Origin of the sequence: Streptomyces zhihengii (assembly GCF_016919245.1) — a bacterium.
GTDB classification, from domain to species: Bacteria; Actinomycetota; Actinomycetes; order Streptomycetales; family Streptomycetaceae; genus Streptomyces; species Streptomyces zhihengii.
In genome coordinates, this window is the sequence record NZ_JAFEJA010000001.1 from 3,135,360 (window position 1) to 3,190,528 (window position 55,169).

The following is a 55,169-nucleotide window of genomic DNA, read 5'->3' on the forward strand; positions in this document are numbered from 1 at the left end:
GAACGCCACGTCCAGTTCGTCCACGGCCTTGGCGAGCAGGGCGGCGTCGTCCCCGAGCCCGGCACCGGCCAGCAGTTCGGCCAGATCGTCCCGGGCGGTGAGGTCGTGGAGGTACAGCTCGTGCGGATACCGGCCGCTCGGCGCCCAGTCGGCCTCCGCACGGCGTGCGAGCCGCTCCCACACCGTGAGCACGTCCCTGGCCCGCCGGCGGATGCTGCCCGCCGGGGCGGTGTCGCCGGGGTCGGCGGCCGCGGCGAAGGCGTCCGCCACGGGCGTGGGCACGGTCTCGTCCCAGTAGACCTCGGGCAGCAGTTCGACCCGTGCGGACGGCAGTTGGGTGAGCGGGGCCTCGGCGGCGTCCACGCTCAGCAGGACGGGGCCGGCCCGGTCGTCGTCCCCCTCCCGCACCCGTACGCGGGTCACCGTTCCGTCCGGGGCCGCCGCCCAGTAGGCGGAGGGGCGGGCACCGGCCGCCGGGTACAGCACCGTGGTGCCGGACAGCTCGGCGATCCGCAGCGCCGCACCCGCCTCGTCGGGCGGCGCGGGCACGGCATCCGTCACATAGACGTCCCAGGAGAGCGCGAGGTCGCCGTCCACCGTGTGGTAGCCGCAGATCACGGGCGCGTCCCAGTCCCGGTGGTCCTCGCCCGCGCCGGTGTCGGCCACGTCGACGTCCGCCTCGGCCACCCCCACCACCACGGCCAGCGTCTGCGCCATGGCCCGGGGGGAGAGCCGTCGGACGGTCAGGAAGTTGTAGATCACCGGTACGTCCCGTCGTACACCTGCTTGGCCTTCTCCACCGCCGCGGGATTGTTCGCGAACCGCGGGTTCCTGGTCAGCGCGGGAACGTCCGTGCGACCCCCTGCCTTGGCGATCTCCGTGAGGGCGGCGTACTCGTTGCGGTCGAGTTCCACCAGGCCGTTTCCGGAGATGGGGAACGTCCGGCCGTTCTCCTCCACACCATACTTCCGGCCGTTGATCTCGTAGGCGCTGCCGTTGTCGACGAGTTTCGCCTTGCCCTCGGCGATCGCCTGGATGTCGGCGTCGACGTCGGCTTCGCGCCCCTTGAGGATGACGGTGTTCTTCTCCTTGACCATGCCGTTCTTCGCACCGGCCACCGTGTGGCGCTTGTGCGGCGGCTTCAGCTTCTTGCCGGCCGCCGGCCCCTTCACGCTCGGGTCCGTCTGCCATTCCCTGCACGGATCGTTGTTGTGGACCAGCGCGAACGCGGAACCGACGGCCACGTAGTACGAGTGGAGGCCCAGGACCGCGAGGTCGTGGGTGGTCTGCCGCTGGGTGTGGCGCGACACGGTGGTGACCTCGGCGGCGGAGCCGTCGGGCAGCCGCAGCCGGTCGCCCGTGCGGATGTCCCCGGCGTCCGTCCAGCGTCCGGCGCCGACGATCCAGAACGGATGGGTGTCCGTCGCCGTCACGCTGCCGGATGCCGTGCCCAGACGGGTGAACTCCTTGTCGTCGTGCGTGGTGAAGGTGGTGACGACCTGCCGGGCGCCGGTCGTGCCGGCCGCGGGGTCGGACGCGACCACCCAGTCGCCGACCCGCACGGTCTCGATGGGCACGCTCAGACCGCTCGCCAGCAGCACCCGGGTGCCGGGGAGGAAGCTGTGCGCCGTCGGGCACAGGTCGGGGTCGTTCTCGTCCGGTTTCCTCTCGTCGGGTTTCTTCTTGTCGGGGTCGTACTTCTTCTTGGCGTCGTCGAGGGCCTTCTGGGCGTCCTTGACCTTCTTGCGGTTCTTGAGGAGCCCGGTGAGGCCGTCGTACAGGTCGCCGCCGTGCTTCTTGAGCTTCTGGACGAGCTCGTACGCCTTCTTCCACTTCCACGGCGCCCCGTACTTGGCGGCCAGCTTGCCGACCGCGCCGCCGATGAGGCTGGTCAGCACGTTGATGAGCGTCTCGGTGCACGCGCCCATGTCGCCCTCGGTGATGCAGTCGAGGGCGTCGGTGATACCGAGTTCGTCCGCGAGGATCTTCGCCAGTTCCTTCGCCGCCTGGATCGCCTTGTCCTGGTCGGCCTTCTCGGCGGACTCGGCGTCCTGGAGGTCCTTCAGGGCCTTCTCGTAGGCGATCTGCTCGGGGGACTTCTGTCCGGGGTCGCCCGGGTCACCCGTGTCGCCGGCGGGGCGGTCGGCGGGCGCGGTGTCGTCGTCCCGCCCGTCCTGCGCCTCGTTCGAACGGCCGCCGTCGCCGCAGTCGCCGCCTCCGGTGATGCGGCACACCTGGGCGCCGATCTTCACCGTCAGCTCCTGGCCGATCCCGGTCGCCACCAGCGAGCCGATGATCGCCACGACCACCAGACCGAGCCCGACGTACTCGAGCGGCGTCTGGCCCCGGTCCCCCCTGCGCCGTCCGCGCAGCCCGAGCAGGCGCGCGTCCGTGCGCGGCATGCCGCGCCGCCCGCGGCGGCGCCAGACCCTGCGTACTTCCCCCAGTACCGACATGCTCGCCACGCTAGGGAGGAACGGACGCCGCGTCATGGGCCCCCGGGCCCAACACCGGTCTCATTGCGCCGTGTCGGGGTTTCGCGCGTATGCCGGACGGCCCGTCGCGGGGGGGGCGGTCGGGAACGGACGGGCCGCGGCGGGGGCGCGGGCGGGCCGCTGCGGAGGCGCGGGCGGGCCGTCGGGCCGCTGCGGGGGCGCGATGGGGACGTCGGGCCGCTGCGGGGGCGGGAACGGGAACGGCCGCCCACCCGCGGGCGGCCGGCCGTCGTCCGTGCGGCGGGCGCGTCAGCCGCCCGCTCCGCGGGGGTAGGACACCTCCACGCGGCGGTTCTTCTTGCGGCCCTCTTCGTTGGAGTTGTCGGCGATGGGGAACTGCTCGCCGTAGCCGCGGACCTCGTAGGTGATCCCGGCGTCGCTCAGCGCCTTCGCCAGCACCGAGTGCACGGCGTCCGCGCGCTGCTTCGACAGCACGTCGCCGTGCGCCGAGGAGCCGAGGTTGTCGGTGAACCCGAAGATGCGGACCTTCTTCGCGTTCTCCTTCGTGATCTCGGCGGCGATGGCCTGGATGCGGCCGTTGGCGGCGGGGCCGAGCCGCGCGCTGTCCTTGCCGAAGAGCACTTCGGCCTGGAGGGCGTACTTCACGTCCGAGTTCGTGTCCTCGCGGCGCTCCTCGCCGCCCTCGGACTCGATCACGGACTTGATGTCCAGGACCTTGGCGGGGGCGAGGGTGCCGCCGTCGACCATCTTGAGGCCGGGGTCCTCAGGATCGACCTCGACCGGCGGGGCCGCGGAGGCCTCGGTGCCCGGCGGGACACTCGGCTTGTCCTCGGCATGGGCCTGCTGCGCCGTCAGGACATGGCTCCCGGCGAGCAGGGCGACGGCGGTGAAGGCGGACAGCGCCAGGCGGGGAGCTCTGCCGCGCTTGGGGGTCGGTGTCATGGTGCCGCTCACCCCGAGATCTCGACCGCGACGGTCGGGAACGTCGGAAGCTGGAAGTCGATCTCCGTGGTCGACTCGGGAGGAGCGGGGAACTGGAAGAAGACCGGGATCGCCTTGCCGGCTTCGATCTTGTCCAGGCCCGCCGTGCAGAGGCAGCGGCCGTCCGTGTCCCGGAGAATGTAGTAGCGCTTCTTCCCCGCCTTGTCGACGAGCGTCGCGCCGGCCACCGAGATGCCGCCCGCGAGGACCTCCTGCTCGGTGCCCCGCCAGGCGGACATGTCGTAGAAGGCCTCGGCCCCGTTGTTCTTCATCTGACCGTTCACCGTGACGAAGCCGCCCGACTCCCGCTTCACGGAGTTGATGATCAGATCGATGTCCTTGGGGCCCTTGACCGTGGCAAGCGTGGTGCCGGTGTCGGGGACGACCTTTCCGGGCTCGTCGTTCTCGGAGCCTTCCGCGCCGGGCTTGGCCGAAGCGGTCTTCTCCTTGTCCGACGCCTTGTCCGCGTCCCCGCCGCAGCCGGCCACGGTGAGGGCCAGGGTGGCGGTGATCACCACCGCTGCCGCCCCCCTGCGTGACTGCAGGATGCGCCGAATGCTCATGAGTGGGAATCCTTCTCTCGTATTCGCTATCAGTCGACCAAGGTGACGTCGAAGAGGTCCTTCGCGTCGGGGAGGTCCGTCAGGCTGTCCTCGAGATCCCAGTTGCCGGAGGGACACTTGAGCACGGGAAGTATGTCGAGGTCGTCCGGAAGGTCGAAATCGCACAGCGGCTTGACGGCGGCTTTGGCGTCGGCCGTGCCGAACTTGGACTCGGTGCCGGGGATGACCGAGTCGCCGACGGGCTTCTGCGTCTTCACGCTGACGCTGAAGGTCAGCGGGAGGCCCGGTTCCGGCCGGCAGCCCGGCAGCCCGTCGAGGACGGCGCCGTTCTTGGCCGCGAACTGCGCGGCCACCCCGCACGACGGGGTGATCGGCGTGTAGCCGTCGAAGATGTCCCGCCATGCGGTCGGGTCCTGGAGTGCGTCGAGCCACTCGGCCGTGAGCTTCGCCCGGGCGTCCTGGGCCGCCGCGAGCGCCGCGGCGTCCGCCGCGCCCTGCGCGGTGTTCCGGGTCGCCGATGCCTGTCCGACTGCGAAGAATGCGAACGCGAGGAAGAGCAGGCCCCCCACCATCACCACATAGATGGGGAATGCCTGCCCTTGATCCTTCGTGCTGCGGTCGAGCAAGCGGCTCAGCCAGCCTTGATCTTGTCGATCTGCTCGTTGATCTTGGTGGTGATCTTGCCGCCGATGCCCGTACCGACGATCGCACCGATGATCACCACGACGACCATGATGATGCCCAGGTACTCCAGCGCGGTCTGGCCCTTGGAGCGCTCGCGGTCGGTCATCCGACGGACGACCGTGTTCTTCCAGCCGTTGACGCGGAGCTGCGTGTTGACGGTGGCCTTCAGCAGAGTGTCGTTCGACATGTCGTCCCCCTTCGGGTTCGGCCGACCGCTGGCCGGCCGACGCGTAAGTCTCGGTGTCGTCCGCGGAGCCACCGGCTGTGCGGTGCTCCCCGCTTTCGACACCGGAAACGTACGCGGGACGAGGGGTCCCGGCAGAGGGTCCCTGGGCCCATTCCGGGGCCCAATCGCGGAGTTGGGTCCGGGAAGCACGCGGATGGGTCTCACGCCCCCCGGACTCCATGGCGTCACCCACGCCCCGTCACCCCCCTGCCGAATCCGTGGTCGGTCCGTGCGGTGCCGATCCAGACCGCGATCGCCTCGCTCCGGCTGGTGCTGTGCAGCTTCGCGAAGATGCGGTTGATGTGGTTCTTGACCGTCTTCTCACTGATGAAGCAGGTGGCGGCGATCTGCTGATTGCTCATGCCCGACGCGATCAGGTCCATCACCTCCACCTCCCTCGAACTCAGACCGAACTCGCTTTTGTCGCGCCCTTGTTGAGAGGTGTTGCCGTGCGGAACCGTGCCACCCCCCGGCCGTACGGAAGACTGTCCCACATTCGATTGCAGATGCGAAGCAACTTCGCCGGTATTCGATGAAGTCGAGACGATCGGACGGGCGCCGAGGCTCCCGGGCGGCGCTTGGCCACCGATCGGCCCGGGCGGCTGGACCGGATACGCGGGCCGGGGGGCGTAGGCGGCACCGAGCCCGTCCGGCAGGGGGTGCGCGCCGGCCGTGCCGCCGTCCTGGCGGAACCGGTCCAGCAGGGCGTTCGCGGCCGTGGCGGTGAAGTGGGCGCGCCCCTCCTGGACGTCCCGTACGGCGGCCACCAACTGGTCGGCGGTGAACTCCCCGTGGACGAGGTAGCCGCCGGCGCCGAGGCGCAGGGCCTCGTGCACGATCTCGCTCTCGCGGCTGTACGTCAGCATCATCACGGGGGCCGCCTGGGCCAGGTAGGGCAGGGCGGAGATGCCGTCGACGCCGGGCATCCGGACGTCGAGCAGGATGACGTCCGGGCGGTGGGCCCTGGCGGCCCGCAGCGCCTCGGCCCCGTCGGCCGCCTCGGCGACGACGGCGATGTCCTCTCGTCCGCCGAGCAGCACGGTCAGTCCCGCCCGGACCACGGGGTTGTCGTCGGCGACGACGACCCGCAGTGGTGCCCGCGGTGCCGCGGGACGGAGCGGGGCGGGGTGGGGGGCGGGCGGGCGCTGTGAATGGAGCGGAGTGGCGTGGGACGACGTGTGCTGTGAGGCATGGGGGGCGATGAACTGCTGACCCGAGGTGCGTGAGCTCTCGTCCTGCATCGTGCGGCCTCCTCCCAGAGGGTGGTGCGTCGTGGGGACGGTGGGTGCGGTGTCAGGCGGTGGACGGCCCGGGCGGCGCGGCCGTCGCCGGGAGGACCGCCGCGAGCGGCAGGTCCAGGCGTACTTCGGTGCCGGCGGCGGCGCGCCCCCGGCCGATGCGGATGCGGGCACCGATCCCGGCCGCCCGCTCCACCATGCCGACCAGGCCGAAGTGCCCGGCCTTGCGGAGTCCTTCGAGGGTGGTGCCGGGCGGCAGTCCGGCGCCGTTGTCGACGACGCTGATGCGCAGCATGCCGTCGACGATTCCGGACTCGGTGCGGACCTGTGTCGCCCGGGCGTGCCGGCTGCTGTTCTCCAGCGCCTCGCCGGCGATGGTCAGCATCTGCCGGGCCACGGCGCGGGGCACCGGCGGCACGGGCGGCCCGGTCAGCCGGCGGACCTCGACGGCGATCCCGGTCCGGCGCCCGAAGTCCTCGGCCTTGGCCTGGAGTTCACCGATCACGTCGACGCCGGCGGACTGGAGGTCGTCGCCGCGGCGCAGGTCGCCGAGGAGCTCGCGCGACTCGGCGGCGGCGCGGCGGGCCGACCGGGCGACGAGTTCCGCCTGGTGGCGGACGGTGAGCGGGTCCATCCGGTCGGCCGTGGCGGCGAGCCCGTCGGCGGCGAGGGCCAGCCCGTGCAGGGTCTTGGCGACGGAGTCGTGCATCTCGCGGGCCAGCCGGGACCGCTCGCTGCTGATCGCCTCCGTGACGGCCAGCCGCGCGCGGGCCTCGGTGAGCGCCTGGCTGGCGGAGCCGAAGCGCAGCAGCAGGTTGCGCAGGGTGACGCCGACGGCTCCGGCGACGACGCAGAAGCCGGGCAGCAGGAGCGAGTTCCCCGCGGTGGCGACGGCGTCGCCGTCCGCCCCGTACACGGCGAAGAGGATCAGGGCCTGGAGGCAGGCGAAGAAGGCGGCCCCGCGCCATCCGTAGACCAGTCCGGCGAGGAGCGGGGTGCAGATGGTGACGTAGCCGAGGGTGCTGTCCGGTCCGGCGGTGACGAGCAGCAGGGAGCCGAAGAGGGCGTCGACGGCGAGCAGCGCCGGGTGGCGGAGCAGCAGCGGGCCCCAGCGTTCCCAGTCGCGGAACAGCCCGTAGGAGAACATGAAGGTGACGAGCACTCCGGAGGCGACCAGGTAGGTGGGCAGTCCGGGGCGTGCCGAGCCGAGGGCGATCGGGGCGGCGAGGGCGATCATCGCGAGCCGGAAGCCGAAGACCTGACGGCAGAGCGCCTGGAGGGCGTTGATCTGGATCGTCAGGGTGGGCAGGGTGTCGGGGCTCGCGGCGGCGCGGGCCAGCGAGGCGGGCCCGAGGCCTCCCGTTATCCTCCCGATGTGCAGGGCCACTGCGGTTCCCCCTCCGGTGGCACGGTGTCAGCCCCCGACCGAGCTGAAGTCGGCGTCGGCGCCGAAGACGAACGCGGCGACCAGCAGGATCATCGTGGCCGGGACCATGATCGACGTGATGGTGAGCGTGGCCTTGGGGACCGCCTTCGCGGCACGGCGGCGGGCGTTCTGGGCGTCGGTGCGGCGCATGTCGTTCGCGATCTGGATGAGCGTCTCGGTGATCGGGGCGCCCAGTTCCTCGCCCTGCTGGAGCGCGGTGACGAACTGGGCGACCTGCTCGGAGTCGTTGCGCCGGCGCAGTTCCTCGAACGCCTTGCGGCGGCCGACGCCCATGTCCATCTGGCGCAGGGTGATGCGCAGTTCGTCGGCCCAGGGGCCCTCGTACTTGTCGGCGACGCGCTCCAGCGCCTCGCGGAACCCGAGGCCCGCGCTGACGACGACGGCGAGGACGTCGAGGAAGTCGGGCAGGGTCCGCTCGATCTGCTCCTTGCGCTGGCGGATGGCCGCGAAGATGCCGACCTCCACCCAGAAGAGGCCGAACGCGACCATGAAGAGGGCCAGGAAGGGCTGGCCGCGGAGCACCATCGCGAGCGCGCCGAAGAAGCCGAGCGCGCCGTAGACGGCGCGGCGGGCGGCGTAGCGGTCGATGGTGAGGCCGCCCGGGTTGCCGGCGAGGTCGATCCTGCGGCGCACCTTGTTGACCCGGGCGGGGCCCATCATCCGCAGCACGGAGTCCGCGTAGCGCATGCCGAGCCGGTCGACGGCGGAGCCGACGGCGGTGGTCCGGGTGGCGCCGACCTCCAGGGCGACGGCGAGGTCGCCGGGGAGCTTGGCGTCGGCGCGGTACATCCGTATGCCGTGGAACGCTCCCGCGACGCACAGGGCGATCAGGAACGCGAGGCCCAGTCCGGTCATGGCGGTGGCTCCCGTCAGACGTCGATCTTGGACAGGCGGCGGATGACGAACACGCCGAGGCCGTACATGACGAGTGCGACGACCACCGCGGTCTGGCCGATGAAGGAGTTGGTCATCCGGTCGATGGCGCCGGGCATCACCCGGTCGAGCAGCAGCAGGGCGCCGAGGCCCATGGCGGGGACGGCGTAGGCGGTCATGTTGACCTGCGAGAGCTGGGTGCGGACCTCGCGCCGGGTCTCCTTGCGCTCCTCCAGCGTCTCGGTGAGGTTGCGCAGCGAGCCGACGACGGTGCCGCCGGCCCGGTTGGAGAGCACCAGGGTGGTGACCAGGACGACCAGCTCACGGGAGGGGAGCCGGTCGGCGAGCTCGCCGAGCGCGTCGTCGACGGAGTGGCCGACGGCCAGCTTGTCGGCGACCCGGCCGAGTTCCTCGCCCGCCGGTGCCTCCAGTTCCTCGGCGGCCATCGACAGGGCCGTCCGCAGCGCGAGTCCGGCCTGGGTCGCGTTGGCGAGGATGCGGGAGAGCTCGGGGAGCTGGTTGATGAACTTCTCGATCCGCTTGTTGCGCTGCCAGTTGAGGAAGCCGAAGGCCCCCCAGATGCCGAGCAGTCCGGCGATGGGGCCGAAGAACGAGGCGAAGACCGTCTGGGCGGTGATCCACAGTCCGGCGACGCCGACGACCATGCCGACGAAGAACTCGCCGGGTGTGATGTCGAGACCCGTCGCCGCGAGCCGCAGCTCGATGCGCCGGCCCAGGGAGGTGCCCCGGAGGCGGCGGTCGACGGCGCCGAAGCGGCGCCTGCGTCCGCCGGCCTCCTCCATCGCGCCGGTCTGGGAGAGCCGGTCGAGCAGCGCGCGGTGCTGGGAGCGCCCGGAGGACCACGCGTGGACGCCCGTCACGGCGAGCACCCCGCACAGGAGCGTGCCCCCGATGGTCAGCAGAGCGGTGTTGGTCATGGGATGCCTACCTGGCCTCTCGGACGGCGAGCTGGTCCTGGTGCGCGGCGACGCCGAAGGCCTGGGGCACGGGCTGGCTCGCCATGAAGAGCCGGTCGGCCAGCCGGCGGGGCAGCGGGTGGTGGGCGAAGGTGCCGTGCACGCGCCCGTCCGCGGCCATGGGCCGGGCGTCGAAGCGGGCCACGGTCGCCAGCCGGTAGGGCTCCTGGCCCCGTGAGTCGAGGAGCGCGATCTCGCTGATCTTGCGGGCGCCGTCGGCGTGCCGGGTGAGCTGGACGATGCAGTCGACGGCGCTGTTGATCTGGTCGCGGAGCGCCTCGAACGGGATCTTCACCTCGGACATGGAGGCGAGCGTCTGGAGGCGCATCAGGGCGTCCTCGGCGCTGTTGGCGTGGACGGTGGCGAGCGATCCGTCGTGACCCGTCGACATGGCCTGGAGCATGTCAAGCGTCTCGCCGCCGCGGACCTCGCCGACCACGATCCGGTCGGGGCGCATGCGCAGCGAGTTGCGGACCAGGTCGCGGATGGTGATCTGTCCCTTGCCCTCGACGTTCGCCGGGCGGGACTCCAGGCGGATCACATGCTGCTGCTGGAGCTGGAGCTCGGCCGAGTCCTCGATGGTGATGACCCGCTCGCCCTCGGGGATCAGCCCGGAGAGGGCGTTGAGCAGCGTGGTCTTCCCGGTGCCCGTGGCACCCGAGACGATGATGTTGAGCTTCGCCTGCACCAGCGCCGACAGCAGGAAGAGCATCTGCTCGTCGAGCGAGCCGAACCCGATCATCTCGTGCAGGGTGAACGCCCGGGGGAAGCGCCGGATGGTGAGGGTCGCCCCGGAGAGCGCGAGCGGCGGGATGATGACGTTGACCCGCTCGCCGGAGGGCAGGCGGGCGTCCACCATCGGGTTGGACTCGTCGACCCTGCGGTTCACGGTGGAGACGATGCGCTCGATCGTCTGCATGAGCTGCTCGTTCGACGCGAAGCGCAGGGGCAGCAGTTCGACCCGGCCGCCGCGCTCGACGAAGATCTGGTCGGGGCCGTTGACCATGATCTCGGTGATGGAGGCGTCCTCCAGCAGCGGTTCGAGCACACCGAGCCCGAGGGCCTCGTCCACCACGCGCCGGATGAGCTGCGAGCGCTCGGACGCCGAGAGCACCGGTCCCTCACGGCTGATGATGTGCCCGAGCACGCGCTCCAGCCGTGCCCGCCGGTCCGCGGCGGCCAGCGAGGACATCTCCGCGAGGTCGATCTCCTCGAGGAGTTTGGCGCGGTAGGTGGCGACCAGATGGCCGTCGTCGCGCCCGCCCCCGCGGTCCTCGGGGGCGGTGATGCGTGCCCGCAGGCTCATGTGTGGCTCTCCTCAGCAGTACGGAGCGGTCGTACGGTCCGGCTCAGTCCTTGGGCATGGTGGAGCTGCGCTCGGCGTACCCCCAGTCGTCGATGAAGGGCACGACGGAGGGGATCCTGATCCGCACGGTCGAGGTGACCTCCCTGCCGCCGGCACGGGAGGTGTGGACGTAGTCGCCCGGCTCGTCGGTGAGCCAGCCGCTCACGGCCGCGCGGCCGGCGTGGGCGCTGTGGGTGCGCCAGTCGTCGTCGCCGTCCGCCCGCGCGGCGGCCCGGGCGGCGGTGCCGGCCTGGACGCCCGCGTAGGCCGCGATGCCGAGCTGGACTGCGGCGAGCGCGAGGAGCAGCAGCAGCGGGAGGAAGCCGGTGAACTCCAGGGAGACCTGGCCGCGGTCGCGCCGGCGCACGGACATGGTCACCACCCCTCCTCGACGGTGGCGGCGTGGCCGGTGACGTGGAAGGGGAAGCTGACGAAGCCCGGGAAGAGCACCGGGACCTTCAGCTCCACCTCGGCCTCGTACAGCCCGCCCGCGGCGGAGCCGCAGGAGACCGAGGCCCCTTCGCGCCAGGTGCCGAGGTCCTCCCGCGCGGCGGCCTGGCACTGCGCCTGCCCGGCGAGGCCGACGGCGCCCTCGCGGGCGGCCGAGTCGGCCGCGTCGCCGGCCAGGATGTAGGTGTAGCCCAGCAGGGCCGACTGCCAGAGGATGACGCAGACGGCCGCGATCAGCGGCAGCATGCCGAGGAACTCGACCGCCACCTGCCCCCGGTCGCCGAGCCGCCCGCGGCGGCCCGTGTCACCGTCCCCGCGCAGGACCGCCGTTCCCGTCGATGGTGCGCTCAGCACGCGCATCGCTCAACTCTCCCCCTTGTCGCCGCGCCGGCGGCGTACGCCGATGGAGCCCCGGTCGCCCCGGAACTTACCCGCCTTGTCCTTGCCTTCGGGCGCCTTCACGATTCCCAGTTCGCCCGCCAGTCCCCACAGGGCCTGTTTGACGGACGACTTGGCCTCCAGGTCCTGCATGCGGCCCGCGTCGACGGACGCCTGGAGTTCCTTGAAGTTCGCCGGTACGGAGGTCCTGGCCACCCGGGTGCCGGTGATGCGTTCGATGAGGGCGGGCTGGATCTCGGTGTTGCGGATGAAGCGGTTGACGAGGGTGACCGTCTCCTCGGCCTTGCGGATCTGGAGCCGGTCCCAGAGCCGGACCATGCGCTTGGCGGCCCGGACCGCGACCACGTCGGGGGTGGTCACCAGCAGGGTGGTGTCGGCCATCTCGATGGCCGCCGCGTTGGCGCTGTTCATCTGGGTGCCGCAGTCGATGACCACGACCTCGTAGCGGTTGCGCAGGGCGCTGACGATCTGGCGCACGGCCCGGTCGTTGACCTCCTCGCCGCGCTCGCCCTCGCCGGGGGCGAGCAGCAGCCCGATGCCGGTGTCGTGGCTGAAGACGGCGTCCTGCAGGACCCGGGGCGAGATGTCCTGGATCCCCGCCAGGTCGGCGATCGAACGGCGGAACGGCGCGTCCAGGTAGGAGGCGACGTCGCCGGCCTGGAGGTCCATGTCGACCAGGGCCGTGGTCATGCCCGACGCCCGTGCCGCGAGCGCCAGTTGCACCGCGGTGAGGGTGGTCCCCACCCCGCCCTTGGCGCCGGAGACGGTGAGCACGGTGCCGCCGGGCCCGGTGAAGACGTCGCCGCTGTGTCCCAGGTGCCGGCGGACGCCGAGCGACCAGGAGGCGGCGGCCTGCACCCGCTGGGTGAGCTCCTCGTACGACAGGGGCAGGGCCACGAGTCCGCGGGCGCCCGAGTCCATCGCGGCCGAGTACAGCCCCGGACTGGCGTCGGCGGTGACCAGGACGACGCCGACCGCGGGGAAGCGCAGCGCCACCTCGCGTATCAGCTCCAGCGCCGGCACGGGCCCGATCCGCTCGTGCACCAGGACCACTTCGGGCAGCTCGTCCAGGGACTCGCCGGCCAGGCGCGCGAGGGTGTCGAGCAGGGTGGTGGAGTCGGCCACCGGGGCCGCGGGCTCGGCCTCCGGGAGCTGGCTGAGCAGCGTGGTGATGGATCGGGAGGCGTCGGCGTCACCGACGGCCGGGAGGATGCGTGTCGTCATCCGGCCCTCACTTGTTCCGGTCCTCGTCGAGGGTGTACTTGCCTTCACCCGGACGAAGCGTGGTGGGACTGCCCTTGGCGATCAGGGCGAGACGGACGTGGACGGCGAAGGACTCGGCGTACGCGACGCGCTGGGCGTCCTGGGTGTTGAGGGCGAAGGTGATGGGGACGGCCTGGGTGGCGACGGCGTCCCGGTCGTCGCGGCGGGGCTCCAGCGCGGTGAGCCTGCCGACGTCGATGACCTTGGCGTTCGGGACGATGATCCGGGACTCGGCGACCTGGCCCTCGTCGCCGCGGCCCTCCTCGCCGAAGGTGGCGAAGATGTTGACCAGGTCGCCCGGGGTGATCTTGCCGGCGACGCCGGTGGCCGCGTCGATCATGATGGCGATCTCCTGCTCGCCGTTCTCCAGCGCCGGGCGCTTGACGTACATGTCCGTCTGGAGGAGCGACCCCTTGCGGAGCTGGGTGACGGCGATCTTCCCGTCGACCATGGATATGTCGGTCACCGCGCTGGTCGAAAGCCACCGCTCGGGCATGCTGATCTTCTCGAACTGGTCCGCCTGGAGCTGCGTGTACGGCGCGACGTCCGACTTGATGCGATAGGCCGTCACCTCCGGTCCGACCTTGGAATTCACATCGCTGATCACCGACAGCACGCCGACGAAGGCACCGAAGGCGCAGAGGACGGAGAGGAGCAGAAGAATGACACCGCGACGTTGCCGTGAATTCATGAGCGGGACGACCTCGTTGGGGAGTGGGGACGAGAGGGCGGACGGTTCGGCCCGGCCGGGCCCCGGCGGTGCATCGCCGCCACCGGCCGTGTCGAGTGCTGTTCGGCGGTTACGAACTCTGGTGCATGGGTGTTCCCTGGTTCAGGACACCGGACACGCCGGTTCGGTTCTCGGCGGAAAGGAGCGGTGCGGCGCAGAAGCCGCAGCGGTCGCCGATGATCTCCAGACCGCACCAGGAGCATTTCTCCCTCTTCACCGAGGAGACGAGCTGGTAGATGAGGGTGATGTCGGGCAGATAGGCCGCGAATTCGACCAGCTTGGGAGTGCCCCACCAGCGCGGCGACTCCCCGGGCAGCACCGCCTCGTGGACGGCCTGGCAGTGCCAGGCGGGAGCGAGGGTGGCGGTGACCCAGTCGCTCTGGAGCTGTCCCTTGGCGACGACGAGCTGGTTGCCGAACTGGGGGCCCGTCAGCTCCCCGGCGCCGATCCGCACGAGTTCCGGGCTCGGGTTGGCCAGCACCCCGAACTGGGTCCCGGGCACCCATGACTTGGCGTGGGACTTCAGGCTGACCGGCACCCGGTCGAGCCGGGCCACCGAGTTGAGTACGGCGCCCGCGTGGATGTAGTGCGCGAGCAGCCGTGCCGCCGAGGCGATGATGCCGGCGCTGAAGTCGCAGATGGACAACTGGCGGAGCTGGCGCACGAGTACGGCGAGACCGAGCGGCGGCAGGCCCACCTTCAGCAGGGCGAGGCGGTCGGTCTCCAGCACCGAGCGGACGGTGTGCAGTCTGCGCTCGTGGGCCACCGGCAGGGAGGCGGGGTAGAGCACGACGGCGTAGCCGTGCTGCTCCAGCAGGACCTGCATGTCGGCCAGCGCGGCGTCCAGCGGCTGGGCGTCGGGCGGCGGCAGCAGCGCAGCCGTCGGCGTGTGCTGGTCCGTCGGCGGTAGCACCAGATCAGCGCTGGTGACGGCGATGGCGGTCTGCACGCTCAATTTCCCCGTTCGGATCCGGCCGCCGGGCAACCGGCCGCCGCTTCTCCACTGCTCGTGCTCCTCTCAGCACTCTAGCCAGGTCCTTCCGGGCAGAGAACAGTTTTCGGACCCCCCGTGGGCAACCCGTGACGCATGGTGCCCGGAAAACAAGGAGAAAACAGTCGTTCGTCAACTCCTGTCACATGGCGTCGCATTGTGGTCCATCGATTCTGCTGTTTGGGCCCGCATTGGGCCCTCAGGCCCACGCCAGGCGCCAGGGGGCGTGCGTACGCTCCGATTCCGATTCCGTGTGCGAAGCACGCGTGCGACCTGGGAAGGGGGCGTCCGATGAGACGTGACCGGGGGGCGACGGCGACCGAGTACCTCGGCGTCGTGGTGGTCGTCGCCACGCTCGTCGGAGCCGTGACCGGTTCCGGAATAGGCGCCGCGATCACCAAGAAGATCATCTGCGCGATCGACGGCGCCGCCTGCGCCGGCTCGGCGGACACCGCCGACGCCCCCCGCACCGACGCCGACTACGAGCCCCCGCTCTGCCAGGTCTCGTCGTTCAGCGACAAGGCGGGGGCGAAGGCCAAGGTCCTCTTCATCGAGTGGGGCGAGGAGTACGGCTTCCAGCAGCAGACGTTCCAGGCGAAGACCGACGTCAACGGCGACGGCAAGGTCGACGAGAACGACCAGCAGGTCACCATGACGTTCACCGACGCCGCGTCGATCGCCGCGAAGAAGGACTGGAAGCCCGGCGCGAAGGTGGGGAAGTTCGGCTCGGACAAGGTCGAGCTGGGGGCCGGTATCAAGGTGACCAACGGCGACACCTGGGTCTTCGACAGCGAGGCGGACGCACAGGCGTTCCGGGACGACATCGAGAGCCTGAAGACCTACGAACTCTCCAACCGGCACGCCAACTCGCGCGGCGGCGGGCTCGGCAACAGCCTGCTGTACCTCTTCGGCAAGGGCCCGATGGCCGAGGAGGAGAAGCTGCGCGACCGGATCGAGGAGAAGCTCGGCGACCGGCACATCAGCTACGGCAAGGTCGGCTTCGAGGCGAGCGCCGCCGGCGGCATCAAGATCGGCGCGGGGGACGACAAGAAGCTGAGCGCCACCCTCGGCGGCAACTTCAAGTTCGCGCCCGAGGTGACCTGGACGGACAACAACCACAAGGGCACCAAGTCCTACACCTACTCGGCCGCCGTCGAGTACGGCACCAAGGTGGGCTACGAGGCCGGTCCGATCAGCGGGGAGGCCTCCGCCTCCACCACGCAGACGGGCACCATCACCGTCACCCACGACAAGAAGACCGGCGAACTGCTGCGCATCGACATGACGCGCACCGTCGAGAAGGGCGCCACCAAGGACGGCGCCAAGGCCGGCGGGGACAACGGGAAGTCCGGCGACGACAAGCGCGGCGGCAGCGGCGGGGTGAAGGGCTCCGACCAGACGACCGGGATCGAGGTCGTCACCAACTCGGTGGTCCTGGCGCCGGGCGCGGAGGGCGCGGAGCAGCGGGCGATCGCCCAGGCGTGGCTGGACGGGGGCGGCGACCGGGGCGCGCCGTTCGCGTACATGTTCTCGGACAAGGCGCCGACGGCCCGGCCGGGCGACGACGACCCGTTCGGGCAGCTCCTCTTCGACGAGGGCCTGTCGAGCCGCACGGTGTACACCGGGGAGACCCAGGCGGCGGAGTACGGCTTCGAGCTCAACCTGGGGTTGAGCCTCGGCTTCTCGGTCTCGACCGAGAAGAAGGAGGAGACCCTGCAGAACGCCGAGTTCCTCGGGGCGCCCAACGGGAACAGCCGCGACTACATGCCGTACAGCTACTGTGCGAACTGACCGGGCCGAGGGGAGCGCACACACCATGAGCAGCACATTCACCGGGACGAAGGGCGGCGGCGCGAGGCGCCGCGGGCCGCGGCGGGGCGCGTGCGCGGCGGGGCTGGCCGCGCTCGCCCTGCTGGTCACCGCGTGCGGGGACGATCCGGCGGGGGCGCAGGTGCCCGACGGCTGGCAGGTCATGCGGACCGACTCCGTGGAGGTGGCCCGTCCGGCGTCCTTCACCGAGCAGGGCCCCGGCGAGCGCAGCACGTACAACGCCGCGGCGGCGACGCTGGAGGAGGGCGGGCGGACGGTCGCCGTGATCACCGTCCAGCTCGGCTTCACCAACGCCCGGACGCCCGAGCAGGCGGCGATCGGCGCGGAGGCGGGCATCGCGCTCGGCGCGACGGTGGAGGGGCAGCGGGACGTCCGGGTCGCGGGCGGCGAGAAGGTGCGGGACGCCAGGCGGATCGACTTCACGTTCACCGCGCCGGGAGAGCCGGGCGGCCCCGCCGAGGGCACCCGGGTCGACGGGGTGATCGTCGCGGGGCTCGACTCCGCGGAGACGGCGTACGCGGTGCGGGTGGACACGGCACAGGGGGTGCTCTCGGACGCGGACGTGCGCCGGATCGTCGAGAGCATCTCGGTGAAGTAGCGCGGGAGCCGCGCGGAGCGGCGGGCGGAGGGAGACGGCGCCGGGCCGGGCGGCGGGAACGGCATCGCGCGGACGGCGGGCGGTGGGCAGCGGGCGCGGCGCCGGGCGGGACAGGCGGCGGGCGGTGGACACGGACGGGGAGGCGGGCGGGCCGGTGGCGGCGGGAACGGCGGAGGGGCAACTCCTCCTCGGGGTGACCACCCTGCTCCTCGGCGTGCTCACCGCGTTCCGCGCGGGGCGTCTCGCGGGGCTGCTGCGGGCCGTCCGGCACGCCGTCACCACCGGCGGGGAGTGCGTGCGCGTGGAGCCGCCGGCGCGCCGGTGCACCGGGGCCGCGCGGCACTGGTTCGCCTTCCGCACGGCGACCGGGGAGGTGGTCGAGTTCGAGGACTTCAGCCCGTACCCGATGAGCAGCGGGACGCCCGTGACCGTGCGCTACCGCCCGGAGGACCCCCGTGGCTCGGCGAGCGTCGCCGGTACCTGCGGGCGTTCGCCGGTCCTGCGGGGGGCCGTGGCCGCCGCCGGCTGCGCGCTGGTCACCGCGGGCAGCGCGGCGCTGTTCCTCACCGGGCTGCCGTAAGACGTACCGCCGTGAGACGGTCCGCGGCACGCACGCCCCCGCGCGCACGGCCGCCCGCACCGCTCCCGGCGGCTCCCCCCACAGGCACGACGAGGAAGGCAGGCACCAGATGACGCGCTACGACCACCCCGGGGCCCCCGCCCGGTACGACGACGGCCGCGGGGCGGGGTTCCTCGCGCTGACGAAGGCGTGGGCGGCGGGCATCGTCGTCCTGCTCTTCACGGAGTACGTGCAGGTCACCCTCGTCTGGGAGCAGTTCGCCTCGGAGGGCGGGACGGAGTCGTTCACCGGCCGGCTGCTGCTGATCCATCTGCCCAACGCGGTGTGCGTGGCCCTGTCCGCGTGGGCGGCGGGGCGGGTGCACCGGCCGCCGTTCCGGTACCGGACGGGCCCGCACCTGCTCGCCGTGCTGGCGGTGCCGCTGGCCGCGCAGGCGCTCAATCTGGCCCTCCAGGGAGGGGAGCTGGCGGCGGAGGGGGTGCTGATGTCCAGTGCCGTGCTGGCGCTGGGCTGTGTCGCCGGATGGGCGGCCGACCGTCTCCAGGACGGGGACTGACGGGGCCTCACCTTCCGTCAGAGGTCTTGACAACCGAATTGGTCTGGACCAGCTTGTACCTCCACGGTGGCCACCGTTCGGTGCCCCGGCTCCGGGAGCCCCGGTGCCGGGTCTCCGGCAACCTCCCGTACCCCCCGACTCCCCCACCGGAGGACGCAAGTGGACCGCACCTCACCCGCCCGCAGATTGGTGGGCGCCGGCGTGGCGCTCGCCGTCGGCACCGGGCTCTGTCTCCTGGGCACGGCGGGCACCGCCCAGGCCGCCGACGTCAACGTCGTCAAGAACGCGGGCTTCGAGACCGGGCTGAGCAACTGGACCTGCTCGGCCGGCAGCGGCTCCGCCGTCTCCTCCCCCGTCCGCACCGGCGCGGGCGCCCTGAAGGCCACGCCCGCGGGCATGGACAACGCCCGCTGCACGCAGACCCTGACCGTGAAGCCCAACGCGACCTACACGACCAGTGCCTGGGTCCAGGGCGGCCTCACCTACCTGGGCGCGAGCGGCACCGGCACCACCGACGTGTCCACCTGGACGCCCGGCGGCGACTGGACGAAGCTCTCCACCACCTTCACCACCGGCCCGAACACCACCTCGGTCACGGTGTACACCCACGGCTGGTACGGCACCCCCGCCTACCACGTCGACGACGTGAGCGTCTTCGGTCCCGACGGCGGCGGGGGCACCGACCCCGACCCGGTCGTGCCCGCGGTCCCCGGCGCCCCCTCGGTCGGCACCGTGACGACCTCCTCCGTGGCCCTGAGCTGGAGCGCGGTCTCCGGCGCCACCGGCTACCACGTCTACCGCGACGGCGCCAAGGTCCAGTCGGTGAGCGGCTCCTCCGCCACCGTCACCGGCCTGGCCGCCGACACCGCCTACCAGTTCCAGGTCAGCGCGGCCAACGCGGCGGGCGAGTCCGCCAAGTCGGCCGCGGTCACCGGCCGGACGAGCAAGAGCACCGGCAACCCGGGCAACCCGGCCGTGCCGAAGCACGCGCTGACGGGCTACTGGCAGAACTTCAACAACGGCGCCACGGTGCAGAAGCTGCGCGACGTGCAGGCGCAGTACGACATCATCGCGGTCTCCTTCGCCGACTCCACGGCCACCCCGGGCCAGATCGTCTTCAACCTCGACCCGGCGGTCGGCTACGGCTCCGTCGACGAGTTCAAGGCGGACGTCGCCGCCAAGAAGGCCGCCGGCAAGTCCGTGATCATCTCGGTGGGCGGCGAGAAGGGCAACGTCACGATCAACAGCGACGCCTCCGCGACCGCCTTCGCCAACAGCGCCTGGGCGCTGATGCAGGAGTACGGCTTCAGCGGCGTCGACATCGACCTGGAGCACGGCATCAACTCGACCTACCTGACGAAGGCGCTGCGGCAGCTCTCGGCCAAGGCGGGCTCGTCGATGGTGCTGACGATGGCCCCGCAGACCATCGACATGCAGAACACCAACACCGAGTACTTCAAGCTGGCGCTCGCCGTGAAGGACATCCTCACAGTCGTCAACATGCAGTACTACAACAGCGGTTCGATGCTCGGCTGCGACGGCAAGGTGTACTCGCAGGGCTCGGTGGACTTCCTCACCGCGCTCGCCTGCATCCAGCTGGAGGGCGGCCTGGACGCCTCCCAGGTCGGCCTCGGCGTGCCCGCGTCGACCCGCGGCGCCGGCAGCGGCTACGTCGACCCGTCCATCGTGAAGAACGCCCTGGACTGCCTGACCCGGGGCACCGGCTGCGGCGCCTTCAAGCCGTCGAAGACCTACCCGTCCCTGCGCGGCGCGATGACCTGGTCCACCAACTGGGACGCCACCGCGGGCAACGCCTGGTCCAACGCGGTCGGTCCGCACGTGCACAACCTGCCGTAGTCCTCACGGCTCCCCGGTCGACGAGGGCCCGCACCACCGCTCCCCCGGTGGTGCGGGCCCTCGGCGCACGACGGGCGGCGCGGACGTCACCAGGGCAGGTCGCGCACCTGCTGCACGCAGAGCACCACGAAGAGCAGTCCGGCGGCCGCCAGCATCACGTTGCTGACGATGCCGTTGCGCCATTCGGCCGGTGTGCGCGAGGAGTTCAGCAGCCAGAGCAGGGTCAGCGCCAGGAAGGGCATGAAGAAGGCGCCGAGGACGCCGTACGCCACCACCAGGCCGAACGGCTGGTCCAGGAAGAGCAGCGAGATCGGCGGGAAGGTCAGCCACAGCAGGTACCCGCGGAAGGCCACCGACCGCTCCTTGGCGCCCGACGCCACCTCGGCCGCGCCGCCGTCCTCCGCGGCGCCGTCGCCGCCGGCGCGGGCGCGCCGCAGCCGCTCGACGAAGTCGGCGAACATCAGGCTGACGCCGTGCCAGACGCCGATCAGCGAGGAGAAGGAGGTGGCGAAGAAGCCGACCAGGAAGAGCTTCGCGGTCACGGCGCCGTACCGGTCCTCCAGGACCGCGCCGAGGTCGATCAGGCCCCGGTCGCCCTTGGTGAGGGCGATCTCGGAGGCGTGCAGCAGCTCGGCGCCGACGATGAGCATGGCGACGACGAAGATGCCGGTGGTGACGTACGCGACCCGGTTGTCCAGGCGCATCACCTTCATCCAGCGGGTGTCCGTCCAGCCCTTGGCGTTCACCCAGTAGCCGTACGCGGCCATGGTGATGGTGCCGCCGACGCCGCCGATCAGGCCGAGGGTGTAGAGCAGCGAGTCGTCGGGCAGCACCGGCGCCAGGCCGGCGAAGGAGGCGCCGACGTCGGGGCCGACGCGGATCGCGACGTAGACGACGACCACGAACATCACGCCGATGAGGACGGTCATGACCTTCTCGAAGACGGCGTACCGGTTGAACCAGACGAAGGCCAGCCCGACCAGGCCGGTGAGCACGCCCCAGGTCTTGAGGCCGGGGCCGTCGGGGAACAGGGCCACGATGGGCAGGGCGCTGGAGGACATCGCCGTCGCGCCGTAGACGAAGCCCCAGACGACGACGTAGAACGCGAAGTACACGGTGGTCCAGCTCCCGAGGGAGCGCCAGCCGTCGAAGAGGGTGCGGCCGGTGGCCAGGTGCCAGCGCCCGCAGGCCTCGGCGAGCGAGATCTTGACGACGCATCCGATCACGGCCGCCCACATGAGGGTGTAGCCGAACTTGCTTCCCGCGATGAGGGTGGCCACCAGGTCGCCCGCGCCGACACCGGTCGCGGCGACCACGATGCCGGGCCCGATGTAGCGCCAGCTCGACTTCCGGGGGCCCACGGCCCCCGGGGTGCTCTCCTCGGTCGTGTCCGTCATGCGCGGCCGCCTTCCCACTCGTCCCACCAGGTGACTGGGGTCACGTAAGCGGGGCGCGCTTGATCACGCAAGAGGGCCTGCGGTGATCGACTGGGGCGGACCTTGTGCAGAGGCCGGGTGCGCGAGGTCCCCGGCGGGTCCGGTCCGCACGGGCCGCGCGTCCGGCATGGCCGAAGTGACTATTGACCGTGACATGCCACAAATGGACGATGGGGCGGCACGCAACGCACCGCCGCACGGAGCACGGACCCGTCCGACCCGAGCAACCCCCCACACCCCAGGAGCACTTGCATGCGTACACGCCCCTTCGCCCGGCGCCCGTCCGCGCGGCGCCGGGCCGGCAAACGGTCCGCCGCCCTGGCGGCCGTCGTCGCCCTCGCCGTCGCCGTCCCGCTCACCGCGAGCGCGTCCCCCGCCCCCGAGCGGCCCGCGCCCAGCAGCACCGCGGCCGAGGACGCCGAGCGGACCCGGCAGTACCTGATCCACGGCCCCGAGAGCGTCGCCGAGCGCACGGCGATCGCCGCCACCGGCGTCTCCATCGACGAGGTGGACGACCACACGGTCGTGGTCAGCGCCGACGCGGCGCAGGCCGCCCGGCTGCGCGCGATCGGCCACACCCTGAAGGAACTGCCCGGACCGCCGGACCGGCGCATCGCCTCGGCGGACGTCAAGCCGTTCGACTTCCCCTCGGCCGACTCGCGCTACCACAACTACGCCGAGATGACCGCGGAGATCGACCAGCGCATCGCGGCCAACCCGGCCATCATGAGCAAGCGCGTCATCGGCAAGAGCTACCAGGGCCGGGACATCGTCGCGATCAAGGTCAGCGACAACGTGGCCACCGACGAGAACGAGCCCGAGGTCCTCTTCACCCACCACCAGCACGCCCGTGAGCACCTCACCGTGGAGATGGCGCTCTACCTGCTGCGGGAGTTCTCCGAGGACTACGGCACCGACCAGCGGATCACCAGCGCCGTCAACGGCCGCGAGATCTGGATCGTGCCGGACCTCAACCCGGACGGCGGCGAGTACGACATCGCCTCCGGCTCCTACCGGAGCTGGCGCAAGAACCGCCAGCCCAACAGCGGTTCCTCGAACATCGGCACCGACCTGAACCGCAACTGGAACTTCAAGTGGGGCTGCTGCGGCGGCTCCTCCGGTTCCACCGGCTCCGAGACCTACCGCGGCCCGGCCGCCGAGTCGGCCCCCGAGGTGAAGGTCGTCGCCGACTTCGTGCGCTCCCGGGTGGTCGGCGGCAAGCAGCAGATCCGGACCGGCATCGACTTCCACACCTACAGCGAGCTGGTGCTGTGGCCGTACGGCTACACCACCGCCGACACCGCCCCCGGTCTGACCAAGGACGACCGGGACGCCTTCGCGGCCGTCGGCGGCAAGATGGCGGCCAGCAACGGCTACACGGCCGAGCAGTCGAGCGACCTCTACGTCACCGACGGCTCGATCGACGACTGGCTGTGGGGCAACCAGAAGATCTTCGGCTACACCTTCGAGATGTACCCGACCGGCTTCGGCGGGGGCGGCTTCTACCCGCCGGACGAGGTGATCGAGCGCGAGACCAGCCGCAACCGCGACGCGGTGCTGCAACTGCTGGAGAACTCCGACTGCATGTACCGCTCCATCGGCAAGCAGGCGCAGTACTGCTCCTGAGGCCGTGACGCCGCGGGGCGGCCCGCTACACCACCAGGCTCAGCGCCGCCGCCACCGCGAAGCCCGCGACGGAGAGCACCGACTCCAGGACGGTCCAGGTCTTGAGGGTGTCCCGCTCGGAGATGCCGAAGTACTTGGAGACGATCCAGAACCCGCCGTCGTTGACGTGCGAGGCGAAGATGGAGCCCGCCGAGATGGCCATGATGACCAGGGCGAGGAAGGCCTGCGAGTGGCCGCCGTTCTCCACGAGGGGCAGCACGATGCCGGCCGTGGTCACGATCGCGACCGTCGCCGAGCCCTGGGCGACCCGCAGCACCAGCGAGATCAGGTAGGCCAGGACGATCACCGGCAGGCCCACGTCGTTGAAGGTGTCCGAGAGGGCCTGCGCGACGCCGCTCGCCTTGAGCACCGCGCCGAAGACACCGCCCGCGCCGACGACGAGCAGGATGTTGCCCACCGGCTTCAGCGACTGCGTGGACACCGACTCCAGGGACTTGCGCGACCAGCCGCGCCGGATGCCCAGCAGCCAGTACGCCAGCACCAGCGCGATGGTCAGGGCGACGAACGGGTTGCCGAAGAACTCGACGACGGACCGGAAGGTGGACTCGTCGAGGGCGATGGAGGAGAAGGTGGCGGCGAGGATCAGCACCAGCGGGGTGCCGATGATGGCCAGCACCGTGGAGAGCGCGACCGGGTTCTCCCGGGGCTCGCGCCCCGCGGCCCGCTGCTCGGCGAGGACGGCGGCCTTCGACTCCTCGGCGGCCTCCACCATGTCCTGCGGCACCTCGACGAAGACCCGCTTGCCGATCCAGGCGGCGTAGCCCCAGGCCGCGAGGACGGCCGGGACGCCGACGACGACGCCCATGAGGATGACCCAGCCGAGGGAGACGTGGAAGAGGCCGGCGGCGGCCACCGGTCCGGGGTGCGGCGGCAGGAAGGCGTGGGTCATCGACAGGCCGGCGAGCAGCGGCATGGCGTACAGGATGATCGACTTGCCGGACCGCTTGGCCGCGGCGTAGACGATCGGCGCGAGGACGAAGATGCCGACGTCGAAGAAGACGGGGATGCCGAAGATCAGGCCGGTGAGGCCCATGGCGAGCGGGGCGCGCTTCTCGCCGAAGAGGCCGAGCAGCCGGGAGGACAGCACCTCCGCGCCGCCGGACACCTCCAGGATCGCGCCGAGCATGGTGCCCAGGCCGATGATGATGGCGACATGGCCGAGGATGCCGCCCATGCCGGTCTCGATGACGGAGACGGCCGCGGACTTCTGCACGGTGCCGAAGAGTTCGGTGACGGACAGGCCCGCCGCGAGGCCGACGGCTATGGAGACGGCGAGCAGGGCGACGAACGGCTGGAGCCGCACCTTGATGATCAGGTAGAGCAGCAGGGCGATACCGAGGGCGGCGACGGTCAGCAGTCCGGCGGTGCCGTCGATGACGGTGAGGAGCCCGCCGGTGTGGGGGGTGGGTGGCGGGGGCGCGTCGGCGGCTATCAGCATGGGGATCCTTGGCGGGTGGAGCGGTTTCGGGCATGGGTGGGGCGCGGCACGGCGCGGGGGGAGGCCGCGCCGTGCCGTGGAACGGGTGGATCAGGGGAATCAGTCCGGGAAGGGGATCGGTCCGGGGGCGGGACCGTGCCGGGGACCGGTCCGGTGGAGGGATCGGTCCGGGGATCGGTCCGGGAGCCGGATCAGCCCAGGACGGCCAGGGCGTCGATCTCGATGAGCAGGCCGGCGGGCAGCCCGACGTAGACCGTGGTCCGGGCGGCGGGGGCCACCGTCAGGTCCTTGAAGTACTCGTTGTAGATCTCGTTCATCTCGGCGAAGTGGCCCGTGTCCGTGAGGTAGACGCGGATCATCATCACGTCGTCCCAGCTCGCGCCGCCCTCGGTGAGGATCGCCTCGACGTTGGCGAAGGTCTGGAGGGTCTGCTCGCGCAGGGTGGGGCCGGCCGGGGTCGGGGCCTGGCCCTCGGCGGCGGGGAGGAAGCCGACCTGGCCGGCGACCTGGAGGATGTTGCCCTTGCGGACGCCGTGGGAGAACTTCGCCGGCGGCGCGGTGTGGGTGCTCGGGGTGATCGCGGTCTTCTCGGTCATGCGTGTGCTTCCTTCTGGGCTGTCTGTCCTGAGTACTCCCGGGTGATGGCGTCCGCGCAGCGGCGCACCAGCGGGAGGAGGGTGAGGAGTTCGTCGGCGGTCACGACCACGTTCGGCGCGGACACCGACATGGCGGCGACGACACGGCCGTCGGCGCCCCGGATGGGCGCCCCGATGCAGTTGATGGACTCCTCGTGGCCACCCAGGTCGGTGGCCCAGCCCTGTTCGCGTACGGTCGCCAGCTCCCTGAGGAAGGCGGCGGCGTTCGGGATCGAACGGGACGTGTACATGGGGAAGTCGAGCTTCTCGGCGACGGCGCGCCGCTCGGCCTCCGGCAGGTCGGCGAGCAGCAGCTTGGCCACGGCCGCGACGGTGATCGCGACGGGCTTGCCGATCCGCGAGTACATGCGGACCGGGTAGCGGCTCTCGACCTTGTCGATGTAGAGGACCTCGCTCTCCTCGTACACCGCGAGATGGACGGTGTGCCCGATCTGCTCGTTGAGCGCGACGAGGTGGGGGTGGGCGATCTCCCGTACGTCGAGGTTCTCGACGGCCTCCTGGGCGAGGGCGAACAGGCGGGCGCCGAGGCGGTAGCGCTGGTCCTGCTGGCGGTAGACGAGGCCGTGCTCGTGGAGGGTGCGCAGCAGGCGCAGCGCGGTGGACTTGTGGACGCCGAGCCGGTCGGCGACCTGTCCGAGGTCGGCGGGTCCCTGGGCGAGCAGCGGCAGGATGCTGAGCGCGCGGTCGACGGTCTGGCTCATGGTGTGGGCACCTCCTGGTCCTGGCCCGTCCAGCCGGGGCCGAGGTGCAGTCTCCCCCAGGCGTCGTCGTCGAGGCCGACCAGCCGGGCGGCGTGCGCTGCCGGGGGCGGCTCGGCCAGGTCGCCGGGGACGGTGAGCGCCGCGGCGGCCCAGAGGTGGCCGTACCGCAGCCGCTCGCCCACGGGCAGCTCCCGCAGGGTCGCGGAGAGGAAGCCGGCGGCGAAGGCGTCCCCGGCCCCGGTGGCGGCGACGACGTCGACGACGGGGGCGGGGGCATGGGTGACGGTGTCGCCGGCGGCGCCGCGGGTGTAGGCGACCGCGCCCTCGGCGCCCCGCTTCACCACGAGCGTCGCCGGCTCGGGCAGCGCGCGCCGGACGGCGTCCGGGCCGCCCCGCACGTCCCACGCCTCCTCGGCCTCGTCCTCGCCGACGAAGACGATGTCCGCGCCGCGCGCGAGGTCCAGCAGCACGCGGGCGCCGTCGGTGCCGCGCCACAGGCCGGGGCGGTGGTTGACGTCGAAGGAGAGCGGCGGGCGGCCGTCGCGGCGGGCCGTGAGCGCGCGCATCAGCTCCAGGCAGCCGGCGGAGAGCGCGGCGGTGATGCCGGAGACGTGCAGCAGCCGGCCCGACCACACCGCCTCCGGCGGCACGGTCCCGGGCGACATGGCGGACGCGGCGGAACCGGCCCGGTAGTAGACGACCTCGTGGCCCTCGCTCACCCGGTCGGCCGCGGTGCGGAAGTAGACGCCCGTGGGGCGGTCCGGGTCGCGGACGACCGCCGCGGTGTCGACCCCGTACGCGGCGATCGCGGCCACCAGGTGGTCGCCGAAGCCGTCGGCGCCGACCCGGCCGACCCAGCGGACCCGGTGTCCGGCGGCGGCGAGCGCGCAGGCGAGGTTGGACTCGGCCCCGCCGATGCCGCGGACGAACGACGGCACGTCGGCCAGGCGTCCCGGCCGGGTGGGCAGGAACGTGACCATGGACTCGCCGAGGCAGACGACGTCCACGGGTCCGTGCACGCTCGCGGTCATGATCGCGGGGGCTCCTCGCTGGTCGGTCACCGGGCCCATTGACCCGGTGTTGGCTCGGATGTTAGACAGCGGTAAGCGAAATACGCAATGAGCGTTGCACATCATGCAACACCGCCGAGGAGGGCTCCCATGGCCGCCGACCACGCCGCCGACGCCGTCGACAGGCTTGCCGACGAACCGGTCGACCACCGCTTCAAGGCGCTCCCGCCCGACGCGCAGGGCCTCACCGTCGGCGAGCTCGCCTCGGCCCGGCGTGACCTGTTCACCGGGGGCTTCACCACACCCGTGCTGGCGCTCTCCGCCGAGTCGCTGGAGCACAACCTGGCCCTGCTGGAGACCTACGCCGAACGCCATGGTCTCGCCTTCGCCCCGCACGGCAAGACCTCCATGTCCCCCCAGCTCTTCGCCCGGCAGCTGGAGCGCGGCGCCTGGGGCATCACCGCGGCCGTGCCCCACCAGGTCCGCGTCTACCGCGCCTACGGGATCAGCCGGATCTTCCTCGCCAACGAGGTCGTCGACGCCGCCGCGCTGCGCTGGATCGCCGGGGAGCTCGACGCCGACCCCGGCTTCCGGCTCGTCGTCTACGTCGACTCGGTCCGCGGCGTGGAGCTGATGGACGAGGCCCTGCGCGGGGTGTCCCGCCCGCTGGACGTCGTGGTCGAACTGGGCGCCGGCGACGGCGCCCGCACCGGTGTGCGCACCGAGGCCGGGTGCGCCGCCGTCGCCGACGCGGTCGCCGCCGCGGAGAGCCTGCGGCTGGTCGGCGTGGCCGGCTACGAGGGCGAGGTCCCGCGGGCCGACGGCGACAGCGTGCGGGCCTGGCTGCGCCGGCTGGTGGCGCTCGCCGCCGCCTTCGACGCCGAGGGCCGGTTCGCGGACACCGGCGAGATCGTGGTCAGTGCGGGCGGCAGCGCCTGGTTCGACGCCGTCGCGGACGTCTTCGCCACGATCCCCGCGCTGTCGGCCCCCGTGCTGAAGCTGCTGCGCTCCGGCGCGTACGTCTCGCACGACGACGGCCACTACCGGCATCTGACCCCGTTCAACCGGGTGCCCGCGGAGGGCTCGCTCCAGCCCGCGTTCCGGCTGTGGGCCCAGGTGGTCTCCCGCCCGTCGCCCGAGCAGGCCTTCCTCAACGCCGGCAAGCGGGACGCCGCGTACGACCTCGACCTGCCCGAGGCGCAGGCCGTCCGCGACGCCCGCACGGGCGCCGTCCGGCCCGCCGACGGCATCACCGTCACCGGTCTGTCCGACCAGCACGCCTGGGTGCGCACCGACGCCGGCGCCGAGCTGGAGGTGGGCGACTGGGTCGGCATGGGGCTGTCCCACCCGTGCACCTCGTTCGACAAGTGGCAGCTCATCCCGGTGGTGGAGCAGGACGGGACGGTCACGGACTTCATCCGGACCTTCTTCTGATCCCCTCCTCCCCCGCCCCGGCACCGAAAGGCACCGCTCCCATGGACCTCGTCATCCGCGACGCCCGCGTCATCGACGGCACCGGCGGTGCCTCCTACCGCGCCGACGTCGGCGTCGACGCCGGGCGCGTCACCGCGATACGCCGCGAGGGCGGCGGCCCCGCCCTCACCGGCGGGCGCGTCCTCGACGCGCACGGCCTCGCCCTCGCCCCCGGCTTCATCGACATGCACGCCCACAGCGACCTCGCCCTGCTGCGCGACCCGGACCACTCGGCGAAGGCCGCCCAGGGCGTGACGCTGGAGGTCCTCGGGCAGGACGGGCTGTCGTACGCGCCCGTGGACGACGCCACGCTCGACGCCGTGCGCCGGGCCATCACCGGCTGGAACGGCGACGGCGGCGACATCGACTTCGACTGGCGCTCGGTCGGCGGGTACCTGGACCGCCTCGACCGGCAGGGCATCGCCGTCAACGCCGCGTACCTGGTGCCGCAGGGCACGGTCCGGATGCTGGCCATGGGCTGGGAGGACCGGCCGGCCACGCCCGCCGAGCTCGACCGGATGCGGCAGCTCGTCGCCGAGGGCATGGAGCAGGGCGCGGTCGGAATGTCGTCGGGGCTCACCTACACGCCCGGCATGTACGCGAGCGACGCCGAACTGACGGAGCTGTGCCGTGTCGTGGCCCGCTACGACGGCTACTACTGCCCCCACCACCGCTCCTACGGCGCGGGCGCGCTCCAGGCGTACGAGGAGATGGTCGGGCTCACCCGGGAGGCGGGCTGCGCCCTGCACCTGGCGCACGCCACGATGAACTTCGGCGTGAACAAGGGCAAGGCGCCCGATCTGCTGGCGCTGCTCGACGGCGCGCTCGACGCGGGCGCCGACATCTCCCTCGACACCTATCCGTACACCCCCGGCTGCACCACGCTCGTGGCGATGCTGCCGAGCTGGGCGGGCGAGGGCGGCCCGGAGGCGGTCCTCGCGCGGCTGCGCGACGACGCGACCGCCGAGCGGATCCGCCACCATCTGGAGGTGACCGGCTCGGACGGCTGCCACGGTGTGCCGATCGAGTGGGACACCATCGAGATCTCGGGGGTGGGCGAGCCCTCCCTCGCCGGCCATGTCGGCCGCACGGTCGAGGAGTCGGCGCGGCTGCGCGGCGAGGAGCCGTGGGTCACGGCGCGGCGGCTGCTGATCGGGGACCGGCTCGGGTCGACGATCCTCCAGCACGTCGGCCACGAGGAGAACGTGCGCGCCATCATGCGGCACCGCGTCCACACCGGCGGCAGCGACGGGATCCTCCAGGGCGCCAAGCCGCACCCCCGGGCGTACGGGACGTTCCCCCACTACCTCGGCCGGTACGCGCGGGAGCTGGGCGTCCTCGGCCTGGAGGAGGCCGTGGCGCATCTGACCTCCCGCCCGGCGGCCCGGCTGCGCCTCGCGGACCGGGGCCTGGTCCGCGAGGGATACCGCGCCGACCTGGTGCTCTTCGACCCGGACACGGTCGCCGCCGGGTCGACGTTCGAGCAGCCGCGCACCCTCCCGGTCGGCATCCCGCACGTGCTGATCGACGGCCGGTTCGTCATCGAGGACGGCGTCCGCACCGATGTGCTGGCCGGCCGCTCCGTGCGGCGCGCCTCCCGCTGACGCGGGCGGGCGCCGGCTCCCCGGCCGGAGGCTCAGTTCACTCCGCGCGGGCGGAACTGGACGCTGATCCGCGGCCCCGCGGAGCGCGCCGTCTTCGGCACGGCGTGCTCCCAGGTGCGCTGGCACGACCCGCCCATCACGATCAGGTCGCCGTGCCCGAGCGCCCGGCGCACCGATGATCCGCCGCCCACCGGCCGCAGCAGCAGGTCCCGCGGGGCGCCGACGGAGAGGATCGCCACCATGGTGTCCTCGCGCGCGCCCCGGCCGATCCGGTCGCCGTGCCAGGCCACGCTGTCGCGGCCGTCGCGGTAGTAGCAGAGCCCGGCCGTGACGAAGGGTTCGCCCAGCTCGTCCGCGTACCGCGCGGACAGGGCGTCGCGGGCGCGCTCCAGCACGGGGTGGGGCAGCGGCTCGCCCTGCTTGCAGTACGAGAGCAGACGCGGCACCTCGACCGTCCGCTCGTACATCCGGCGGCGCTCGGCGTGCCAGGGCACGCCCGCCGCGAGGTCCCCGAACAGCGCGTCCGCGCCGGCGAGCCAGCCGGGCAGCGTGTCGATCCAGGCGCCGTCGCCGAGCACGGTGCGCCGGACGTCCGTGAGCGGACCGAGGCGGATCTCGTCGGTCTGGTCGAACAGGGAGCCCTGAAGGTGTGCTGCCATGGTTCCACCGTACTCCGAAATAGAACATACGAACGAATGGCCGCGACCGTACGACGGCCGACCGAGTGACGACCGACGGGTGACGACCGCCCGCGTGAACGAAGGAGTGTGCCCATGACCGCCGAACGGGTCGGGCCCCCGCCCCGCGCCGGGGAACGCGAGACCCTGCGCGCCTGTCTCGACTTCCACCGCGCCACCCTGGCCGCCAAGTGCGAGGGGCTCGGCGACGAGGACCTGCGCCGCCGCTCGATGCCGCCCTCGGCCCTGACCCTGCTGGGCCTGGTGCGCCACATGGCCGAGGTCGAGCGTGCCTGGTTCCGCCGGACGATCGGCGGCGAGGACGTGCCCCTCGTCTGGTCGCCGGAGGGGGACTTCCAGACGGCCTACGACGCGAGCGGCGCGACCCGCGGGGAGGCCTTCGCCGCCTGGCAGGCGGAGATCGGCCACTCACGCCGCATCGAGGCGTCCGTCGAGTCGCTGGACACGACCGTGCGCGCGCCCCGCTGGGGGGAGGACGTGTCGGTGCGGATGATCCTGCTGCACGTCGTCACCGAGTACGCCCGCCACAACGGGCACGCCGACTTCCTGCGCGAGGGCGTCGACGGGACCGTTGGGGTCTGACTTCGTCCTGATCCGTTACCGGTGTCCGGTTCGTGCGTTGAACGGGGAGTGAAGGCCGCAATCCTGCGGCCGCCTCTCGTTCTCAAGGAGAAGTTGATGTCGCGTATCGCGAAGGCCGCCGCCGTTGTCGCCGGCACGGGTGCCATCCTGGCCGGCGGCGCCGGCATGGCTGCCGCCGACGCCGGAGCGCACGGTGCGGCCGTCGGTTCCCCCGGTGTGGCTTCCGGCAACCTGGTCCAGCTGCCCGTCCACGTGCCGGTCAACGTCTGCGGCAACACGGTGAACGTCATCGCGCTGCTCAACCCGGCGTTCGGCAACACCTGCGTCAACGCCGACGGCGGCAACGGCGCCTACTGAGCGCCCGGCCGGTAGCCCGGCCCACGCACCACCCGCGGCCTCCCCCGTGTTCCGCACACGGGGGAGGCCGCTGCCGTGCCTGCGGGAACGCCGCGGGAAGCCCGCGCCCGTGCGTGAGGGGGCCCGGCCGGACGGTGTCCGGCCGGGCCCCCTCACAGGGCGGGTCCGCGCAGGGCTGGTCCGCGCCGGCGGGCCGCTCAGGCGGGCCGCTCAGGCGTAGCGGTAGTGGCGGGTGTGGTCCAGCATCGCCGACGGCCGCACGTCCCACGGGGGCATCGGCTCGTCCAGCGCGAAGACCTGCCCGTAGGCGGAATCCGAGCGCGGCAGCCGGGTGCGGGGCAGATAGCCGGACCGGGGATGGGCCTCCTGCCACCGCGCCCACAGCAGGTCCATGAAGGCGTGGTGCAGCCAGAAGACCGGGTCGTTCGGCGAGGTGGCGCCCATCATCAGGCCGCCGACCCAGCGGTGGACGCGGTTGTGGTTGCGCCACCGCTCCTCGCCGCCCGCGTTCCAGCCCTCGATCCGGTTGCGGAAGCCGGTGGCGGACGTCGAGTCCCACGGGGCCGCGTCGTACACCGGGTCGGCGAGCGCCGCCGCGACATCGGCCCTGGTGGGCAGCGACACCGGGTTGCGCGGCCGGCCGAGGTCGCGGGTGAGGAACTTGCCGTCGGTGATCCGGGTGGTGATGCGCCAGTCGCCGTTGCGGTGGGCGAACGGACCGGTCATCACCTGCCGGTCCAGCGAGCGGCCGGTGCCGCCCATGAAGTCGTCGGCCCACAGGGACGACGAGGGGCTGTTGTCCACCGTCCAGTCCCAGTAGGGCACGGACACGCCCGGATCCACCGCCTGGAGGGCCTGTTCGAAGTCCAGCAGGAAGCGGCGGTGCCACGGGAAGAACGACGGGGCCATGTGCGCGGCGCGGGCACGGTCCTCCGAGTCGGACACGTAGTACCTGCCGTGCGTCCTGACGAACTCGTCGTACCGACCCGACCTCTTCAGCGCCAGCAGCGCGTCGACGAACCGCCGCTTCTGCGCGCGGGTGAGGTTCCGCTGGTTGATGCGGGTGTACACGGGTGCGGTCCCTTCGTTCAGATGTGGTGCGGAGGGGTCATCGAAAGCTGCGAGTCGCCCAGTTCGTCGACGGCGGCCCGGGCCACCTCGCGCAGCGTCGGGAACGACTCGTAGTGGTTGACCAGGCTCAGATAGCTGCCGTCGGCGCGGCGCATCACGTGCAGCGGGCGGCCGTCGACGCGGACCTCGACGCTCGGCACGGCCGCCGGCGCCCCGGCCCCCGCGCCGAGCGGGACCATCACCGTCGCGCTGCCCTGGATGTGCCGGCCCCGGTAGGTCTCGGCGAACCGCTCCAGGGAGCGCTGCCCGCCGGGCGCCTGCCCGCGCCGGGCGCTCTCGTGCCGCCGCACCAGGACCGGGGCGAGGGCGCCGGCGGTGCCGCCGATCACGCCCGCCGTGAACAGGGCCCGCAGCAGCAGCCGGCGGGCGAGACCCCCGGCGGGCCGCCCGCCTCCGGTCTCCGCGCTCACGCTGGTCCCGATCATCTCGTCGCCCCTCCCCGTGGGTCCGCCGCCGCCTTGTACGGCTGCCTCGCCGGGGACAACGAGGGGGCGCCGAAAGGGTTGCTCGGCCGGACGGGCGCTCCACGGCGCACGCCCCCGCGCACCGCCCCGCCCGGGCACGCCCCGGGCGGCGCCGGAGCAGCCCGGGGGCGGCGCCCCGGCGGGCGCGGCGGCGCCCCGGCGGGCGCGGCGGCGCCCCGGCGGGCGCGGGCAGCCGGGGCGACGCCCCGTGACCAAGCCGGGCGCGGCGGCGAAGCCCCCCTGCCCGGGCGTCAGTTCAGCAGCAGGCCGGCGGCCGGGGAGCCCTGGAGGACCGGGGCGACGAGGCCGGCCTGCGGCAGGGTGGCCTCCGGCTGCCCGAGCAGTTCCGCGCGCGGCTGGGTGAGGGGCGCGCCGACGGAGGCCCCGGGGCTCGCCAGCGTGAGGTCGGACGCCTCCGAGGCGACCTGGGCGACACCGAGCCGGCCCTCGCCGAGCGGGTTCTCCACCGGGAGCTCCAGCAGGGTCTCGGGCAGCTCGCCGGTGAACGGGACGGCGGGCAGGGTGTTCTGCGGCAGCAGGTTGCCGGTGACGTGCCGCGGGCCCTCGGGGGCGCCGGGGACGGGCACGGGGACACCGGTGCTCAGCGCCGGCGCGTCCACGGGCAGCGCGGCCTCCACGCTCTCCAGCGGCACGGTGACCGGCACGGAGGTGCCGGCGAGCGCCGGAGCGGCTCCCACGGCCGACGCCGCGCACGCCACCAGCACCGCGAGAGATCCGCGTGTTGTCCACTTCTTCACTGTGTTCGTCCCCTCGGGAGTGACCCGGACGCGTTTCGGTCCGTTGCTCTGCCACAACGAGCACACGGACGGGACCCGTGCAGATCTCCCCCGTCCGCAGCAATTCCGGGGACGGAAGCTGACGCGCCGCCGGCCCGGCGGCGCACCGGCGCCGGGCCGGGAGGCGGCGGAGGAGACGGCGCGGCCCCCGGGCACAGGAGGCAGGCATGACGAGGAGCATCCCGGCGCAGCAGGGCGGAACGGATCTTCCCGATCCCGGCGATCCCGCGTTCTGGGCCCTGCCGCGCGGGCAGCGCCTCGCCGCGTTCGCGCGGATGCGGGCGCTGGACGCCCCCGTGCTCTGCGGACGCGGCACCGGCCGGGAGTTCTGGGCGCTGGTGCGGCACGCGGACGTGGCCGGGGCGAGCCGTCGCGCCGGCGACTTCCGCAGCGCCCCCGGTGTCACCACCCCCGAGCCGGCCGCCTGGGCGAAGGCGCTGTTCGGCAACGCGATGGTCAACCTCGACGGCGCCGAACACGCCGCCCTGCGAAGGATCGTGGCCCGCTCCTTCACCCCCAGGCTGCTCGCGGCCGCCGAGGAGAACGTCCGCGAGGTGGCCCGCCGCGCCGTGGACGGGCTGGCGGAGGCGGGGGCGCCGGGCGGGAGCCCGGCGGACGGGCCGGACTTCGTGCGGGCGGTCGCCTCCCGGGTGCCGTTCGAGGTGATCTGCGACCTGATGGGCATCCCGGCCGGGATGCGGGCCGCGGTGGCGGCCAGGGTCGACCAGGCATCGGAGAACGCCGGCGTCCGGCGCGGGCTGCGGATCCCCGGCCGCGGGCTGCGCGCCCTGGCCCATCTGCGGCTGGCGACGGCCCGGCTGGCCCGGGAGCGCCGCCGCCGTCCGGCCGGCGACCTGGTCTCCGCGCTCGTCGCCGCGGACGTCGACGGCCGGGGGCTGACCCCGCGCGAGCTGGGCGCCTTCTTCTCGCTGCTGCTGGTGGCCGGGGTGGAGACCACCCGCAACGCGATGGCCCACGGGCTGGCCCTGCTCACCGAGCACCCGGAGCAACGCGCGCTGCTGGAGGAGGACTTCGACCGGTACGCGGACGGCGCGATGGAGGAGATCGTGCGGCACTCCACGCCGATCATCCAGTTCCGCAGGACGGTGGCGGCCGAGTGCGAACTGGGCGGGCACACCTTCCGGCCGGGCGAGAAGACGGTGCTGTTCTACGCGTCCGCCAACCGTGACGAGCGGGTCTTCGACGACCCGGACGCCTTCGACATCACCCGCAGCCCCAATCCGCACCTCGGCTACGGCGGGGGCGGCCCGCACCACTGCCTGGGCGCGCATCTGGCCCGGCAGGAGATGAAGGCCCTCTTCCGGGAGCTGCTCTCGCGGCCCGGGGGGCCGTGGGCGGCGGGGCCGGCCGAGCTGGTGGACTCCAGCTTCGACAACCGGGTGCGGAGGATGGGGGTGGTGCGGGGTTGACCGGGGGCCGCGGCCGTGACCGGCGTGCGGGCCGGGGTCGCGGCACCACGCTGCGCGCGGTGTCCTCGAGCGCCGGACGGGCTGGAGTGGCCCGGGCCGGTGTCCTCGAGCGCCGGACGGCTGGAGTCGCCCGGTCCGGTGTCGCCGGCAGCCGCGGTGTCCGGTCAGGCGCGGAGCCGGGAGACCGGGAGGAGGACGTGGGCGGTCTCCTTCAGGACGGTCTCGTCGCCGAGGAACGCCTGGAGGACCTCCTCGCTCAGCGGCTCGCCGGGCTTCGCCTCGGGCCAGGCGCGGGTCGGGAGCATGAAGTGCACGCTGCCGCGCTCCTCGACGGCGGCGAGCCACTCGGCGGGGGCCGGGCACTGGGCGTTCATGTACGGCATGGTGAGCACCGCCTGTCCGCCCTGGACCAGGAGCTGGACGGCGAAGGCGCCCGCGCGGGTGCGGTCGTGCAGCACGTCCCCGGTGGTCAGCCCGAGTTCCTCGATCATCGCGGCGGCGGCCCGGCCGGCGCCCTCGGGACCGTCGGTGCCGTCGCCGAGCGAGTACGCGATGAGGTACGGGGTGTCGTGTCCCTGGGCCGGGTCGCCGGTCCAGGCGAGCAGGACGAGCGTGCCGAGCCGCGCGCGGTCGACGGGCGTTTTGAGGGAGTTCGCTGTCATGGCTCGGCACCCTAGTGCCCGCCGGGGGCCTCCCCCGTCCCCGTTCACCCGGGCAGGTGAACGGGGCGCGGGGTGCCGTCCGGGTCAGGACGTGCGGAGCGTCCAGCGGTGCTCGGCGGAGGCCGTCCCCCAGTGCAGGGTGACGGGGCGGGAGTCGTGCGGGAGCTCGAACACCAGCCAGCCGGAGCGGTGTTCGCCGGCCGTCAGCCGCCCCGACGGGAGCGGGAGGCCGGTGGTGAGCTCCCCGGCGGGTACCGCGCGGTGGCTCCGGCCCCGGTCGTCGACGATCCACGCCTCGGTCACCGGCGTCTCGTACGCCGTGCCGCCGACGTTGGTCACGGCGAGGTCGACGCCCACCCAGCGGGCGCCGTCGGCGGGGCGGCGCACGGGGCCCTCGCCCGCGGGCTTCGCGAGGCCGCGCGCCGCGCCCTTCGCGGCGCGGATCCCGATGGCGGGGTCCACGTATCCGCGCAGGGCGATGCGCAGATGCTCCCCCGACCGGGTGCCCCGGTCGTCGGCCGTGTCACCGATCCGGGCGACCCCGGGCGCGGTGGCGGCCGCCCGTTTGCCGCCCTCGCCGGACGCCCCGGGCCCCGGCCCGGCCGGGCCCTGGCAGGCGGCGAGGCCGAGCACCAGCGCCGGGACGAGCGCTGTGGTCATATGTCTCATCAGTCCCCTTTCGGCGGTCCGTTGACCGTATCTTCGGGTCCACGTCATCTGGAACGCCGACGGCGCGCTGCGGGTCACGCGGGCTCATGCGGGTGAACGGCGGGCCGCGGGGGCGGCGCACGGCCTCGAAAGGCCGTTCTGCCGTACCCCCGGCGGGCCCGCCGGGCAGTGACCTCGGGCCCCGCCGCGGCGTTGGCCGCGGTATGGCAACGACCACCGCGCCGGCCCGCTGGCAGCGTGTACAGACGAGCCCGGAACCGGCCCCCGCCCCGGCCCCGGCACCGGCGCGGCCGCCCGGTGCCAGTCCGATCTACGACCAGCTGGCGCGTGAGTGGGCGGCGGCCGGGCGCACCCTGCCGGGCCGCCCGGACAGCGAGTGGCGGCGGCTGACGCTCTTCCCCGCCCCGGCCGACGACCCGCTCGGCGTCACCGTCCCGGCGCCGCCCCGGCGCGGCTGGCTCCACGACCGCCACACGGTCTGAGCGGTCCTCGCTCAGCGCCCGCCGGCCGGGCTCGCCGCGCCGGCCCCGGGCGCCGGCGCGGGGTGCGGTACGCGCACGCCCCCGGTGCGCCCGCGCAGCCTCCGGCGCACCCCGGCCACGAGCCGCGGCGCGGTCCAGGAGGCGCCGTGCACGAAGCGCATCGCCGGCCCGAAGGTCGGGGCGGAGAGCAGTCCGGCGGCGAACAGGCCCGGGTGGGAGGTCTCGAAGTCCGCGCCGAGTTCGGGCGCGCTGGTGCCCGGTGAGAGCCGGAGCGTCCGGCCGAGGCCCTCGTCCAGCAGTTCCAGTCTCGTCAGGTCGGGGGTGAAGCCGGTGGCGGCGACCACGTGGCCGGTGTCGAGCGCCCGCGCCGTGCCGTCGGGGCCGCGCAGTTCGAGCCGTACCCGTCCGTCGGAGCGGACCCGGGCACCCCGCAGCACGTGGCCGAGCAGTTCCGGCACCTGCCCCTCGTAGCGCTCCCGCAGCCACCAGGCGCCGGCCGGGCCGAGGGCGGTGTCGGCCCGCCGGCGGCGGGTGGCGGCGGGCATCCGCCGGACGGCCCAGGGCAGTTCGGCCCACACCCAGGTGCTCCAGCCGGTGCCGAGCCCGCTGTGCGGGGTGCGCAGCGAGGTCAGCAGCGGCCGCCTGAGCGGGGCGGGCAGGGTGTTCCACCTGATCAGGCGGGTGCGGGCGACGAGTTGGGGGCGGGCGCCCGCCTCGGCGAGGAGGGCGGCGGTCTCCAGTGCCGCCTGCCCGGCGCCGACGACGGTCACATCGGTGCCGGCGAACCGGCCGAGGTCCCGGTGGCCGGTGCTGTGGGTGCACAGCTCGGGCGGCAGGGGGGCCAGGACGTCGGGCATCTCCCGGAAGGGCAGCACGCCCACGGCGAGCGCGACGGTCCGGGCGCGGACCTCCCCGCCGTCGCCGGTGCGCAGCAGGAAGCCGCCGTCCGCGGGCGTGAGCCGGACGACGGACCGGCCGTCGACGGCGGGCACGGCCCGCCCGGCGAACCAGTCGCCGTAGTCGGCGAAGGTCCCGACGGGGACGGGCCGGCCGTGGGCCGCCTCGAAGCCGCCGTGCGCCCGCGCCCAGGCGCCGAGGGTGTGCTCGCCGCCCGGGTGGGACAGATTCGACGACCAGGGCTCGGACTTGAGGTACATCCCCTCGGGCATGTGGTTGCGCCACGAGTCCATGACGCGGCCGAAGATCCGCACGTCGATGCCGGCCGCGGCGGCGTGTGCCGCGATGGACAGCCCGTAGGGGCCGGCGCCGATCACTGCCAGGTCGTGCATGGTGCGTTCTCGTTCCTCGTGTCGGGGTCGGTGCCGGTGCTGGAACCGGAGTCGGTCGCGGGGGCGCGGGCGGTCCCGGCGCCCCGGTCGGGCGGGGGGTCCTCACGGGGGCGCAGCCGCCGCGCCCCCTTGGCGAGTCCGCGGCCGAGCCAGGCCCCGGCCATCGCGGCGAACGGCGCCGGGTCGTCGCCCGCGAACCAGGCGGTCTCGACGCCCCGCCGGGCCCGCAGCCGCACCCCGCGGCCGGGGCGGGCGGAGGTGAGCGCGGAGAGCAGGGCGTAGTTCTCGGCGACGAAGACCCGGTCGGGGCGGCCCGCGGACGGCGGCACCGGCCGCCCCGTGAGGTCGAGGTGGAGCGCGCGGACGACGTCGAGCCCGTCCGCGCCGGTGAACAGCCGGAACTGGGCGCCGGGGCGCGGGTTGGCGTCGAGGAGCCGGCAGGTGCCGTCGGTGTCGCGCCGGAAGTCCAGGTCGAGGATGCCGCGGTAGCCGGCGTGCGCGGCGAGCCGCAGGGCCGCGGCGGTCACCGCCCCGTCCTCCTTCCACCGTCCCAGCGCGGTCAGTCCCGTGCGGGGCGGCCAGGAGAGCTCCTTGCGGCCGGTCCCGCCGTGCAGCAGGGCGGACCCGGCGCCGAAGCAGCCGTGGAAGAACCAGTCGGAGTGGGGCCGCTCGGGCAGGCAGCGCTGGAGCAGCAGGGCGCTGCCCGCCGTCGCCCGGCGCTCAAACAGCCGGGCGGCGGCGGCCGGTGAGCCGACGAGCGAGGTGCTGCGCAGCCCGGTCGCGGGGTCCAGCAGCCAGGGTCTGCTCCACTTGGCGACCAGCGGGACGCCGATCCGGCGCACGGTGTCGGCGGCCTCCGCCGCGCTGGCGGGGACGAAGGTGTCGGGGTGGGGGATGCCCGCCTCGGCGCACAGCTTCGCCAGTTCCGCCTTGTCCGCGAGCCGGCCCGGCAGCGCGGGCGGCTGGGCGGGCAGCAGGTAGCGGCCGGCGAGACGGTGGGCGTGCTCGGCGACCCGGATGGCGCCGAGGTCGTCCATGGGCACGAGCACGGCGGGCCGCCCGATCCGGTCGGCGACGGCGAGCAGGGTGCGGACGAGCTCGTCCGGTTCCGGCGCGCCCCGCGGGCGCGGATGGGCCCGGTGGAGATGGCGGGAGCGGGCGACGGGGCTGCGCGGCGACTCCACGACGGCGTGCACCTCCACACCCGCCCGGCCCAGCGACCGCACCGCGCCGAGGGTGCCGTGGTGAAAGGGGTTCCGGTCGAGCCGGAGCACCAGAGCCGGTACGGCCGGATCGAGATCGGTCATGCGGGTCACATCTTTCACCTGGATGGGTCTGCTCAATGCGCGCCTCTTCGCTAATGGCCTACGAACGTGTCCCACGACCGCTCACCCGAACGCATTTCTGCCTACCGTCGGGTCAGTCGCACAAAAGGCTCCACAAGGAGGAAGGCAATGCCACAGAGGCACCGTCTCATCACCACCTGCATAGCGACGGTCGCAGCCGGACTTCTTGTCTCGGGCGGCCTGGCCGGCGGCACGGCACAAGCCGGACCGGCCGGTGACGGAACCGCTCCCGCCTCAGCGGAGGGAGAGACCGCCGTCGGCGCGTATCTCCACTACGGTCCGCCCGGAATAGCGCGCATGTCGGAACTCTCCGAATGGCTCGGCGGGCGGGATCTGAAAGTGGCTCACACGTATCTCCCCGGGGATCTGTGGACCAACATCGAGGGCCGGCCGGAATTCCTGCGCCCCTGGGCCCGGTGGCGGCAGGGCGCCGAGGACCGGATGTTCGTCCTCAACGTGCCGATGCTGGACCGCAACGAGGACCGGCTGCCGGACGTGGCCGTCGCCGAGCTGCTGCGGGCCGGGGCGCGCGGCCAGTACGACCACCACTACCGCACCCTCGCGACGCGCCTGGTCGACGCCGGTGTCCCGGACACGGTGATCGTGCTCGGCTGGGAGATGAACGGCACCACGTACACCCACCGCTGCGGTCCCGACCCGCGGGCCTGGAAGGCGTACTGGAACAGCATCGTCACCACCATGCGCTCCGTCCCCGGGCAGAAGTTCCGTTTCGACTTCGCTCCCAATCGCGGCCTGGACGCCGTCCCCTGGACCGAGTGCTATCCCGGCGACGACGTCGTGGACATCATCGGGATGGACTCGTACGACCAGCCTCCCGGCGAGTCGTTCGACGACCAGGTGAATGCGCCGTACGGATTGCAGAAGCACGTGGATTTCGCCGCGGAGCACGACAAGGCGATCTCGTATCCGGAATGGGGTCTTTTCCGGAACGGTGACAATCCCGAGTACATGCGCCGCATGCTCGAATGGATCGACCGGCACAAGCCGCTCTACCAGACCATCACAGACTACTGTCCGCACGGTGTCTGGCAGTGCGAAAGCAATCCGGAGTCCTCGAAGGTGTTCCGCTCGAAGCTGTTTGCGGATTCCGGCCCGGCCGAGCCCTCCCCGGCGCCGTCGGAGCCCGCGCCGGCCGAACCGGTCCCGTCCGCACCGCCGTCCGAGCCCCCCGCCGAGCCGGCGCCGGTGCCCGTCGACGACGGGCCGAACGCCTACGACTGGTGCATGCCAGCGGACTTCCGGGACTGGGTCGCCGCGTGGGTGCCCGAGGAGCAGTTGTGCGTCAGCCTCCCCGGGACGTCGGCCCAGCCGTTCTGACCGAACTCCCCTCGGCCCGCCAGTCGTTGAGCCGGCCGCGCCATTCGCGCGCGGCCGGCAGTCTGGTGCGCACGACCTCCGCCGCGCGGTCCCGCATCCGGGCGCGCGACTCGTGCAGCCGCAGCAGCGGCTCCAGCGCGGGGCGGGCGAGCAGCAGCCGTCCGCTGGTGACCGGTTCGGGCCGCCAGTGGTTCTTGTACGGCTCCGAGCCGCGCAGCATGCTCAGCACGGCGAGGCCGTGGCCGGCCGCCTGCCGGGCGTCCTGCGCCATCAGCATCGTCGCGATGTCCGCCTTGCGTTCGCGCAGCACCGGATGGGCGCCGTACAAGTAGCTGCCGCTGAGTCGGCCTGCCCGCAGGGCGAGCCCCACGGCGACCACCTCTCCGTCCATCCGGAACTCGGTGAGCGTCGCCGTGTCCTCCGCCGTCATGCGGCTCACCGCACGCACCAGGTGCTCGCGGAACCGCGGCCGCAGGTGCTCGACGTTGACACCCCGCCCGCGCCACTGGAGTTCGTGCAGCCGCAGCATCCGGTCGACGGACGCGGGAACGTCCGCCGCCGGGACGGTGGTGGCGACGACGCCGAGCGCGTCGAGCCTGCGGAGGTTGGCGCGGGCGCGCTGGGCGCGCGACCTCGGCATCCGGCCCACCAGATCCTCGACGGGAACGGCCGGCAGCTCCATGCAGACCGAGTCGTCGAGCCGGGCCCGCGGCCCCGCCCACAGCTCGTACAGCCGCTCGGCGACGGCGCCCGGCCGCACCTCGCGCAGGTCGATCACGGCGTGCCGGGCGGCCTTCTCCAGGCCGCGGTGCAGCGACCGCAGCGCCTGGTCCGCGTCGCCGTCGTCCACGAGCAGGTCGCCGTAGTCGGAGATCGCGCCGCCGAGCGGCACCAGCAGCGGCATCGGCCGGTGCACCAGCATCAGCGGCGCGGCGCCGATCAGCCGGCCGTCGCGGCGCGCGAGGACCAGCCGCAGCCGGCCCTCGACGCCGTACGACCGCCACCAGGAGTCGAGCCAGGCGTGGCTCTGGAACGGTGTGGCAACGCCGCAGGCGCGGTGCAGCCGCCCCCATTCCGGGGCGAGCGCCGTGAACGCCCGCGGGTCCCGGCACAGGGTGACGGTGACGCCCGGTGCCTCGGGCGCGCCCTCCCGGGTCACACCCGCTCCCGTTCGGCGGCGGCTCCCAGCGGCTGCGCGGGCGCGGGCACGGCGGTGGCGGCGGTCGCCGGGCGGGTGCGCCGGGGCCGGACCAGCAGCACCAGACCGCCGATCAGACCGCCCGCGCAGGCGCCGACGGCCGTGCCCAGCGGCAGGGACGGCGAGACGGGCTCGGCGGGGGTGACGGCCCGGGAGAAGAGCATCAGCCGCACCCCGGTGTTCTTGGAGACCTCGTTGCTGCTGACGAAGACGGCGTCGGCGACCGCGTTGGCGATGTCGGCGGCCTCGCCGGGCCGGGTGGACGTGCCGGTGACGGCGATCATCGGGGAGTCGGGGGACGTCTCGGTCGTCACCCGGTCGCGCAGCTCGGACGCGGGGACCCCGGCCGCGACCCGCGCGTAGCCGAGCGTGGCGTCGCTGGTCGCGATCCGGCCGTACGCCTGGGCGAAGCCCAGCGCGGCGCCCGGCTCCGCGCCCTTGGCGGGCACCGCGACGACGTAGCTGGTCGCCGCGTACTCGGGATCCGTGACCAGGCCGTGCAGCAGACCGGCGGCCGTACCGGCCACGGCGAGGACCGGGACGGGCCACCAGGCGGGCCCGGAGGAGAACATGGCGAGAAGGCGGCGCTTGCGGCCGGGGGCCGGCGCGGGCCGCTCGTGCTCGTGTCTGGCGGTCATGGGCGTACTGCTTCCTCGGTAGGGACGGGGATCGGAGTCGACGCGGCGGGGTTCACAGTCGACGGGGCAGGGCTCACGGAGCCCGGGGGCGTGGGGCGCGGGGGCGCCGGAGGCGGGTTCGCCAGGGACGGCCCCACGGCCGCCACAGGCTCCGGGGGCGGGCCATCCGGGCTCACCGGGAACGGCCCCGCGCAGGCCGGAGGCGGACCCGCGCAGACCGGGTCAACCCGGGCCGCGCCCCGCGTCACCGGGAACGGCCCCACGGCCGCCACAGGCTCCGAGGGCGCGCCACCCGGGCTCACCAGGGACGGCCCCGCGGCGGCCACAGGCGAACCCGCGCAGGCCGGGTCAACCCGGGCCGCGCCCCGCGTCACCGGGAACGGCCCCACGGCCGCCACAGGCTCCGGGGGCGCGCCACCCGGGCTCACCGGGAACGGCCCCGCGGCGGCCACAGGCGAACCCGCGCAGGCCAGGTCAACCCGGGCCGCGCCCCGCGTCACCGGGGGCGGGCTCGCGGAAGCCGGCTTCGGCCCGGTCGCGTCCCGCGGCGGCACGTGCGGGGGCGCCGGGCGGGGGACGTGGGGGGACGGGCGGGCGCAGCGGGTGTACACGTCCGCGAGCAGCCGGGCGGTGCGGGCGATGTCGTAGTGGGCGACGGCCGGGGGCGGCGCGAGCCGGCCGGGGCGGCGGGACGCCGGCGGGGCGAGGGCCGCCACGAGTTCGCCGGTGCCCGTGCCGTGGAGGGCGGTGGCGCCGGGCGCGTGGCCGGCGGGCAGGTCGTCGACGGCCGGGCAGACGCCGTGCAGCACCGGCAGACCGGCGGCCAGGGCCTCGACGACGGCGAGGCCGAACGCCTCCTCCCGGGACGCCGAGACGAAGGCGTCCATGGCCGAGAGCAGCGCGGGCACATCGGCGCGCTCGCCGAGCAGCCGCACCCGGCCGGCCGCCCCGAGGCGCACCGCCAGGGCGCGCAGCTCCTCGCGTTCGGGCCCGTCGCCGGCGAGCAGCAGCACGGCGTCCGGCAGCGCGGCGACCGCCTCGACCAGCAGGTCGAACCGCTTGCCCGGCACCAGCCGGCCGACGCCGCCGACGACGAAGACGTCCTCGGCGAGGCCGAGCCGCCGCCGGACGGCCGCGCGGGCCGCGGCGTCGAAGGCGAACCGGTCGGCGTCGACGCCGTTCGGCACGACGTGGATCCGGCGGCCGGGCACCCCCCAGGCCCGCAGCCGTGCCTCGACGGTGGGCGACACGGCGACGGTCGCCGCGCCGAGCCGCTCGGTGGCCAGGTAGAGGGCGCGGTTGGCGCGGGTGAGCGGGCGTCCCTCGATCTCCGCCTCGCCGAGCGAGTGCTCGGTGGCGACCGAGGGCACGCCCGCGAGGCGGGCGGCGATCCGCCCGTAGACGCAGGCCCGGTAGAGATGGGTGTGGACGAGGTCGTAGCCGCCGCGCCGGACGAGGCGGACGAGGCGGGGCAGCGCGCCGAGGTCCCGGTTGCCGCCCATGCCGAGGTGGGTGACGGACACCCCGTCGGCGCGCAGCCCGGCCGCCACCGCGCCGGGGTTGGTGAGCGTCACCACGTCGCAGGCGAACGGGGCGGGCAGGTGCCGCAGCAGCAGGCGCAGTTGCTGCTCAGCCCCGCCCACGCCGAGGCCGGTGACGATGTGCAGGACCTTCACAGGGACGCCTCCTGGACGGCCGGCGGCACGGCGACGGGCGCGAACCCGGGCGCGGGGCGCATCCGGTGCCGCAGGTACTTGACGGCCAGCCGGGCGCGCCGGTCGGCGTGGCTGATGTGGGTGCGGGGCAGGGCGTAGGGGCCGGCCGCGGGCCCGGGGGCGATGGCGCAGGCGTACGCGTAGCCGGCGTCCCGCACGGCGTCGGCGGCGCGGCGGTCGGTGGTGCCGTAGGGGTAGCAGAAGCCGGCCGGCGCACGGCCGGTGATCTCCCGCAGCAGGTCGCGGGAGCGGACCGTCTCGTCGCGGAGCTGCGCGTCGGTCAGCGCGGTCAGGTCGCGGTGGAACAGTCCGTGCGAGCCGATCTCGGTGCCCTGGGCGGCGGCGGCCCGGATCTGGCCGGCCGTCACCAGCGGGCGGCGCGGGCCCTTCGGGTCCCAGTCGTTGGCGCCGCCGAGCCGTCCCGGCAGCACGAACAGCGTGGCGGTGCAGCCGTGGCGCCGCAGCAGCGGGAGCGCCGAGCGGACGAAGTCGGCGTACCCGTCGTCGAAGGTGAGCCCGACGAGACCGGCGGCGCGGCCCCGGGCGTGGGCGCGCAGCAGGGTCGTCACGGACACCCCGCGCAGTCCGCGGGCGCGCAGCGTCCGCAGCTGCCGGTCGAGGCGTTCGGGCGCGACGGTGATGCCGTAGGGGTCGTCGGTCGGGTCGCCGACCGCGTGGTACATCCAGATCCACGGCCACGCCCGGCGGGCGGTGCCTTCCGCGTGGGGGGGTCGTTGCTCATCGGTCATGACGCAGCCTCCGGTGCACGAGGGCCAGCAGGTGAACGGCTTCCGGTGCCCCGAGGGCCCGGGCGGTGACGAGGAACATCAGGGGGACGAGCAGGACGCCGGCGGCCAGCGAGACGACCGGGCCGCCGGTCACGGGCGCGGCGATCAGGGCGGCGCCGGTGGCCGCCGCGGCGGCGAGCGCCAGCCGGCCGATCCGCAGGCCGATGGCGCGCACCTCGATGACGACGACCCGGGACCCGAGGCCGTGCAGCAGCAGCAGCGCGGTCACGCTGATGCCGGCGGCGTTGGCCGCGGCGATGCCGTGCACGCCGTACGGGCCGACGGCGGCGGCGCCGGCCGCGACGGTGACCGCGAGCCCGACGGCCATCGCGGCGGCGGGGAACCAGGTGGGACGGCCGGCGGAGAAGAACGGCCGGCCGAGCGCGCCGACCAGGCAGTGGCCGAGCAGCCCGGCGGCGTAGACCCGCATCACGCCCGCGGTCGTGGCGCTGTCCTGCGCGTCGAACGCGCCCCGGCGGAAGAGGACGTCGATGATCGCGGGGGCGTAGCCGACGACGTAGGCGGTGCCGAGCAGGACGACGGTGCCGGCCATGGCGAGGTCCTCCTCGACGCGCCGCCTGGCGCGTTCCCGGTCGCCCGTGGCCATGGCCTGGGCGACGACGGGGAAGGTGACCGTGCACACCATCAGCGACAGCACCATCGGCATCTGCGCCACTTTCTGGGCGTAGTTGAGGTGCGAGATCGCGCCCGCGGGCAGCGGGGCGGCGAGGAAGCGCTCGACGAGGACCTGCGCCTGGCGGCTCACGGCGAACAGCACGACGGGGGCGAGGAGCGCGGCGCCGATCAGGGGCGTGCCCCTGGTCCGGCGGGGGCGGGCCAGCGGTGCGAGGCCGCCGAGGTGGCGGGCGAAGCCCGGGGCCTGGACGAGGATCATCAGCGCCCCGCCGACGGCGACGCCCGCGGCGGCGGCCCGTACGCCCCAGAGGCTGTGCAGGGCGAGGGTGGTGGCGATGATCCCGGCGTTGTACGCCGTGTACACGGCGGCGGGCGCGAGGAAGCTGCCGTGGGCGCGCAGGGCGGCGCTGAAGTAGCCGGTGACGCCGAAGGTGAGGACGGTGAGCGCGGTCAGCCGGGTGCACTCGACGGCGAGCCGCGGGTCGCCGAAGCCCGGCGCGAGCAGCCGCACCACGAGCGGCGCGCCGGCCATCAGCAGGGCCGCGACGCCGACCAGGACGGCGAACAGCCGCGGGAACGTCGCGGACACCAGGTCCCGTACGGCTCCCGGGTCGTCCTTGCGGGCGAGGGCGTGGCTGAACGCGGGCACCAGCAGCAGCGCCATGGCGTCCTCGATGAGCAGGGTTGCCGCGAGCTCCGGCACGGTCCAGGCGATGAGGAACGCGTCGCTCTCGGAGCTGGCCCCGAAGAGGTGCGCGATCGTCTGGTCCCGCAACAGCCCGAGCACCGCCCCGGCCACCGTGAGCACCCCGCTGACCACCGCCGCCCTGACCAGCCCCCGCCCGAGCCGCCCGCCCCGCGGGGCGGCATGCCGCCCCCGGCCCCGGGCGGCGGGCACGGCGGAAGCCGGTGCCGTCCCGGCGGGGAGGGCCTCGGCGTCCCGGACCGGGGGGTCGTCCCGGACCGCCCGGGGGGTGTCCGGGGCCCCGGGCCGCGCGGGTGCGAGGCCCGCGTCCTCCCCCGTCCAGGCCGGGTCGACGTGTGCCGGGCGGGTGGACGGCGGGGGCGGGCCGGCCGGGGTGCCGGAGCCGCCGCCCTGCCAGGCGGGGTCGACCCGGGGGGCCGGGGGGCCGGGCCGGCGGGCGGGGGCGGCGCGGGGGGCCGGGGTGTCGCGGGGGGTCATCCCCGTGCCGCCGCTTCCGGGGCGCGCGGGGCGAGCGGGGCCGGCATCAGGGCCCAGCGGGCCGTCAGGCCGACGATCACACCGGTGAGGACGGTGGACGGGCCCCCGATGTCCGCGTAGAGGAAGTCGACGGTCTGCCACAGCATCAGGCCGACCGCCGCCAGGCCGCAGTCGGCGGGCCCGGCCGCGGCGCCGGGGCGGAGCAGCCGGCGGACCGCGCCGGCCAGCACGGCGGTCCAGGAGGCGAGGAAGGCGGTGAGCCCGACCAGCCCCTGTTCGGCGAGGATCAGCAGGTACATGTTGTGCGGCGACAGCAGCGGCTGCTTCGCGAAGGACCGGCCCGCGCCCGCCGTGTCGCTGCCCGCCGAGAGCCCGATGGACGCGTGGCCGTCGCGGTGCGCGGGGAAGCCCTTGAGCCCGACGCCGGTCGCGGGCTGTTCGCGCCACATCGCCGCGGCGGCCGCCCACATGGTGTACCGGTCGGTGACCGAGCGGTCGGGCGCCGCGGTCACCCGGGTGATGCTGCCGATCCGCTGGGAGATCATCTCGGAGCCGACGCCGAGCCCGCCGGCGAGCACGACGGCGAGGGCCGCGAGGACGGCGAGGGCCCTGGCCGCCTGCCGCACCCCGGTGAGCAGGATCATCGCGAGGGCCGCGACGCCGGTGGCGATCCAGGAGCCCCGGCTGAAGGAGAGGCCGAGGGGCACCAGCAGGGCGCCCGCGGCGGCGAAGGCCGCGGGCCGCAGCCAGCGCGGGGAGCCCGGCGGGGTGCGCAGGGCGAGGGCGAGGGCGGCCAGCAGCCCGTACGAGACGACGGTGGCCATGCCCATCACGTCGGTGGGCCCGAAGGTGCCGACCGCGCGGATGTCGGAGCCCATGTAGGAGGCACCGGTGCCGGTGGCGTACTGGTACGTCCCCAGCGCGCCCTGGGCGATCGCCAGCACCACCAGCGAGCCGGTGACGGCGCGGAACGCGCGGGCGTCGCGCAGCAGCAGCGCGACGGCGCACGGCACGAGGACGAACACCTGGAGGTAGCGCACGAGTCCGGGCAGCGCGGCCGCCGGGTCGGCGGCGGTGACGGTCGCGACGGCGAACCCGGCGACGGGCAGCGCGAAGGCGGCCGCGGCGGCCCGGGTCAGCGGGCGGGCCCGTTCCCGCAGCACCTGGACGAGGCAGGCGAGGACCAGGACCCCGGAGGCGATGTCGGCCGGGGCCACCGTGCCCGGGCCGCCGCCCTCCCCGAGCGGCAGCGCGAGCAGCAGGACGGTGGCGAGCAGCGGCACGAGGAGCAGCCGGTGCCCGGCGGGGATCCGGAGCGGGGGTGCGGCGGCCGGGCCCGCCGGGACGGTGGCGGCCATGGTCAGCTGCCTCCGGGCCGGAAGAGGGACGCGACGGTGCGCAGCAGGATGCACACGTCCTGCCACAGCGACCAGGTGTCGATGTAGTGGTTGTCGAACCGGGCGCGCTCCTCGATGGAGGTGTCCCCGCGCAGCCCGTTGACCTGGGCGAGTCCGGTGATGCCGGCGGGCATCCGGTGCCGGGCGGCGTAGCCGGGGTAGGTGTGGCTGAACTTGGCGACGAAGTAGGGCCGTTCGGGGCGGGGGCCGACCAGGCTCATGTCGCCGCGGAGCACGTTCCACAGCTGCGGCAGCTCGTCGAGCGAGGTGCGGCGCAGGATGCTGCCGGTGCGGCTCATCCGGCGGTCGCGGGCGACGCTCCAGCGGGTCGCGGACTCGTGCTCGTCGCTGGGGCGCAGGGTGCGGAACTTCAGCAGGGTGAACGGTTCGCCGTCGAGGCCGACGCGTTCCTGGCGGAAGATCACCCCGGGTCCGTCGGCGCACCGCACGGCCAGCGCGCAGACGGCGAGCACGGGGGACGCGGCGAGCAGGGCGACGCCCGCGACGGCGGCGTCCATGGCCCGCTTGGCGGCCCGGGCGGCGGTCGCCCGGCGGACGGCCGTCTCCAGCGGCCGGACGGCGAACCCCCACAGGTGGTCCTGGCGCGGCACCCGGGGGCCGGCGGGCCCGCCGGCCGGATCGGCGGCGCCGCCGTCGACGAGCCAGATCCGGCAGCCGTGCTCGGCGAAGAGCCCGGCCAGCGCCGGGTTCTCGGGCGGCGCGGTGAACAGCGCGTGCCGCACCGCGTTCTGGATGACGGCGCGGCTGACGTCCTCGGGGGTGAGGAGCACGGGCAGCGTGGTGGGGTCGGCCGGTCCGCCGACGTGGTGGAGGTCGACGCGTCCGACGGGGCGCATCCCGTAGCCGGGGTGGGCGTAGAGCGCGGCGGTGACCTGGTGGGCGACCGGGCCCCGGCCGACGACGAGCGCGGAGCGGGGCCGGCGCGCGGCGGTCCGCCGGCGGGCCCGGTGGACGGCGGCCCGGCCGGCGCAGGCGAGGAGCGCCTGGAGGGCGGCGCCGCAGGCGACGGCGGCGGGGCCGGTGGCGTAGTGGGGGGCGTACGCGGTGAACGCCTCGGCCAGGGCGTACCACTGGACGACGGCGAGCAGGAAGAGCGCGGGCAGTTCGGCGAGCGCGGACGGCGAGAGGCTGCGGCGGTACAGGCCCCGCCAGGTGTGCAGCGCGCAGCCCGCGAGGGCGAGCAGCACGGCGGCGGCCGGCGCGGGCCATGGCACGGCGGGGACGAGCAGCGTCGCGAGGCAGGCGGCCGCGGCGTCGGCGGCGAGCAGTGCGAAGGGCCGTCTCCGGTGCCGGATGCGGCGTCTGGCGTGCGCGGCGGGCCGGCGTCCGGCGGCGCCGCGCGGCGGGTGCACCGAGGGCACCCGGCGGGTGGCCGTCAGGGAGGCCGGGTGGGGCGCGGGGGCGCTCTCCGTCGTCATCGTTGGGTGCGCTTCCTGGTCAGGGGTCGGTGCGTGCTGAGGAGTTCCTGGTACAGGCCGAGCACGGCCCCGGCCGTGCGCCGCACGTCGAAGGAGGCGCGGACGTGCGCCGCGGCCCGGCGGGCGGCCCGGGTGCGCAGCCGGTCGTCGAGGAGCAGCCGGACGAGGGCGGCGGCGAGCGCGGCCGGGTCCTCCGGCGGGACGACGAGGTGGTCCTCCTCCCCCGGCGGGAGGCTCTCGCGGGCGCCGCTGACGTCGGTCAGGACGACGGGCCGGCCGCACGCCATGGCCTCCAGCGGGGCGAGCGCCATGCCCTCCCAGCGGGAGGGCAGCACCACGGCGTCGGCGGCGTACAGCCAGGGCCGGACGTCGTCGCGCGGGCCGGCCAGGAGCACGCCCGGCGGGGCGGCGGCGCCGAGGGACGCGGCGTCGGGGCCGTCGCCGACGAGTGCCAGGCGGGCGCCGGGGACGGCCCGGGCGACGGCGGGCCACGCGGCGAGCAGCACGTCCTGGCCCTTCTGGCGGCAGAGCCGGCCGACGCACACCACCAGCGGGGCGCCGGTGCCCCCGGGCGGGGGCGCCCCCGTGCCGGCGGCGAGGACGGTCCTGGCCTCGGTCCTGCGGCGGCCCTCGGCGTCGTCCGGGAAGCGGGCGAGGTCGATCCCGTTGCGGATGACGGTCCAGCGGGCCCGGATCCCGGCCGCCTCCCCCGCCCGGCGCTCGCTGTCGCTGACGCACAGGGTCCGGGTGGACCAGCGGGTGCCGTACCGCTCCCAGCCGAGGGCGAGGCGGGCCTCGCGGCCCTGCACGGCGTCGAAGGACCAGGCGTGCGGCTGGAAGACGGTGGGGACGCGGCCGCGGACGGCGAGCCGTCCGGCGAGCCCGGCCTTGGCGCTGTGCGCGTGGACGACATGCGGCCGGGCGTCCTGGATCAGTCGGGACGCCGTGAGCACCTCCCGGGCGAGCGAGGGGCCGGGCGAGCGTTCGGCGGTCCACGGACGGACGGTGGCACCGGCGGCGGCGGCCTCGGCGGCGAGGGGCCCGCCGGGAGGGCAGGCGACCACGGGGCGTACGCCGGCGCGGATCTGCGCGCGCACCAGGTCGGTGACGACGCGTGCCACCCCTCCCTCGACCGGCTGGACCAGGTGGAACACCGTCAGCCGGCTCTTCTCGGTCCGGTCTCTGTGCAGCACATGGGACTCTTTTCGAACAGGCGTGAACGCGGTGGCGGTGGCGGGCGGTTGCTCAGCGGCGCGCGTCGGCCTGCACGAACAGGGCGCCGAGGAAGAAGCCGTCCTCCTCGCCGGTGAAGCGGAAGGTCAGCGCCTTCGCCCCGGCGTCGAGGGCGGGTGTGATGTCGACGACGTCCGAGTCGTAGCCCAGCGTGTTGCGGTACGCGGGACGGGTTCCGGCGAGCGGCCGGCCGAGGTCGGTGATGGTGGAGTTCATCGCGTCGGTGCGCGGATTGGCCGGATCGGTGAGCGGCACGGCGGCCCGCCCGGGGGCGCGTACGGTCACCGAGTCGCCGCTCGCGCCGCGGTCGCCGTCGTAGGCGACGATCCCGGCGCGTCCGGCGGAGCGGGGCCCGACGCCCAGGCCGCCGAGGGTCACCTCGTGCGCGGCGCGGCCGCCGCCGACGGTCTCGAAGCCGTCCCAGAGGGCGAGTTCGCGCAGCGGCTCGCGCTCGTCCTCGTAGGCGACGACCAGGGTCCAGCCGCCCCAGGAGCCCGCGGCCGAGTGGCCCATGGCGACGTTGACCTGGGCGACCGTCCAGAGGCCCGAGCGGCTGCCGCGGACCAGCGGGGTGATGTCGGCGGACGCCTGGTAGGCGTCCTTGCCGTCGGCGTCGCGGTGCGCGATCCGGGTGTCGGCGAGGACCTCCTTGTAGCGCCCGCCGGGCTCCGCGATCAGGACCCGGCCGTTGTCCTTCGGGGGCTTCTGCTCCCCGACCCGCAGATTGCCACCCCAGTACAGGCGGGCGTAGCGGACCTCGGAGTCCTCCGGCAGGGCGAGGGCGGCGCGGGTGGAGTTGTAGGTGTTGGGGTCGTCGTCGAGGTCGGCGTAGAACATGTCGTAGTCGCTGTTGGCGCCGTCCGCCCCGCGCCGCAGCGCCGCGCAGGAGGCGGCCGCGGTCGTCCGCGGGGTACGGCAGGTGATGGCCGAGTTGGCCACGCGGACGATCCCGCCGTGGTGCACCGCGTGGTAGCGCTCGGTGAACGCGATGCGGGGCGACTCGGCGGGGGCGGCGCTCCCGGGGGCGGCGGCGGCCGTGATCGGAGCGAGGGAAAGCGCCGTGCACAGCAGTGCGCACCGGACGCCTCGCGCAGCGAAGCCTGACGACTTCGGCATGACTGGCTCCCCATTTTCGGTCAAGGCGACAAAACAGGAGTGCACTTTGTCAGAAAGCTAGTTGGAAATCACGTCGGACTCGGTCGTTCGACCATCTGGGTGTGCTTGTATTTCCGCCTCGTACAGGCACGTTGTGCGCGGCGTGTCGCGCGCCCCCTGTACCCGCGATCCATTCCATCGTGTGATATCGCGCAACTTCGGGGCGAGTTGCTCGTTCATAGTCCTCGCGGGCCGCCCGCGTGCACGCGCCAGGCACGCGCCGCCGGAAAGGGTTTCCCCTCGCGGGGCCGCTCGTTAGCCCTGTGACGGCGGAGAACACCGCCGGGAACAGGAATGTGAAGAATGAAGTACTCGAGGGCCGCTGTCGTGCTCGCAGGTTCCGTGGCGGCGCTGGGCGCGGCCGCTCCGGCGTTCGCCGCCGGTGCCGAATCCGTCCCCATGAGCCTCAACGGCGGTGTCGCCGAGGCGGTCTCCACCCTTCCGCAGCTCGACGACGTCACCCAGGCCGGGCCCGCCGCCGGGCAGGCGACCGAGGCCGTGATGGAGCTCAACAATCTGCGCGGAAACGCCCCCGAGCAGGTCCTGAAGACCGTCGCCGCCACCACGCCGATGCTCGGCGGAATTTCGCTGGGCGGCTGATCAGCTCCCGTATCGCTGTTCGGGCCCTGCGTCAGCAGCCGTGCGGAAGAGGGCCTTTGGAGTGAACCGAGAGAACCAAATCCCAATGACCACGGTTGGGCAGGCAGCTCCGATGGTGGGCAATTCCGAAACAGAAGGACGGAACATGTTCAAGAAGGTTATGGCTACGGCGGCTCTCTCGCTCTCCGTGGCTGCCGCCGGTGCCGCGATGGCACCCCAGGCTATGGCCGTCGGCGACAACGAGGGCACGTTCTCCAAGAGCGGCAACGACTCCTCCCAGGAGTACGGCAACGCGGAGACCTACGGCGACATGAGCCCGCAGATGAGCCTCGTGCAGGGCTCGCTGAACAAGCCGTGTGTCGGCCTGCCGCTGAAGGCCAACGTGGGCTCCCTCGTCGGCGCCATCCCGGTCGCCCTCCAGGACATCCCGATCCTGTCGGCCCCGCAGAACCAGCAGTGCGTCGAGAACTCGACGCAGGCCAAGGGCGACGAGCCCCTGTCGCACATCCTGAACGACATCCCGGTCCTGTCCGCGAACGGCGCCTCCGTCCGCGACTGACGCACCGCACAGGAGCCCCGGCGCCGTCAGGCGGCCGGGGCTCCCGTGCGTCGTGGACCCGCCGCGGGGACGGGGTCCGGGGGCGGTCAGGAGGTCCAGAAGTCCCACCAGCGGGTCAGGACCAGCATGCCGACGGCGCCGATGTGCAGCACGGGCGGTGCCCAGGCGAACTCGCCGAAGAAGGTGCGCAGCGCGGCCGGCGCGGGCAGCACGCCGTGCCGGACGTTGTGGGCGGTGACGTACCAGAACATGACGATGGTGGCCGTCCACGCCAGCGAGCACCACAGGCACAGGGCGTTGATCTCGTACAGCGACTGCTGCATCAGCCAGGTGCAGAAGCCGACGCCGAACAGGCAGCCGGCGTTCAGCCCGAGCCAGTACCAGCGGCGGTGGCGGGCGCCGGCCAGCAGCGCGGCGCCGATCGCGACCACCACCGCGTAGGCGACCAGGCCCAGCATCGGGTTGGGGAAGCCGAACACGGCCGCCTGCTCGCTCTTCATGATGCTGCCGCAGGAGACCACCGGGTTCAGGCTGCATCCCGGGGTGAAGCCCGGGTCCTGGAGCAGCTTGAACTTGTCGATGGTGATCACCCAGGCGGCCAGCACCCCCGCGGCCCCGGTGACCACCAGCATCCACGCGAAGGCGCGGCTCGCCCCGATCCCGTCCGGAACCGGGGTCCGCGCGGCACGGCGCCCTCCCCGCCTGTCCCGCTGTTCGACGGACAGAGTTCCGGAAGTCGACATTGTCATAGGGAATTCACCACTCGCTCGACTCGATGGGATCCGCCCATTGTGCCGCACCCGACCGGGCCCTCCGGAGTGAAGAATCCATTCACCTCCCCGCCCGCCCGCACTGCCTCCGGCGGAGCAATCCGACCGGGGTGCGGCATTCGGGTGAACGCCCGCAACCAAACGCGGCGGCCATCTGTTGATCAGGCTGCACCGCGTTCGCGCGTTCACAAAGAAAAGGGACAAGTAAGTGATCAAGAAGATTCTGACGACGGCCATGGTCACCGCTTCGATGGTGGGCGCCGGCGCGGCCATGGCCCCGCAGGCTCTCGCCGTGGGCGACAACGAGGGCACCTTCTCGGAGAGCGGCACCGGCGCCTCGCAGTCCTACGGCAACGCCGCCACCCACGGCGACATGAGCCCGCAGATGAGCCTGGTCCAGGGTTCGCTCAACAAGCCCTGCATCGGTCTGCCGGCCAAGGCCAACGTCGGTTCGCTGGTCGGCCTCGTCCCGATCGCGGTCCAGGACATCCCGATCCTGTCCGCCCCGCAGAACCAGCAGTGCGTCGAGAACTCGACGCAGGCCAAGGGCGACGAGCCCCTGTCG

Annotated in this window: 54 protein-coding genes and 1 pseudogene (2 of these 55 cut by a window edge); 16 read left to right on the top strand and 39 right to left on the bottom strand. The window is 73.7% G+C overall.

Going from position 1 to position 55,169, the window contains the following annotated elements; all coding sequences use genetic code 11:
• From JE024_RS12850 to JE024_RS12925, 16 genes are all read right to left on the bottom strand, one after another.
• Positions 1-762 carry the 5' portion of a hypothetical protein gene (locus JE024_RS12850; protein ID WP_205373719.1) on the bottom strand. 132 nt of this gene lie to the left of the window's left edge, so the window shows 762 of its 894 coding nt (coding positions 1-762); the start codon lies at positions 760-762; its stop codon lies off the left edge, out of view.
• Positions 759-2,456 carry a Hint domain-containing protein gene (locus JE024_RS12855; protein WP_205373720.1) on the bottom strand — a complete coding sequence of 566 codons (1,698 nt, stop codon included), beginning with the start codon at positions 2,454-2,456 and terminating at the stop codon, positions 759-761. The genes JE024_RS12850 and JE024_RS12855 overlap by 4 nt, the downstream gene beginning before the upstream one ends.
• Before the next feature lie 288 nt (positions 2,457-2,744).
• Positions 2,745-3,398 (bottom strand): OmpA family protein, encoded by a 654-nt coding sequence (locus JE024_RS12860; protein ID WP_205373721.1) that lies wholly within the window; start codon positions 3,396-3,398, stop codon positions 2,745-2,747.
• 8 nt (positions 3,399-3,406) lie between these two features.
• On the bottom strand, positions 3,407-4,000 hold the full coding sequence (locus tag JE024_RS12865) for a hypothetical protein (protein WP_205373722.1): 594 nt from the start codon (positions 3,998-4,000) through the stop codon (positions 3,407-3,409).
• Between the two features lie 29 nt (positions 4,001-4,029).
• Positions 4,030-4,626, bottom strand: a complete 597-nt coding sequence (locus JE024_RS12870; RefSeq protein WP_205373723.1) for a pilus assembly protein TadG-related protein — start codon at positions 4,624-4,626, stop codon at positions 4,030-4,032.
• A gap of 5 nt (positions 4,627-4,631) precedes the next feature.
• Positions 4,632-4,871 carry a hypothetical protein gene (locus JE024_RS12875; RefSeq protein ID WP_205373724.1) on the bottom strand — a complete coding sequence of 80 codons (240 nt, stop codon included), beginning with the start codon at positions 4,869-4,871 and terminating at the stop codon, positions 4,632-4,634.
• Positions 4,872-5,095: 224 nt separating this feature from the next.
• Positions 5,096-6,151, bottom strand: coding sequence for a response regulator transcription factor (locus JE024_RS12880; protein WP_205373725.1), 1,056 nt, complete (start codon positions 6,149-6,151; stop codon positions 5,096-5,098).
• Positions 6,152-6,203: 52 nt separating this feature from the next.
• The gene (locus JE024_RS12885) at positions 6,204-7,535 is read right to left on the bottom strand and encodes a sensor histidine kinase (protein ID WP_372449800.1); all 1,332 of its coding nucleotides are present in this window, start codon (positions 7,533-7,535) and stop codon (positions 6,204-6,206) included.
• Positions 7,536-7,562: 27 nt separating this feature from the next.
• A complete protein-coding gene (locus JE024_RS12890) occupies positions 7,563-8,450 on the bottom strand; it encodes a DUF5936 domain-containing protein (RefSeq protein ID WP_205373726.1) in 888 nt (295 codons plus the stop codon).
• A gap of 14 nt (positions 8,451-8,464) precedes the next feature.
• Positions 8,465-9,406: a type II secretion system F family protein gene (locus tag JE024_RS12895; protein WP_205373727.1), complete on the bottom strand. Its 942-nt coding sequence runs from the start codon at positions 9,404-9,406 to the stop codon at positions 8,465-8,467.
• 7 nt (positions 9,407-9,413) lie between these two features.
• Entirely contained in the window at positions 9,414-10,751 is a 1,338-nt protein-coding gene (locus JE024_RS12900; protein WP_205373728.1) for a TadA family conjugal transfer-associated ATPase, read from the bottom strand.
• Between the two features lie 43 nt (positions 10,752-10,794).
• The gene (locus tag JE024_RS12905) at positions 10,795-11,163 is read right to left on the bottom strand and encodes a TadE/TadG family type IV pilus assembly protein (RefSeq protein ID WP_205376521.1); all 369 of its coding nucleotides are present in this window, start codon (positions 11,161-11,163) and stop codon (positions 10,795-10,797) included.
• Positions 11,164-11,165: 2 nt separating this feature from the next.
• Positions 11,166-11,600, bottom strand: coding sequence for a TadE/TadG family type IV pilus assembly protein (locus JE024_RS12910; protein WP_244882814.1), 435 nt, complete (start codon positions 11,598-11,600; stop codon positions 11,166-11,168).
• Positions 11,601-11,603: 3 nt separating this feature from the next.
• Entirely contained in the window at positions 11,604-12,863 is a 1,260-nt protein-coding gene (locus JE024_RS12915) for a CpaE/TadZ family protein (RefSeq protein WP_205373729.1), read from the bottom strand.
• Between the two features lie 7 nt (positions 12,864-12,870).
• A complete protein-coding gene (gene cpaB / locus JE024_RS12920) occupies positions 12,871-13,593 on the bottom strand; it encodes a Flp pilus assembly protein CpaB (protein ID WP_205373730.1) in 723 nt (240 codons plus the stop codon).
• A gap of 109 nt (positions 13,594-13,702) precedes the next feature.
• Positions 13,703-14,581, bottom strand: coding sequence for a hypothetical protein (locus tag JE024_RS12925; RefSeq protein WP_205373731.1), 879 nt, complete (start codon positions 14,579-14,581; stop codon positions 13,703-13,705).
• 333 nt (positions 14,582-14,914) lie between these two features.
• Here JE024_RS12925 and JE024_RS12930 point away from each other — a divergent pair, with 333 nt between their 5' ends.
• From JE024_RS12930 to JE024_RS12950, 5 genes are all read left to right on the top strand, one after another.
• Entirely contained in the window at positions 14,915-16,414 is a 1,500-nt protein-coding gene (locus JE024_RS12930) for a hypothetical protein (protein ID WP_205373732.1), read from the top strand.
• 25 nt (positions 16,415-16,439) lie between these two features.
• Positions 16,440-17,051: a hypothetical protein gene (locus JE024_RS12935; protein ID WP_205373733.1), complete on the top strand. Its 612-nt coding sequence runs from the start codon at positions 16,440-16,442 to the stop codon at positions 17,049-17,051.
• Between the two features lie 124 nt (positions 17,052-17,175).
• On the top strand, positions 17,176-17,631 hold the full coding sequence (locus JE024_RS12940; protein ID WP_205373734.1) for a DUF3592 domain-containing protein: 456 nt from the start codon (positions 17,176-17,178) through the stop codon (positions 17,629-17,631).
• Between the two features lie 109 nt (positions 17,632-17,740).
• Positions 17,741-18,187 (top strand): hypothetical protein, encoded by a 447-nt coding sequence (locus JE024_RS12945; RefSeq protein WP_205373735.1) that lies wholly within the window; start codon positions 17,741-17,743, stop codon positions 18,185-18,187.
• 159 nt (positions 18,188-18,346) lie between these two features.
• Positions 18,347-20,044 (top strand): chitinase, encoded by a 1,698-nt coding sequence (locus JE024_RS12950; RefSeq protein ID WP_205373736.1) that lies wholly within the window; start codon positions 18,347-18,349, stop codon positions 20,042-20,044.
• An 86-nt stretch (positions 20,045-20,130) separates the two neighbouring features.
• On the opposite strand, the gene JE024_RS12955 is transcribed toward JE024_RS12950, so the two are convergent.
• Positions 20,131-21,441: an Nramp family divalent metal transporter gene (locus JE024_RS12955; protein WP_205373737.1), complete on the bottom strand. Its 1,311-nt coding sequence runs from the start codon at positions 21,439-21,441 to the stop codon at positions 20,131-20,133.
• Positions 21,442-21,732: 291 nt separating this feature from the next.
• Between JE024_RS12955 and JE024_RS12960 the strand changes: the two genes are divergently transcribed.
• Positions 21,733-23,106 (top strand): M14 family metallopeptidase, encoded by a 1,374-nt coding sequence (locus JE024_RS12960; protein ID WP_205373738.1) that lies wholly within the window; start codon positions 21,733-21,735, stop codon positions 23,104-23,106.
• A 25-nt stretch (positions 23,107-23,131) separates the two neighbouring features.
• Here the strand turns inward: JE024_RS12960 and JE024_RS12965 are convergent, their stop codons facing one another.
• From JE024_RS12965 to JE024_RS12980, 4 genes are all read right to left on the bottom strand, one after another.
• Complete coding sequence (locus JE024_RS12965) at positions 23,132-24,604, bottom strand: GntP family permease (protein WP_205373739.1); 1,473 nt, start codon at positions 24,602-24,604, stop codon at positions 23,132-23,134.
• 191 nt (positions 24,605-24,795) lie between these two features.
• Positions 24,796-25,200 carry a RidA family protein gene (locus tag JE024_RS12970; protein ID WP_205373740.1) on the bottom strand — a complete coding sequence of 135 codons (405 nt, stop codon included), beginning with the start codon at positions 25,198-25,200 and terminating at the stop codon, positions 24,796-24,798.
• On the bottom strand, positions 25,197-25,961 hold the full coding sequence (locus tag JE024_RS12975) for an IclR family transcriptional regulator (protein ID WP_205373741.1): 765 nt from the start codon (positions 25,959-25,961) through the stop codon (positions 25,197-25,199). Before JE024_RS12975 ends, JE024_RS12970 begins: the two co-directional genes overlap by 4 nt.
• On the bottom strand, positions 25,958-26,992 hold the full coding sequence (locus JE024_RS12980) for a sugar kinase (RefSeq protein WP_205373742.1): 1,035 nt from the start codon (positions 26,990-26,992) through the stop codon (positions 25,958-25,960). The genes JE024_RS12975 and JE024_RS12980 overlap by 4 nt, the downstream gene beginning before the upstream one ends.
• Positions 26,993-27,121: 129 nt before the next feature.
• Between JE024_RS12980 and JE024_RS12985 the strand changes: the two genes are divergently transcribed.
• Together JE024_RS12985 and JE024_RS12990 are read left to right on the top strand one after the other, a co-directional pair.
• Entirely contained in the window at positions 27,122-28,405 is a 1,284-nt protein-coding gene (locus tag JE024_RS12985; protein WP_244882817.1) for an amino acid deaminase, read from the top strand.
• Positions 28,406-28,446: 41 nt separating this feature from the next.
• On the top strand, positions 28,447-30,048 hold the full coding sequence (locus tag JE024_RS12990) for an N-acyl-D-amino-acid deacylase family protein (protein ID WP_205373744.1): 1,602 nt from the start codon (positions 28,447-28,449) through the stop codon (positions 30,046-30,048).
• Between the two features lie 32 nt (positions 30,049-30,080).
• On the opposite strand, the gene JE024_RS12995 is transcribed toward JE024_RS12990, so the two are convergent.
• On the bottom strand, positions 30,081-30,707 hold the full coding sequence (locus tag JE024_RS12995) for an alpha-ketoglutarate-dependent dioxygenase AlkB (protein ID WP_205373745.1): 627 nt from the start codon (positions 30,705-30,707) through the stop codon (positions 30,081-30,083).
• Positions 30,708-30,821: 114 nt separating this feature from the next.
• Here JE024_RS12995 and JE024_RS13000 point away from each other — a divergent pair, with 114 nt between their 5' ends.
• On the top strand, positions 30,822-31,328 hold the full coding sequence (locus tag JE024_RS13000) for a DinB family protein (RefSeq protein WP_205373746.1): 507 nt from the start codon (positions 30,822-30,824) through the stop codon (positions 31,326-31,328).
• Between the two features lie 96 nt (positions 31,329-31,424).
• On the top strand, positions 31,425-31,685 hold the full coding sequence (locus JE024_RS13005) for a chaplin (protein ID WP_187742116.1): 261 nt from the start codon (positions 31,425-31,427) through the stop codon (positions 31,683-31,685).
• A gap of 210 nt (positions 31,686-31,895) precedes the next feature.
• Here JE024_RS13005 and JE024_RS13010 read toward each other — a convergent pair whose 3' ends face one another.
• The 3 genes from JE024_RS13010 to JE024_RS13020 form a co-directional block, all read right to left on the bottom strand.
• Positions 31,896-32,756: a tyrosinase family protein gene (locus JE024_RS13010; RefSeq protein ID WP_205373747.1), complete on the bottom strand. Its 861-nt coding sequence runs from the start codon at positions 32,754-32,756 to the stop codon at positions 31,896-31,898.
• A 17-nt stretch (positions 32,757-32,773) separates the two neighbouring features.
• Positions 32,774-33,241 (bottom strand): tyrosinase family oxidase copper chaperone, encoded by a 468-nt coding sequence (locus JE024_RS13015; RefSeq protein ID WP_205373748.1) that lies wholly within the window; start codon positions 33,239-33,241, stop codon positions 32,774-32,776.
• A gap of 290 nt (positions 33,242-33,531) precedes the next feature.
• On the bottom strand, positions 33,532-34,038 hold the full coding sequence (locus tag JE024_RS13020; RefSeq protein ID WP_205373749.1) for a hypothetical protein: 507 nt from the start codon (positions 34,036-34,038) through the stop codon (positions 33,532-33,534).
• Between the two features lie 206 nt (positions 34,039-34,244).
• Between JE024_RS13020 and JE024_RS13025 the strand changes: the two genes are divergently transcribed.
• Positions 34,245-35,507, top strand: coding sequence for a cytochrome P450 (locus tag JE024_RS13025; protein WP_205373750.1), 1,263 nt, complete (start codon positions 34,245-34,247; stop codon positions 35,505-35,507).
• 164 nt (positions 35,508-35,671) lie between these two features.
• Here JE024_RS13025 and JE024_RS13030 read toward each other — a convergent pair whose 3' ends face one another.
• Together JE024_RS13030 and JE024_RS13035 are read right to left on the bottom strand one after the other, a co-directional pair.
• Complete coding sequence (locus JE024_RS13030) at positions 35,672-36,169, bottom strand: DUF5949 family protein (RefSeq protein ID WP_205373751.1); 498 nt, start codon at positions 36,167-36,169, stop codon at positions 35,672-35,674.
• 84 nt (positions 36,170-36,253) lie between these two features.
• Positions 36,254-36,829: a DUF4352 domain-containing protein gene (locus JE024_RS13035; RefSeq protein WP_205373752.1), complete on the bottom strand. Its 576-nt coding sequence runs from the start codon at positions 36,827-36,829 to the stop codon at positions 36,254-36,256.
• Between the two features lie 212 nt (positions 36,830-37,041).
• Here JE024_RS13035 and JE024_RS13040 point away from each other — a divergent pair, with 212 nt between their 5' ends.
• Complete coding sequence (locus JE024_RS13040; RefSeq protein WP_205373753.1) at positions 37,042-37,320, top strand: hypothetical protein; 279 nt, start codon at positions 37,042-37,044, stop codon at positions 37,318-37,320.
• An 11-nt stretch (positions 37,321-37,331) separates the two neighbouring features.
• On the opposite strand, the gene JE024_RS13045 is transcribed toward JE024_RS13040, so the two are convergent.
• The gene (locus tag JE024_RS13045) at positions 37,332-38,609 is read right to left on the bottom strand and encodes an NAD(P)-binding domain-containing protein (RefSeq protein WP_205373754.1); all 1,278 of its coding nucleotides are present in this window, start codon (positions 38,607-38,609) and stop codon (positions 37,332-37,334) included.
• Positions 38,591-39,916, bottom strand: a complete 1,326-nt coding sequence (locus JE024_RS13050; protein WP_205373755.1) for a carboxylate--amine ligase — start codon at positions 39,914-39,916, stop codon at positions 38,591-38,593. Before JE024_RS13050 ends, JE024_RS13045 begins: the two co-directional genes overlap by 19 nt.
• 147 nt (positions 39,917-40,063) lie before the next feature.
• Between JE024_RS13050 and JE024_RS13055 the strand changes: the two genes are divergently transcribed.
• On the top strand, positions 40,064-41,293 hold the full coding sequence (locus JE024_RS13055) for a glycoside hydrolase family 26 protein (RefSeq protein WP_205373756.1): 1,230 nt from the start codon (positions 40,064-40,066) through the stop codon (positions 41,291-41,293).
• Here JE024_RS13055 and JE024_RS13060 read toward each other — a convergent pair.
• From JE024_RS13060 to JE024_RS13100, 9 genes and pseudogenes are all read right to left on the bottom strand, one after another.
• A complete protein-coding gene (locus JE024_RS13060; protein ID WP_205373757.1) occupies positions 41,259-42,452 on the bottom strand; it encodes a GNAT family N-acetyltransferase in 1,194 nt (397 codons plus the stop codon). The genes JE024_RS13055 and JE024_RS13060 overlap by 35 nt on opposite strands.
• Entirely contained in the window at positions 42,449-43,129 is a 681-nt protein-coding gene (locus JE024_RS13065; protein ID WP_205373758.1) for a YveK family protein, read from the bottom strand. Before JE024_RS13065 ends, JE024_RS13060 begins: the two co-directional genes overlap by 4 nt.
• Before the next feature lie 581 nt (positions 43,130-43,710).
• Positions 43,711-44,805 (bottom strand): annotated as a pseudogene (locus JE024_RS13070) (glycosyltransferase); the annotation flags it as partial.
• Positions 44,802-45,593, bottom strand: a complete 792-nt coding sequence (locus tag JE024_RS13075) for a polysaccharide deacetylase family protein (RefSeq protein ID WP_205373759.1) — start codon at positions 45,591-45,593, stop codon at positions 44,802-44,804. The gene JE024_RS13075 and the pseudogene JE024_RS13070, both read right to left, overlap by 4 nt.
• On the bottom strand, positions 45,583-47,451 hold the full coding sequence (gene murJ / locus JE024_RS13080; RefSeq protein ID WP_205373760.1) for a murein biosynthesis integral membrane protein MurJ: 1,869 nt from the start codon (positions 47,449-47,451) through the stop codon (positions 45,583-45,585). The genes JE024_RS13075 and murJ overlap by 11 nt, the downstream gene beginning before the upstream one ends.
• Positions 47,448-48,809, bottom strand: coding sequence for an O-antigen ligase family protein (locus tag JE024_RS13085; RefSeq protein ID WP_205373761.1), 1,362 nt, complete (start codon positions 48,807-48,809; stop codon positions 47,448-47,450). Before JE024_RS13085 ends, murJ begins: the two co-directional genes overlap by 4 nt.
• A 2-nt stretch (positions 48,810-48,811) precedes the next feature.
• Positions 48,812-50,287, bottom strand: coding sequence for an exopolysaccharide biosynthesis polyprenyl glycosylphosphotransferase (locus JE024_RS13090; RefSeq protein WP_205373762.1), 1,476 nt, complete (start codon positions 50,285-50,287; stop codon positions 48,812-48,814).
• A complete protein-coding gene (locus JE024_RS13095; RefSeq protein WP_205373763.1) occupies positions 50,284-51,480 on the bottom strand; it encodes a glycosyltransferase family 4 protein in 1,197 nt (398 codons plus the stop codon). Before JE024_RS13095 ends, JE024_RS13090 begins: the two co-directional genes overlap by 4 nt.
• Positions 51,481-51,532: 52 nt before the next feature.
• Positions 51,533-52,636: a DUF3344 domain-containing protein gene (locus JE024_RS13100; RefSeq protein WP_205373764.1), complete on the bottom strand. Its 1,104-nt coding sequence runs from the start codon at positions 52,634-52,636 to the stop codon at positions 51,533-51,535.
• Between the two features lie 342 nt (positions 52,637-52,978).
• On the opposite strand from JE024_RS13100, the gene JE024_RS13105 reads away from it, so the two are divergent.
• Positions 52,979-53,275 (top strand): hypothetical protein, encoded by a 297-nt coding sequence (locus JE024_RS13105; protein WP_205373765.1) that lies wholly within the window; start codon positions 52,979-52,981, stop codon positions 53,273-53,275.
• A gap of 145 nt (positions 53,276-53,420) precedes the next feature.
• Entirely contained in the window at positions 53,421-53,834 is a 414-nt protein-coding gene (locus JE024_RS13110) for a rodlin (RefSeq protein ID WP_205373766.1), read from the top strand.
• An 86-nt stretch (positions 53,835-53,920) separates the two neighbouring features.
• Here the strand turns inward: JE024_RS13110 and JE024_RS13115 are convergent, their stop codons facing one another.
• Positions 53,921-54,583: a vitamin K epoxide reductase family protein gene (locus tag JE024_RS13115; protein WP_205373767.1), complete on the bottom strand. Its 663-nt coding sequence runs from the start codon at positions 54,581-54,583 to the stop codon at positions 53,921-53,923.
• Between the two features lie 229 nt (positions 54,584-54,812).
• Here JE024_RS13115 and JE024_RS13120 point away from each other — a divergent pair, with 229 nt between their 5' ends.
• Positions 54,813-55,169, top strand: the 5' portion of a protein-coding gene (locus JE024_RS13120) for a rodlin (protein ID WP_187742093.1). It continues 57 nt past the right edge of the window; the window shows 357 of its 414 coding nt (coding positions 1-357); it begins with the start codon at positions 54,813-54,815; its stop codon lies off the right edge, out of view.

What these genes read in the sequence shown, in the direction of transcription:
- JE024_RS12855 (WP_205373720.1), bottom strand. Translation starts at nt 2,456, where the DNA reads ATGTCGGTACTGGGGGAAGTACGCAGGGTCTGGCGCCGCCGCGGGCGG.
- JE024_RS12860 (WP_205373721.1), bottom strand. Translation starts at nt 3,398, where the DNA reads ATGACACCGACCCCCAAGCGCGGCAGAGCTCCCCGCCTGGCGCTGTCC.
- JE024_RS12865 (WP_205373722.1), bottom strand. Translation starts at nt 4,000, where the DNA reads ATGAGCATTCGGCGCATCCTGCAGTCACGCAGGGGGGCGGCAGCGGTG.
- JE024_RS12875 (WP_205373724.1), bottom strand. Translation starts at nt 4,871, where the DNA reads ATGTCGAACGACACTCTGCTGAAGGCCACCGTCAACACGCAGCTCCGC.
- JE024_RS12880 (WP_205373725.1), bottom strand. Translation starts at nt 6,151, where the DNA reads ATGCAGGACGAGAGCTCACGCACCTCGGGTCAGCAGTTCATCGCCCCC.
- JE024_RS12890 (WP_205373726.1), bottom strand. Translation starts at nt 8,450, where the DNA reads ATGACCGGACTGGGCCTCGCGTTCCTGATCGCCCTGTGCGTCGCGGGA.
- JE024_RS12895 (WP_205373727.1), bottom strand. Translation starts at nt 9,406, where the DNA reads ATGACCAACACCGCTCTGCTGACCATCGGGGGCACGCTCCTGTGCGGG.
- JE024_RS12900 (WP_205373728.1), bottom strand. Translation starts at nt 10,751, where the DNA reads ATGAGCCTGCGGGCACGCATCACCGCCCCCGAGGACCGCGGGGGCGGG.
- JE024_RS12905 (WP_205376521.1), bottom strand. Translation starts at nt 11,163, where the DNA reads ATGTCCGTGCGCCGGCGCGACCGCGGCCAGGTCTCCCTGGAGTTCACC.
- JE024_RS12910 (WP_244882814.1), bottom strand. Translation starts at nt 11,600, where the DNA reads ATGCGCGTGCTGAGCGCACCATCGACGGGAACGGCGGTCCTGCGCGGG.
- JE024_RS12915 (WP_205373729.1), bottom strand. Translation starts at nt 12,863, where the DNA reads ATGACGACACGCATCCTCCCGGCCGTCGGTGACGCCGACGCCTCCCGA.
- cpaB (WP_205373730.1), bottom strand. Translation starts at nt 13,593, where the DNA reads ATGAATTCACGGCAACGTCGCGGTGTCATTCTTCTGCTCCTCTCCGTC.
- JE024_RS12930 (WP_205373732.1), top strand. Translation starts at nt 14,915, where the DNA reads ATGAGACGTGACCGGGGGGCGACGGCGACCGAGTACCTCGGCGTCGTG.
- JE024_RS12935 (WP_205373733.1), top strand. Translation starts at nt 16,440, where the DNA reads ATGAGCAGCACATTCACCGGGACGAAGGGCGGCGGCGCGAGGCGCCGC.
- JE024_RS12945 (WP_205373735.1), top strand. Translation starts at nt 17,741, where the DNA reads ATGACGCGCTACGACCACCCCGGGGCCCCCGCCCGGTACGACGACGGC.
- JE024_RS12955 (WP_205373737.1), bottom strand. Translation starts at nt 21,441, where the DNA reads ATGACGGACACGACCGAGGAGAGCACCCCGGGGGCCGTGGGCCCCCGG.
- JE024_RS12960 (WP_205373738.1), top strand. Translation starts at nt 21,733, where the DNA reads ATGCGTACACGCCCCTTCGCCCGGCGCCCGTCCGCGCGGCGCCGGGCC.
- JE024_RS12965 (WP_205373739.1), bottom strand. Translation starts at nt 24,604, where the DNA reads ATGCTGATAGCCGCCGACGCGCCCCCGCCACCCACCCCCCACACCGGC.
- JE024_RS12970 (WP_205373740.1), bottom strand. Translation starts at nt 25,200, where the DNA reads ATGACCGAGAAGACCGCGATCACCCCGAGCACCCACACCGCGCCGCCG.
- JE024_RS12975 (WP_205373741.1), bottom strand. Translation starts at nt 25,961, where the DNA reads ATGAGCCAGACCGTCGACCGCGCGCTCAGCATCCTGCCGCTGCTCGCC.
- JE024_RS12980 (WP_205373742.1), bottom strand. Translation starts at nt 26,992, where the DNA reads ATGACCGCGAGCGTGCACGGACCCGTGGACGTCGTCTGCCTCGGCGAG.
- JE024_RS12985 (WP_244882817.1), top strand. Translation starts at nt 27,122, where the DNA reads ATGGCCGCCGACCACGCCGCCGACGCCGTCGACAGGCTTGCCGACGAA.
- JE024_RS12990 (WP_205373744.1), top strand. Translation starts at nt 28,447, where the DNA reads ATGGACCTCGTCATCCGCGACGCCCGCGTCATCGACGGCACCGGCGGT.
- JE024_RS12995 (WP_205373745.1), bottom strand. Translation starts at nt 30,707, where the DNA reads ATGGCAGCACACCTTCAGGGCTCCCTGTTCGACCAGACCGACGAGATC.
- JE024_RS13000 (WP_205373746.1), top strand. Translation starts at nt 30,822, where the DNA reads ATGACCGCCGAACGGGTCGGGCCCCCGCCCCGCGCCGGGGAACGCGAG.
- JE024_RS13005 (WP_187742116.1), top strand. Translation starts at nt 31,425, where the DNA reads ATGTCGCGTATCGCGAAGGCCGCCGCCGTTGTCGCCGGCACGGGTGCC.
- JE024_RS13015 (WP_205373748.1), bottom strand. Translation starts at nt 33,241, where the DNA reads ATGATCGGGACCAGCGTGAGCGCGGAGACCGGAGGCGGGCGGCCCGCC.
- JE024_RS13025 (WP_205373750.1), top strand. Translation starts at nt 34,245, where the DNA reads ATGACGAGGAGCATCCCGGCGCAGCAGGGCGGAACGGATCTTCCCGAT.
- JE024_RS13030 (WP_205373751.1), bottom strand. Translation starts at nt 36,169, where the DNA reads ATGACAGCGAACTCCCTCAAAACGCCCGTCGACCGCGCGCGGCTCGGC.
- JE024_RS13035 (WP_205373752.1), bottom strand. Translation starts at nt 36,829, where the DNA reads ATGACCACAGCGCTCGTCCCGGCGCTGGTGCTCGGCCTCGCCGCCTGC.
- JE024_RS13040 (WP_205373753.1), top strand. Translation starts at nt 37,042, where the DNA reads ATGGCAACGACCACCGCGCCGGCCCGCTGGCAGCGTGTACAGACGAGC.
- JE024_RS13045 (WP_205373754.1), bottom strand. Translation starts at nt 38,609, where the DNA reads ATGCACGACCTGGCAGTGATCGGCGCCGGCCCCTACGGGCTGTCCATC.
- JE024_RS13050 (WP_205373755.1), bottom strand. Translation starts at nt 39,916, where the DNA reads ATGACCGATCTCGATCCGGCCGTACCGGCTCTGGTGCTCCGGCTCGAC.
- JE024_RS13055 (WP_205373756.1), top strand. Translation starts at nt 40,064, where the DNA reads ATGCCACAGAGGCACCGTCTCATCACCACCTGCATAGCGACGGTCGCA.
- JE024_RS13065 (WP_205373758.1), bottom strand. Translation starts at nt 43,129, where the DNA reads ATGACCGCCAGACACGAGCACGAGCGGCCCGCGCCGGCCCCCGGCCGC.
- JE024_RS13075 (WP_205373759.1), bottom strand. Translation starts at nt 45,593, where the DNA reads ATGACCGATGAGCAACGACCCCCCCACGCGGAAGGCACCGCCCGCCGG.
- murJ (WP_205373760.1), bottom strand. Translation starts at nt 47,451, where the DNA reads ATGACCCCCCGCGACACCCCGGCCCCCCGCGCCGCCCCCGCCCGCCGG.
- JE024_RS13085 (WP_205373761.1), bottom strand. Translation starts at nt 48,809, where the DNA reads ATGGCCGCCACCGTCCCGGCGGGCCCGGCCGCCGCACCCCCGCTCCGG.
- JE024_RS13090 (WP_205373762.1), bottom strand. Translation starts at nt 50,287, where the DNA reads ATGACGACGGAGAGCGCCCCCGCGCCCCACCCGGCCTCCCTGACGGCC.
- JE024_RS13100 (WP_205373764.1), bottom strand. Translation starts at nt 52,636, where the DNA reads ATGCCGAAGTCGTCAGGCTTCGCTGCGCGAGGCGTCCGGTGCGCACTG.
- JE024_RS13105 (WP_205373765.1), top strand. Translation starts at nt 52,979, where the DNA reads ATGAAGTACTCGAGGGCCGCTGTCGTGCTCGCAGGTTCCGTGGCGGCG.
- JE024_RS13110 (WP_205373766.1), top strand. Translation starts at nt 53,421, where the DNA reads ATGTTCAAGAAGGTTATGGCTACGGCGGCTCTCTCGCTCTCCGTGGCT.
- JE024_RS13115 (WP_205373767.1), bottom strand. Translation starts at nt 54,583, where the DNA reads ATGACAATGTCGACTTCCGGAACTCTGTCCGTCGAACAGCGGGACAGG.